Here is a 54238-nt window from a genome sequence, read left to right on the forward strand (position 1 = left end):
TCGACGATCAGGACATTGAGCATGGTGGGTGTTGCGGGTCAAACGCGGGCTCGCATCGAGCTCTTCTTTCCGCCCGCAGGCCTTCCGGCCGAACTGGCGGGCTTGCAACTCCCCATCTGTGCACTGTGTGGCGCTCTATATATAGAGGGATGCTGGCGCCTATGAACCGGTCGAACGAGTATAGCCGAGGGCCTGCAGGCCAAGAAGCAGGCTCGCCGCCTCTTTTGGAGGGGTGCCGCAAGTCAGGCGGCCGCAAGCCCAAACCGCCGCCGACGCACAAATTTGTCAAGGTGACCCTAAACTTTCCTCAGAGGCCACCGATAACCTGAGTACAACGCAGACCTGATCCCCTTCAAGTTGCAGGTCACGTTGCCCGGCCTAGCCGGAATTAGCAAACACGGGCAACAAACCATCGGGAAACTTAGGAGCCGTCATGTCCCTCAGCCTCAATACCAACATCTCGTCCCTGCAAACGCAGCAAGCACTGTCGGCATCGAAGGATGCCCTGCAGACCTCGCTGCAACGTCTGTCGACCGGCCTGCGCGTGAACAGCGCGAAGGACGATGCCGCTGCTTACGCTGTGGCCTCCAGCCTGACGACCACGCTGAACTCGCAAACCCAAGGTATCCAGAACGCCAACAACGCACAGTCGTACCTGCAAACGGCTGACTCGTACCTGGGCCAGGTTGAAAACAACCTGCAACGTATGCGCCAACTGGCTGTGGAAGCCAACAACGGCGGTCTGTCGACCACCGACCAGGCCAACCTGGACAAGGAATACCAACAGCTGGCCACGGCCAACAAGAACATCGAGACGAACGCCAACTACAACGGCGCCAAGCTGTTCGATGGTTCGGTGACGTCGACCACGTTCCAATACGGTCAGAACGCATCGACCGACGTCGCTACCGTCACCAACGCCAACCTGGCAAGCTTCGGCACGCTGAGCGGCACGAGCGTGACGTCGACGGCCAACGCAACGGCAGCCCAGGCCAAGATCGACACCGATCTGGCAAGCCTGAAGGCAGCCCGCGCTGACCTGGGTGCACAGCAAAGCGGTCTGACCTCGACCATCAACACGCTGACCTCGTCGAACACGGCGCTGTCTGCCGCCAAGTCGGTGATGATCGATACGGACTATGCGTCGGAAACATCGAACATGACTCGCCAGAACATCCTGCAGCAAGCGGGTACGGCGATGCTGGCGCAAGCCAACTCGGCACCGAACAGCATCCTGAGCCTGCTGAAGGGCTAATCGGTAAGCTGAATGCCACCCTGCCGCCTGGCGGCTGGGCCAAGGGCCGGCGCTCCTCGGGGCGTCGGCCTTTTTTCTTTTGTCGGATACCCCTCCTTTTCGTGGGTGGCGCCTGCATAACCTGCCCTAAAGAAGCTGCGGCCCGTGCCGTTGTGTAGAGAGACTTCCGCCGGCGCAGACGCTTATCAGACCCGATCATGGCGACTACCACTACCACCTCCTCGACCAGCACCTACGTTCCGCCGATCTCGATTCCCGGTATCGGGACGAGCATCGACGTCAACTCGCTGGTGTCCAGCCTCATGAAGGTGGAAAGCCTGCCACTGACGCAGCTGCAGACGCAGCAAAGCTCGTACCAGACCCAGTTGTCGGCTGTGGGGTCGCTCAAGAGTGCGCTGTCGACCTTCCAGACCACGCTGTCGAACCTGACGAGCGCGTCGAACTACAGCGCGATGAAGGCCAGCGGCTACGACACTTCGATGCTGAGTGCGTCGGTGACGGGTTCGGCGCCTGCGGGTTCCTACGCGGTCAATGTCACGCAGCTTGCGCAATCGCAGGTGCTGGCGGCGCAGGGGCAGACGTCCACCACGACCGCCATCGGCAGCGGCGCGTCGACCACGATTTCGTTTTCGTTCGGCTCGGTGTCGGGCGGCTCGCTTTCGGGTGGCAAGTACACCGGTTCGACGTTCACCCAGAACGGCAACCTGGCGGGTGGCTCGATCACGATCGATTCGTCCAACAACACGCTCGCGGGTATCCGTGATGCGATCAACTCGGCCAACGCGGGTGTCTCGGCCAGCATCGTGAACGACGGCAGCGGCAGCCCGTACCGCCTGGTGCTGACGTCCACCGCGGGCGGTTCCAGCTCGGAGATGAAGATTTCAGTGTCAGGCGACTCGACGCTGCAATCGCTGCTCTCGCAAGACCCGGCCGGCACGCAAAACATGACCGAGGTGACCACGGGTCAGAATGCCCTGGGTACGATCAACGGCATTGCCGTGCAGAGCCCGACCAACACGTTGTCGAACGTGGTGGATGGCACATCGTTCACGCTGTCCAAGACGGGCAGCACCAACGTGACGGTGGCCAACGACCCGACCGCCACCACCACCGCCGTCACCAACTTCGTGAACGGCTATAACGCGCTGCGTACGCAACTGAACGCGCTCACCAACATCGACACCACCAACAAGGCTAACAACGGCCCGCTGGCTGGCGACGTGAGTACCAAGACGCTCATCAACCAGATTACCGACGTGCTGGGCCAGGCGGTGGGCAACGGCAATTACCGGTCGCTGGGCAGTGTGGGCGTAACGATGAATTCCGACGGCACGCTGTCGGTGGACAACACCAAGCTGTCGGCTGCCATTGCAAAGTCGCCCAGCCAGGTTGCCGGTTTGTTTGCCGGTACCGGCACGGCCACCGATTCGCTGGTCAGCGTGCCGACGTTCTCCGATTCCACGCAGGCCGGTAGCTACGCCGTCAACGTGACGCAGTTGGCCACGCAGGGCACGCTTACGGGTTCGGCGGCCGCTAACACGACCATCACGGCGGGTGTGAACGACACGCTCGCGTTCAACATCAGCGGGATGTCCGTCAACGTGACGTTGGCGGCCGGCAGCTACACCGCGGCGACGCTGGCTGCGCAAATCCAGAGCCAGATCAACGCATCGACCACGCTGCAGAACGCCAAGGTCAACGCATCTGTGTCGGCCAATGCCAGTGGCGTGCTGAGCATCACCGATAGCCAGTTCGGCTCGGTGTCGGCGGTCTCGGTATCGGGCGCGGGGGCTTCGTCGCTCTTCGGCGCGAGCCCCACGGCCGCCAACGGTGTGGATGTGCAGGGCACCATCAACGGCGCGGCAGCGACCGGCTCGGGGCAGAACCTGTATGGGATCGCCGGTTCCGCCACCGACGGCTTGAGCGTGCAGATTGCCGGTGGTCCGCTGGGCGCCCGTGGCACGGTCACGGTGCAGCGCGGTTACGCTGCCCAGCTCAACACGGTGATGACCAACCTGCTGTCGTCCAGCGGCATGGTGCAGAACGAGACGGACTCGATCAACAGTTCGCTCACCTCCCTTGCCAGCCAGATCACCGCCATGCAGACGCGGCTGGATAACAAGCAGGCGCTGTACTACACGCAGTTCAACGCGTTGTCGGCAGCGGTGGCGAGCATGACGAACACAAGCAATTACCTGACGACGCAGCTCGCGGCCATTACAAAGCAGACTTCGAGCAGCAACTAAGCCAGGTTCAGGTTTAGAGCACAACCCAAAATAAAACAGACTACAGCGAGGACCTTTTCCATGTACGCTGCACGCCGTGCCATCGGTGCCTATGCGCAAGTCGGCATCGAGACGTCCGTGGTAGACGCCAATCCGCACCGCCTGATCGCCATGTTGTTTGAAGGCGCGCGCGCCGCCATCAACCTGGCCAGCGCCGCCATCCAGCGTGGCGACGTGCTGGCCAAGGTGCGGGCGTTCGACAAGGCCATCTCGATCATCGGCCAGGGCCTGCAGGCCAGCCTTGATCACCAGCGCGGCGGCGACATCGCCGTGCAACTGAACAATCTGTACGACTACATGCTGCGCCGCCTGCTGGTGGCCCACGGCAACAACGATCTGACGATCCTCGCCGAAGTGGACGCGTTGCTTGTCCCGCTGCAGGATGCGTGGCTCGCCATTGGCCAGATGGGCCAGCCTGGCACCGCCGTGGCGAACAGCCACCTGAGCGTTGTGAGCTGATTGCCGGTCGTTTGTAGTAAGCGACCTTTGACTGAATTCGGCCCAACTGGAGCCAATATGCAACGCAACATCCCGATCAAGGACAGCGAAAGTCTGTTCACCTGCTACGAAGCCATCGCACGCCTGACCGCCGAAATGGTGAGCGCGGCCGAAGTGGGGAACTGGGAAGTCGTCAGTACGCTTGAACGCGAGAGCGCCGCCTATGTGGATGCACTGCGCCGTTCCGAGCCGCATCCGCAACTCTCGCGCGCAGACGTGGAGCGCAAGCGCACGCTGCTCGTACGTATTCTCGAAGATGACGCCCGCGTGCGCGCCATGGTGTATCCGCGCCTGGACCGCCTGCAAAAGCGTATCGACACGGCGCGCCGCGCCACTACCGCAAGCAACGCTTACGGCAGCATGGCGCGTTACTGAGACGAAGCGTCCTGCAGTTGTTTTGACAGCGTCAGATAGTGCTCGGACTTGCGTGCGAGCGCGTGGCTCTGCATCTGGTACACGATGGCCAGTTGCTGGGCAGCGAGGAAGCTGCCCCGACCGACGACGCTGCCGTCCATCTCCGGCTGATCGCCGATCTCAAGGCAGCGGTTGAAGACCTGTTCTGCCAGCGGTAGCCACCGGCTGCCCGCCTCATCAGGGTGCTTGGCGGCCGCATCCAGCAAAACCAATCCCAACGCAAAGCAAAGGTCCGGAAAATCTGGCCACGTCTGGATGGCGACATCGCCTTGCGCCAGTGCTTCTTCAATGCGGTCGGCCTTGCCCAGGCTGTACACATAGCGCAGCGTCAGGTTGCGGCGGTACGGCGCATCAGGCGGCGCAAGGCTGAAGGCGCGCGCGTAGTAATTCACGGCCTTTGCGTAGTCTTCGTGATGCAGCTCGGTTTCCTTGCCGAGCTGATACAGCACATACGGGTCGTCCGGCCTGTGCGTGAGTTCATCGAGCAGCAGTTGTGTGTTGCGCTCGCCTTTTATCTGCATCCTGACCGCGGTATAGCCGTCATGGCGCACCACGATTGGCACGCGCGCCGCAGGCAATGACGACACGGGCTGCTCGTGAATGCGCCCGGTGTAGTGCACGCCGCGTGGCAGCACACGCGGGATCCACGCAATCAGTTGGCTGGCGGATTCGGCCGCGTCGGTATCGTTCTTGACGCACACCACGCCCACTGCCGGTTCTGCACCGCAGAGTGTGCGCAGATGGTCGCCGCCGCTTTCCAGCCATTCGTCAGCGTCGAGGATGAGGTTCCAGTCGGCGTTGGCCGCCTGCAGCGCCGTGTTCCGCGCGGCGGAGAAATCGTTCGTCCAGGCCATGTGGCTGACAAGTGCGCCGCACGACTGCGCAATGGCGACGGTGTCGTCAGTCGACCCCGTATCCAACACCACCATGCGATCGACAAATGGCTTCGCGCTGAGCAGGCAGCGCGCAATGCTGGCGGCTTCATTGCGGGCGATGACGACCAGCGCCACATCGGCAGAAGCGGACGGGGCGCTCATTCGCGTTCCTCCGCCGTGGCGAGGGCGTCGAGCAGCTTGCGCAGCACGTTGCGCGTAGCGCCAATTTCATCGCGTTCCAGCGGAATCTTGCACGCAAGCGCTTCGGGCACCTTGGCGGCGCGTTCGCGTAGCGTGCGGCCGGCATCGCTCAACTCAATGACGACGCGGCGCTGGTCATCGGGATCGCGCGTGCGGGTGACCAGGCCTTGTTCTTCCAGGCGCTTGAGCAGCGGCGTAAGCGTGCCCGTATCGAGGTACAGCGTGCGCCCAAGGTCACCCACGGCGCACGGCGCCTGCTGCCAGCACGCCAGCATCACCAGGTATTGCGGATAGGTCAGGCCCAGTTCATCCAGCAGCGGGCGGTAGAGGCGCGTCAGCAGATGGCCGGCGGCATACAAAGGAAAGCAGAGCTGCTGATCGAGCGCCAGCACGTCGTTCACGGAAAACTCCCGGGGGGACGGTCTGGCGCCCGAGCGACGAGTGCCGCATCGGCCCGAAAAGGGCTAGCAAGGCTCAGCGCGTGACCGTGTTCAATTGGACGTCAATATTGCCACGGACGGCATGCGAATAGGGGCATACACCGTGTGCGGCAGTCACAAGCGCCTCCGCCGTCGCCTGATCCACGCCGCCCAGGGTGGCTGCCAGCGACACTGTCAACGCAAACCCGCCATCTTCGCGCGGGCCAATGCCCACCGTGGCCGTCACCGATGTCGACGCCAGCTTGATCTGCTTGCCACGTGCAACATGCAGCACAGCGTTTTCAAAGCAGGCGGCATAACCGGCGGCAAACAGTTGCTCCGGGTTCGTGGCCGCACCGCCTGCGCCGCCGAGTTCGCGCGGCAGCGAAAGGGGCAGATCCAGCGTGCCATCGGCGCTGCGAACATGGCCGGCACGGCCGCCTTCAGCGGTGACTTGGGTCTGGTAGAGCGTCTTCATGGTCGGGTCCTCTTATTTAGGAAACCCGGTCGGCGACATGTCGGCCGGGAGCTCGATCTTGAAATCGATGACGCAATTATATTGCATGCAATATAAATAGCAAGGGCGACCAGAAAGCCTTTTCCGGAACGTGGAAAAAGGGCGGGGCAGCGTGATCTCAGATCGACATGCTCATGACGCTTTGGTATGCCGAGACCAGCTTGTTGCGCACCTGCACGGCAGTCTGCATGTCGATGTTGGCTTTCTGCAGCGAGAGCATTACGTCGTGCAGATCCACGTCGTTGTTGCCCATCTCAAAGCTGCGTGAAATGGATTCAGCCTTCTGCTGTGAAGCGTCGACACGGTCCAGCGACGACTTGAGCACGGAGCCGAAGTCGACACTGGGTTTGCTGGCATCGCCGCTGGCGGTGCTGCCGCCGACGGCGCTTGACGGTGCCAGCACGCTGTTCATCAGCGAGACCACGGAATTGGCGTTGGAGAGGTCCATGTTGGCGTGACCAGTGACTCAGGGAAATTTGGCGAGCGTCTCGAGCTCCGACACGAAGCGGACTTCACGGCCGGCCGGCACCGCAATGTCCATCGGAATTGGCGTCACGACGATGGTGTGATGCGGAATGGCGTCATCGTCGTCGAGCACCAGAAACTCGGTTTCGGCAAAGCCGTGCGCATGGTGAAACACCTGAAGCGGCGCGCGGCGCAGGGTGGCGTACTTGGGCGGCTCGGGCTTGAACGGATCGAGCTTCGTCACGTATTCGAACGCCGCGTTGACACGGTACAGGTCATACGGCGCCGGCAGATCGGACACTTCGCCCAGCGCGCGGATGCGGTTGGCGATGTAATAGTTGTCGATCCAGTTGCCGCCTTCATGCGTGCGCAGACGCAGCGCGACCTTCATGCGCGCCAGCACGAACTGGTTGATGGCGTTCAGCCACTCCGGGCGCTCGGCTGCCGGCAGCGTGTGCGAAAACTTGCCGAACAGGTATTCCAGGCCACCGCGATAGCGGTCCCATGCATATTTCACTTCTTCGTTGCCGGCCTGGGCGCGGGTTTCATCGGCAAAGTAGCGCGAGACCGAGCGATAGAATGGCGTCTTGCTGAAGTACACCGCGCTGGAGCCGATCATTTCTGCCGCGTGCACGAAGGCGTAGAACGCAGGTTCGGGCGCGCTGAAATAGATGCGGTCCATCACCTCGCGGCGTGCCAGGTAGATCTCCGGAAAGAGGTGGTGCGACAACACCAGCGCTAGCAGCTTGGCGTAATCGTGCTGCTCGATCAGGTAGTTGTCGTCCTGGCGATAGAACATGGTGACGTCCTGCCGCGTCGGCAAGTCGTGAATGAACCATGGCGCAAAGATGACATCCACGCCCGGGTTGCGCTCGAAGATGTCGATGTTCTTGTTGATCTCGGCCAGGATCGGCAGATCGTCGTCGGCGTGATAGAGCACGTACTTGCCCTGCGCGCTGCGATAGAGCTGGTTCAGGTTTTCTGCCGAGCCGAGGTTCGACGGGCGGCGGAAATACCGGATGTTCAGCTTGTCCTGATAACGACCCACGACCTCTTCGGTGGCATCGGTCGAGCAGTTGTCGCCGATCAGCAATTCGTAGCTGAACTTCAGTTCGCCGATCTGCGAGACCAGTTCTGCGAGCAGGTTGTCGAGATAGCGGGCGCGGTTGTAGGTCGGGATGCAGACGCTCAGCGCCACCTGCTGGATGGCCTCCGCCTGCTTCACGGGCGCCACGTCTTGCGGCGCTTCGGGTTGGATTGCTTCGATTTCACTCATTGGATGAACTCGCGCCAGTGGAGGGTCTGAGGGCACATGTACTGCTTGCCGGCCGGGCCATGATTGGCAATCAGGTCCAGGCTGCTGACAAACGGGGTGAACGCGCCATGCAGTTGCGGATACGGCCGCATGGCGTAGTTCATGTATTCGACGGCAACGCCTTGCTGCTCGAACTCGGCGTGGGCCAGGTAGTTCTTGGCGCCGTGTCCGGTGATGTAGGTGTCGCCTTGCAGCTTCTTCACGATGGCGAGCACGCGATCGGTATTGCGCCCGGGAATGTCCAGCTCCGGCGCGTCGACAAACTTGCGGTCCAGTTCGATGCCGAGGTAGCGGCACACTGCGCGCATGGACGCCAGCGCCAGCGCACCCATGTTGGCGTAGTCGGCTTCGTACACCGAGCGCACCAGCGCCAGCATGTCGCCTGCATGCGGCGCAGCCTCGTAGGCCTGCTCCAGCATGCGCAGATGCTGCACTCGCCAGTCGACGTTGGCAGCCGGTTTGACTTCATCAATGCGCGCGCCGAGGTGGAACTTCTCCAGCGGCACCGTCATCCAGCGCGTGCCGGCCGGCTCCTTGATCTGCACGCGGTTGGTGAAGCTGCCCTTGGAGAACTGCACGTCGGCGTAATTGACGAGCACGTCGGCCAGCATGATCTGCTCGAGCAGGCCCACCCACGGAAACAGCATCGGTTGTGTGATCACGACCTTCATGACGCCAGCATCCGTTCCATGAGGACAACGTCGTGCCAGCGGTTGTCTTGCAGGTAGTGGCCGGCCAACGTGCCGACGGAGCGGAAGTCGAGCTTCTCGTACAGCGCGATGGCGCGCGTGTTTTCGGCCAGCACTTCCAGCGTGATCTTGCGCAGGCACAGCGTTTCGCTGGCGTAGGCAAACGCGGCTTCGCATGCGGCCCGCCCATGGCCCTTGCCTTGGGCGGACGACGCCAGGCAAATGCCAAGCGAAGCATGTCGGTTGACCGCATCGATGTGGTTCAACTGCAGGTAGCCCAGCACGCTGTCATCTGCCTGGCTGGCAATGACGAAGAGCACCAGGTCGCTCTGTTTCGATTTTGCGATCAACCAGTCGCGCACACTCGCGGCCGAGTTGGGCCGCGGGCGCGTCATGAGTTGCAACTGCGTCGGCACATCGTTGCGCAGTGGCAGCAGTTGCGCGATGTCGCCCTCGCGCCATTCCCGAAGGACGAGTGAGCCGCGCGCGATCATGGCTGGAAGCGAAAATAGCGGAAGCGATTCGGATACGCCGCTTCCACGGTGTGCCGCACTTCGTCCGCAATGACGGGGTTGACGGCGAGGTACACCACCTCAACCTCATCCGGAATGCTGTCCAGCGCCACAACCGGCTTACCCGCCAGGGAAGACCCTTGCAGATACGGGTTCTGATCAACAAACGCCCGCAGGGCATGCGGCTGTTGCAAGTTGCTTGCGGTGTAGGCGCCATAGAAACCGGCGCCATAGATCACGGCGGGCGCGCTGCCGTGCTGCGTTTCAAAGTCGGTCAGGTGGCTAGAGGCTTGCTGCCAGAAGCGGGCAAGCTTGCTGGCGGCGCTCTGCGTGTCGGCCAACGCTTGCGCATCGAGCACGGGCGCGACTTTGCTGTCCCCAGGACGGCGCACGGCGGTCACGACGAACGCGCCACGGTGGCTTTGCGCGTCGGCCTCGAGCAGGTCAAACCCGTGGTTGGCCAGCAGCGTCTGCAGCGACGGCTGCGTGAAATGGTTGACGTGATCAGCCACCAGAAAATCCACCGAATTGGTGAACGTATTCGGCACGATCGCGTACAGCACGCCGCCGTCGCGCAGCAGGCCGTGAATGTTGCGCAGCGCGGTCGTCAGGTCGGGGATGTGTTCGAGCGAGAAGAACGAGCTGACGACATCGAACGAACGCTGCCAAGTCGGCGGGATCGTGTACGTCGCCCATTGTTCGGGGCTCAGGAATTTTTCCCAGAAGCCGACGTAGCGGTCGCTGATGTCGAACAGGTGGACGTTCACGTCTGGGCGTTGCTGCTTCAGCAGGCGCATGGTCGCGCTCTTTGCGCAGCCGAAGTCGACCACGCGCGCACCTTCCGGTAAGGCGAGCTTGCGCTGAAACGTGGCGACCTGGTGATCGGCGCGGAAGATTTTCTGGCCGTTCTCGACGGCGTAAATCTGGTCTTCTTCCTCGCTGCCCACGAGGATGTCGTACTCGGTGTCGTAGAAGCTGCCGTTGTCACACAGTTCGACGGTCTGGATATGGCCGCACGCGGCGCAGCAGAAGACCTCGAGCGTGCCGTCCATGGCGCGGCGCAGGGAAGACAGCGAGCTTTGCGGCGCGGCGCGATAAATCGGTTCTGGCAGCGGTTGCTGGCAGACGTTGCAGGGCAGTGCACCTTGGATCATGGTCAGGCTTCCACGGAGAGTTCGGGGTGGACGGTACGGAAATCGACGCCGTTGGCGTACGAACCTTTCCAGCCGTGCGAGCGCCCGGTCGGCTCGCAGAAATTGAAGTAGCGGAACTGCATCGACCAACGCGAACGCTGGCTCGTGTTATGGCCCGAGGCGTGCAGCACCAAGAAGTCGACCATCACCAGATCGCCCGGCTTGGTCAGCGGCTGCACGTGCGGATAGCGCGCGAGGTAGCTCGCCTCGTCTTTGATCAGCAATGCGTAGGCGCCTTGCTTGCCTGCGTTGTCCGGGTCGGCGCTGAAGACGGGCAGCGGGCCTTCGACGTGCGAGCCGGGGCAGAACTCCACCGGCCCGATCTCGGGCGTGATTTCGACGAGCGGGCTCCAGAACACCACGCCGTCCAGGCTGCGCAACTGGGCCGGATATTCCTGATGCCAGTTGGCGCGAAATTTCTCTTCGCGCGGGTTGTCGATGCGAATGCCGGAGCCGGCGTGCGCAATGCCCGGCAGCGCGCCGGGGCGCACGCTGCGGACGAGCTGCTCATGGCGCTCGTCGCCCAGCAGGCGGACAAAAGCGGGGATCTGCTTGACGGCGTCGTACACCTCGGCGCCGTACTTGCGATTGGCCTTGATGACCGCCTGATAACCGTCGTCGAACCGTTCCGGCGCAAACGGTGCGCGCTCGATGCCGAGACGGTACTTGTCGATCACCAGACCGATGATGTCGTAGATCGCCCGCTGAATCGGCTCCACCTGCGACGGCGCGTAAAAGTCGCGCAGGATCAGCAGGCCGTCGCGCTGGAAGGTCTCGATCTGATCGGGGCTCAGGATGCCAGGCATGTCAGCGTCTCCTGATGTTCGCGCACGAGATCGAGCACCACGTTGCACACCGTCGCGATGTTCTCGCTCGACATGTCGTGATACGACGGCAGGTTGATGGCGCGCTCGGCAATCGCGTAGCTGTTGGGCGCGTTGTGGCGCGCGGCGGCGGCGGACGTGCCGAACAGCTCGGTTTCGCTCAGCGGATAGAAGAACACGCGTGCGTCGATGCCGCGGCGCGAGAACGCAGCCAACAGGCCATCGCGCGTAATGCCCAGCGCTTCGTCAAACACCACGGTGGGCATCCAGTAGCTGTTGAGCGTGCCGGGCGCCTCGGGGTTCAGCGCAAGGCCGGCGACGCCGCCAAGGTGCGCCTGATACTCGGCAAAGATCTCGCGCTTGCGTGCAACCAGTGCGTCGATGCGCTCGAGCTGCGCGCAGCCGATGGCGGCCTGCACGTTGGAAATACGGTACTTGAAGCCGATGAAGTCAGACCAGAACTGCTTGCCGCCGGGAACGCGACCATGGTTGTTCAGTGTCATCACGCGGTCGTACAGCGCGCGGTCGTTCGTGACGAACATGCCGCCTTCGCCCGTCGTCATGGTCTTGGTGCCATGGAACGAGAACGTGCCGAAGATGCCTTGCGACCCCGTTGCGTGGCCGTGCCAGCGCGAGCCCACAGCCTCGGCCGCGTCTTCGATGACCGGAATGCCGTGGCGCTTGCCGATGTCGAGCAGGCGGTCCATCTCGCACAGGTTGCCGTAGAGGTGCGTGGCGATGATCGCCTTCGTGCGCGGGGTGATGGCCGCTTCCACGAGCGCCGGGTCCAGGCACCACGTGTCCGGCAGGATGTCGACAAACACCGGCGTGGCGCCCACGTAGGTGATGGGCGATGCCGTGGCGATCCAGTTCGTGTCGGCCAGGATCACCTCATCGCCGGCGCCGATGCCGAGCGCGGCCAGGCCCATGTGCATGGCACCGGTGCAGCTTGAGGTGGCAATGGCGTATTGCGTGCCGACAAATACCGCAAACTGCTTTTCGAAGCGGTTGATGTAGGCGTAGCACTGGTCGCCCCAGCCGTTGCGTGCGGCGTCGGTGGCGTATTCGACTTCCAGCTTGGTGATCGACGGCTTGGAGTACAGAATCTTTTGGGTCATGGCTGTTCCTGCAGTTCAGGATTCAGGGCGCGCAGCGTGATGCCCGCAAACGCGTCTGTCAGCGGCGGATGGTTGCGGTCCCGGTCGGAGCATTCGGTCATGTCGAGCGGCCAAGCGATGCCTAAGCGGCTGTCGGTCGGGTTGAGCCCGTCTTCAGCGGCTTGTGCGTATGGCGTCGAGGTCAGATACAGCAGTTCGCAATCGTCTTCCAGCGCCTGGAAGCCGTGGGCAAACCCGCGCGGCACCAGCAGGCTGTTGTGCCGTTCGGCAGACAACTCCACCGCATGCCATTGCAGGAACGTCGGCGAGCCCGCACGCAGGTCAACGGCCACGTCGAACACACGGCCGCGCACGCAACTCACCAGCTTGATCTCGGCATGCGGCGGGTATTGAAAGTGCATCCCACGCACGGTGCCGCGCTTGGCGGAATACGAGTGATTGATTTGCGCGATCGGGCTATCGAAGCCGGCGGCGGCGAGTTCATCTGCACAGAAGAAGCGCGTGAAGTAACCGCGATGGTCACCCATGACCTTGCGGGTGATTTCAACCAAGCCCGCCAGCGGTGTCGGTTGGATGGTGAAACGGCTCATGCGGCGCTCCTGGATGTGGCAGCAGACGCGACGGCGGTAAAGCGGTCGATCTGCTGGTCACAGAGCGCGCGTGCGCCCGCTGTCTTTTCATGCAGATGCCGATACCACGCGGCGGTCTGTTCCAGCGCGGTCTCGAACGGCCACGCTGTCTGCCAGCCTAGCTGCTGGCGTGCCCGGCTGGCGTCCAGATGCAACATGCCGGCTTCGTGCTTGCCGGTGGCGGCGTTGGCGTCCAGTTGCCAGATCAGCGTGGGCCAATGGTGTTGCAAGCCTTGCAAGACCTGTTCGACCGTGCGGGTGGCGGCGCTGTCCGGGCCGAAGTTCCAGGCGGTTGCGCAGGCCGCGTCGCCGGCCAGGAGCCGTTGCGCGAGCACCAGATACCCATGCAGGCAATCCAGAACGTGCTGCCAGGGCCGCGTAGCGTGAGGTGAACGGATGACTAGCGGGGTACCGGCACGCATCGCGCGCTCGGCATCGGGGATGAGCCGGTCTTCTGACCAGTCGCCGCCGCCGATCACATTGCCTGCGCGGCCCGTGGCCAGCAGCGGGCCGTTGGCGAAGAAGGCGCGCCGGTAGCTTGCGACGACGAGTTCGGCACAGGCCTTGGATGCGCTGTACGGGTCATGGCCGCCGAGTGCATCGGTCTCGCGATAGCCCCAGGCCCACTCGCGGTTGTCGTAGCACTTGTCGGTGGTAGCCACCACGATGGCAGCCAGGTTCGTGCAGCCGCGCGCGGCTTCCAGCACGTTCACGGTGCCCATCACATTGGTGGCGTAGGTGCCAACCGGGTCGTTGTACGAGGCACGCACCAGCGGTTGCGCCGCGAGATGGAACACCACATCGGGCCGCGCCGCTGTCATCGCGGTACGCAGGGCCTCCGCATCGCGGATATCCGCCAGCGTATGACCGGCCAATGCGGGTTCCACGTCAGCAGCGGTGAACAGATTCGGCGTTGTTTCCGGTGCCAGGCTGTAGCCGTACACCTCGGCGCCAAGCTGGCGCAGCCAGAGCGCAAGCCAGCTGCCCTTGAAACCGGTATGCCCGGTCAGGAAGACGCGCTTGCCGGCCCACGCACGCGGGTCGAGCGTCACCACTTTTTCCATGGTGCACTCCCTGCCTGCCAAAGGGCTTCCAGACTGTTCTTGTCGCGCAGCGTGTCCATCGGCTGCCAGAAGCCGTGGTGCTCGAATGTGTTCAGTTCGCCCATCTCGGCCAGGCGTGCCATTGGCGCGCCTTCCCACGGCGTGTCTTCGCTCGCGATGTATTCGATCACCGATGGATTGAGCACGAAGAAGCCGCCGTTGATCCAACTGCCGCCGTCGCCGGGTGGCTTTTCAGTAAAGCCGGTCACGCGTGCGCCGTCGCGCTGGAGCATGCCGTAGCGGCCCGGCGGCTGCACGGCCGTCACGGTGGCCATCTTGCCGTGTGCGCGGTGGAAGGCGATCTTGCTCGTGATGTCGATGTCCGACACGCCATCGCCGTAGGTGAAGCAGAACGGCTCGTTCGGGTCCAGGTACGCTGCCACGCGCTTCAGGCGCCCGCCGGTCTGCGATTGCTCGCCCGTGTCGACCAGCGTGATGCGCCACGGCTCGGCGTGGCGCTCGTGCACGGTCACTTCGTTCTTCGACATATCGAACGTCACGTCCGACATGTGCAGGAAGTAATTGGCGAAGTATTCCTTGATGACGTAGCCCTTGTAACCGAGGCAGATGATGAAATCGTTGATGCCGTGGGCGGCATAGATCTTCATGATGTGCCACAGGATCGGGCGGCCACCAATCTCGATCATCGGCTTGGGCCGCAGGTGCGATTCCTCGCTGATGCGCGTGCCGAGGCCCCCGGCCAGGATGACTGTCTTCATGATTGCGTGCTCATGCGGCGACGGCTGCGCTGCGTTCCTGCATCTGCCGCGCGAGGTCCGAATATTGGTTCGACTTGATGGCCAGCGTGTCGGCCAGGGCGCGGTAGGTCAGCGCCAGGTACTTTGCGGCGGCAAAGCTGCCGCGCCCGAACACGGCAGCGTCCAGCTTGGGCTGCTCGCCAATCTCCAGGCACTTCAGGAAGGCGTTTTCCGCCATTGGCAGCCACTGTTTCTCGGCCTGCGCGGGGTCTTGCGCCGCTGCCTCGAACATCAGGTGGCCCAGCATGTAGAAGTAGTCGGGCGAGCCGGACCACTCTTCCATCCATTCACCCGCCAGTGTGATGGCCGCGTCGAGTTGCTTCGATTTGGAGAGACACGCCAGCAGGCAGATGCACAGGTCATGCCGATATGGCGCCGCCTTGGGTGCCGTTGCCAGTGCGCGCTGGTAATGCGCGGCGGCCTCGGCCGGGTCTTTCTGGTTGATCTCGAAATCTTTGCCGAGCTGGTAAAGCACATACGGGTCATCCGGATGCGCGGCCAACTCCAGTTGCAACAGGGTGTGGTTGCGCCCGCGCTTCTGGTCCAGCTTGGCGTTCATATAGCCGTCGTGGCCAATCACGAGCGGCAGACGCACGCGCTGCAGGTTGGCTGCAGTTGCGACCGGTTGCTCGTGGATGCGGCCCTTGTAGCGCACGCCGCGCGGCAAGAGGCGGGCGATCCAGCTATTGGAATGCTCCACATGGCCGGAAATGTCGTATTCGCTCCGGATGCAAACCACGCCGAGCAGCGGGCCAAAGGTGCAAGCGTTGCGCAACTCTTCCGTGCCGGCCTCGATCCACTCGTCGGCGTCCAGCACGAGGTTCCAGTCCGCATTGGCGGCGGCCAGCGCGGCATTGCGTGCGGCGGAAAAATCATCCACCCACGTGAAATGGTGCACCTGCGCGCCGCACGCCTTGGCGATCGCCACGGTGTCGTCGGTCGAGCCGGTATCCAGCACGATCATGCGGTCGACGTGCGGCTTGGCGCTCATCAGGCAGCGCTCGATGCAGGCGGCCTCGTCGCGGGCGATGACGACCAGCGCAAGACTGCCCCGGGCGGGCTTGGCGTGGTGCTTGGCGTGTTTGGACATGCGGCGCGAAGAAAAAGAAGCGTAGAAAAAGTGACGTTAGATCGACATGCTCATGATGCTCTGGTACGCCGAGACGAACTTGTTGCGCACCTGCACCGCGGTCTGCATGTCGATGTTGGCCTTCTGCAGCGAGAGCATCACGTCGTGCAGATCCACGTCGTTGTTGCCCATTTCGAAGCTGCGTGAAACGGATTCAGCCTTCTGCTGCGACGCGTCAACCCGGTCCAGCGACGACTTGAGCACCGCCCCGAAGTCAACGCTGACCTTGGCGCCGTCCCCCGTGGCCGAACCGACACCCCCGCCAATGCCACCCACCGTGCTGGACGGCGCCAGCACGCTGTTCATCAGCGAGACCACTGAATTGGCGTTCGTAATATCCATGTGAAAAAAGCTCCTCTTTTCTTTGTCTTGCTTGTGGTGCTGTTGATTAGCTGCCTGGGCCGGCATTCCTGGAGCGCTTTCCGCCCTGGCCGGTTGGTCGCTATGGCGCCACGGTGATGCAAAGGTAGCCGCCCGGCCGCCGTTCCCAAGCGCCCAAAAGAACGGGAAAAGGCCCTCTTCTTGCCGATTTGCTTGCGCACCCACTGCCGATAATGGCAACCACGGAGCCATGCCCAGACATTGGGTGAGCGCTCAAGCAACGTAGTCAGTCAGGAGATTTGGGATGCCAACGACAGCCGATTCGGTTGCTGTCGCCGACACGCTCGGTACGGTCGATATGCCGGCGGTGGGCCAGGGCGCGATGACGCGCCAGAAAGCGGGAGGTGCAGGTGCGCTGGGCGCCCTGGGCCCGCTCGGCCGTCTGTCGCCGCGACTGCTGCTGATGATCGGCGGTGCCGCGCTGGTGGCCGTCATTGCCGCCGCGATGCTGTGGAGCCGCGCTCCGGACTACCGCGTCCTGTACAGCAATGTGTCCGACAGCGACGGCGGGGCGATCATCGCTGCGCTGCAGCAAATGAATGTGCCGTATCGCTTTGCCGAAGGCGGCACCGCCATCATGGTGCCCGAGACGAGCGTGCATGAAGCCCGTCTGAAGCTCGCTTCGCAAGGTCTGCCCAAGGGCGGCCAGGCCGGTTTCGAGCTGATGGAGAACCAGAAATTCGGCACCAGCCAGTTTGCCGAGCAAGTCAATTACCAGCGCGCCCTGGAAGGCGAGCTGGCCCGCACCATCCAGGCCATGCAGGAGGTGCAGTCCGCCCGCGTGCATCTGGCGATGACCAAGCCGTCGGTGTTCGTGCGCGAGCAGGCCAAGCCCAGCGCGTCGGTGCTGCTCAAGCTGTATCCGGGCCGCATGCTCGACCGCTCGCAGGTGCAGGCGATTGGCCACCTGGTGTCGAGCAGCGTGCCGAACCTGCCGCTGGCCAACGTGACGGTGGTCGACCAATCGGGCCGCTTGCTGTCGTCGTCGTTCCAGGACAACGCCTCGGGCCTTGACCCGACGCAGTTGAGCTACGTGCGCGACGTCGAGCAGGGTTATATCAAGCGCATCGAAGCCATCCTCGGCCCCGTGGTGGGCGAAGACAACGTGCGTGCGCAGGTGACGGCCGACGTCGATCTGGACAACACCGAGCAGATGGCCGAGACGTATCGTCCGAACCAGGACCCGGCCAACGCAGCCGTGCGCAGCACCCACACCGCTGAAGCCACGCAGAACAAGGCCGACGCACAGGGCGGTGTGCCGGGCGCGCTGTCCAACCAACCGCCAACCGCGCCGCGCATGTTGCCGACCGCACCGGCTCCGGCCTCGGCGTCGCAACCGGCTGCAAACGGCCCGAATGGCCAACCGCAACAAGCGGCGGCTGCCAACACGAGCGGCAGCACAACCACCGGCAATTCGTCGAGCACCCGCGACACCACGACCAATTACGAAGTCGACAAGACCGTGCGCCGCACCCGCGCCGCAGTGGGCACCGTGCGCCGCCTGTCGGTGGCCGTGGTGGTCAACTACCGTGGCGACGGCAAGACCTGGAAGCCGTTGTCGGAAGCCGAAATGGCCAACCTCAACGCGCTGGTCAAGGATGCTGTGGGCTTTGACGCCAAGCGTGGCGACTCCGTGAACGTGGTCAACAGCCAGTTCTCGGGCTCGATGCCGATCGCCAAGGATGACCTGCCGCTGTGGAAGCAGCCGGAGATGATCCAGTACGCCATCCAGGCCGCCAAATATCTGGCGCTGGCAATCGGCTTCCTGATCCTGGTGTTCGCGGTGATCCGTCCGGCGATCCGCTCGATGGGCAAGAAGGACGAGGCGGCCACGCCCACCTTTGTTGGCCGCGAAGGCGAAGATCCGAACGCCCCGATCATCACCGGTGCCGCGGCTTCGGCCGGGCCGGAGCTGGAAGGCCCGGCGGCTGCCGGCGCCGATTCCGAAGAGCTGCCGGACGCACTGCCGCAACTCAAGAACAACGACTTCGAGAAGAAGCTCGAGACCATGCGCCGCGTGGCGCAGAGCAACCCGCGCGCAGTCGCGGCCGTCATCAAACAATGGGTGAGTAACGAATGAGCGCCGAAGGACTCCAACGCAGCGCCATCCTCATGATGTCGCTGGGCGAAAGCGAAGCCGCCGAAGTGCTCAAGCACCTGGGCCCGCGTGAAGTGCAGAAGCTGGGCGCGACCATGGCCGCGCTGAAGAACGTGTCGCGCGAGCGTGTGCTCGACGCCTTTGACGCGTTCTTCATCGAAGCCGAAGACCTGCCGCTGGATGTGGATTCGAACGAGTACATCCGCACCGTCTTCCGCAAGGCACTGGGCGACGACCGCGCCGCCAACATCATCGACCGCATTCTGTCGGGCGGTGACACTAGCGGTATTGAAGGCCTCAAGTGGATGGATGCATCGTCGGTGGCGGAGCTGATCCGTAACGAACACCCGCAGATCATCGCCACGATCCTGGTCCACCTGGATCGCGATCAGGCATCGGAAATCCTGACCTATTTCACCGAGCGCCTGCGCAACGACACCATCCTGCGTATCGCCACGCTCGACGGCATTCAGCCCAGCGCCCTGCGCGAGCTGAACGACGTGCTGACCAAGCTGCTGCAAGGCAACGACCATCGCAAGAAGAACGCGATGGGCGGCGTGCTCACGGCAGCGGAAATCCTCAACCTGGTGCCGAGCGCCGTAGAAAGCTCCGTCATCGAAGGCGTGCGCTCGCGCGATCCGGAACTGGCCGATGCCATCGTCGAGAAGATGTTCGTGTTCGACAACCTGATCGATCTGGACGGCCGTGCGCTGCAGACGCTGCTGCGCGAGATCAGCCAGGACGTTCTGGTCGTGGCCCTCAAGGGCGCCAAGCAGGAGTTCCGCGACAAGGTGTTCGCCAACATGTCGCAGCGTGCCGGCACGATGCTCAAGGAAGAGCTGGAAGTGCTGGGCCCGGTCAAGGTGTCGGAAGTCGAAGCGCAGCAGAAGGAAATCCTGGTGGTTGCGCGCCGCCTGGCCGACGAAGGCGAAATCACGATCGGCCGCAAGGCGGAGGACGCTTATGTCTGACCGTGCTGGCCGCTTTGCTGTGATGGGGCGCTGAGATGCCGCGTCCGCCGATCATCCCGCGCGACACGCTGGTCGAATACCAGGCGTGGGAGCCGACCGACTTCCGGCGGCAGGCTGCAGAGGCTGCTGCCGCCGCCGCGCCGCCGCCTCCGCCGCCCGAGCCTGAAGAGCCGCCGATTTCCGAAGAGGAATGGCAGGCTGCGCTTGACGCCGAGCTTGCCACCGCCCGCGACGAAGGTCGTCGCGATGGTTTCGCGCAAGGTTTTCAGGATGGCTTTGAACAAGGCCGCCGCCAGGGCGAGGAAGATTCCAAACACATCGCCGCGCTCATGCAATCCGTGCGCGAGGCGATCGACCAACTGAACGGCAGCGTTGCCGAAGAGCTGGTCGATCTGGCGCTGCAACTGGCGCAGCAGTTTCTGCACGGCGCGCTGCATGCGCAGCCCGAACGCATCCTGCCGATGGTTCGCGAAGTACTGGGCGATGCGCCGACCGCACCCGCGCCCGCCATGCTGCGCGTGCATGCCGATGACGCAGAACTGATTCGCCAGACGCTGGGCACCGAGCTGGCCGCCGCCGGCTGGACGCTCATCGTCGATGCCGCCATCGAGCGCGGCGGCTGCCGCGTGCAGACCCGCTTTGGCGAAACCGATGCCACGCTGCAAACCCGCTGGGCCGAATTGACCCGCGCGCTGGGCCGCGATACCGCATGGCTTGCCAGCGAACGCTCGGAAGCCGAACGCGTTGCAGGAGGGGCACTCCATGTCGCCTGAGACTGTGCAGCCCGCCGCCAACAATCCCAACCTGCGCGTGTGGCAAGCCCACCTGCAGCAGACCGCGCAGCGTGCGCGCCTGGCGCGCCCGGTGGTGACGTGCGGCAAGCTCACGCGTGTGGCCGGCCTGGTCATGGAAGCCGTTGGCCTCAAGCTGCCGGTGGGCAGTGCCTGCCGCGTGGAACTGCCGCACGGCAGGCACGTGCTGGCCGAAGTGGTGGGCTTTGCCGAAGAGCGCGCCTTCCTGATGCCGCAAACGGATCTGGTGGGCGTAGTGCCCGGCGCGCGCGTGTTCCCGCTGGAGCCGCAACGCCTGCCGGTGACGAGCGAAGACGGCGCCAACCCGACGATTTCACACAGCAAGTTCCTGCCTGTGGGTCCGCGCCTGCTGGGCCGTGTGGTGGACGCCAACGGCGAGCCACTCGACGGCAAGGGGCCGCTGGGCGCGCATGAAGACTTGGCCTGGGGCACATTGAACCCGGCACCGCTGAACCCGCTCAAGCGCAAGCCGATTGAGCATGTGCTCGACGTGGGCGTGCGCGCCATCAACGGTCTGCTGACCGTCGGCCAGGGCCAGCGTCTGGGTCTGTTCGCCGGCTCCGGCGTGGGTAAGAGCGTGCTGCTGGGCATGATGGCCCGCTACACCGAAGCCGACGTGGTGGTGGTGGGCCTGATCGGCGAGCGCGGCCGCGAAGTAAAGGAGTTCATTGACGAGATTCTTGGCGACGAAGGCATGGCACGCTCGGCCGTGGTGGCCGCACCGGCCGACACCTCGCCGCTGATGCGCTTGCAGGGCGCCGCTTACGCCCACACGATTGCCGAGTACTTCCGCGACCGCGGCTGCAACGTGCTGCTGATCGTTGATTCACTCACGCGCTATGCGATGGCGCAGCGCGAGATCGCCCTGGCTATCGGCGAGCCGCCGGCCACCAAGGGCTATCCGCCCTCGGCGTTTGCCAAGCTGCCCGCGCTGGTTGAGCGTGCCGGCAACGGCATGGTGGATGCCAATGGGCGCGGCGGCTCCATCACCGCGTTTTACACCGTGCTGGCCGAAGGCGATGACCAGCAGGATCCGATTGCCGATGCGGCGCGGGCCATTTTGGACGGCCACTTCGTGCTTTCGCGCAAGCTGGCCGAGCAGGGCCACTACCCCGCCATCGATATCGAACAGTCGATCAGCCGCGTGATGTCGGCCATCGTGCCGCGCGAGCAGCTCGACACGGCCCGCCGCTTCAAGCAGCTCTACGCCCGCTATCAGCGCAACCGCGACCTGATTGCCGTGGGCGCCTACGCGCGTGGCAGCGACCCGGTGACCGACCAGGCCATCGCGCGCTACCCCGACATGGAAGCGTTCCTGCAGCAGGGCATGTTCGAGAACGAAAGCCGCGAGCACACGCTGGAGAAGATGCAGGGAGTGCTGGCGTGATGTGCCCGCTTGACACTGTGAAGCCGCAAGCGTTGCGCAAGCCGGAGGCTAAAGCCGCCGGGTTTGCGTCCGATGGGTTGATGTAACGGGAAGCTGGAGGGTCTACCGATGACCACCATGAACAAGCCGTTCCGCCTCGAAACCGTGCTGGAACTGGCCCAGAAGGACACCGAGAAAGCCACGCAGGAAGTCGGCCGCCTGATGAACACGCGCGAGGCCGCCACGCAAAAGCTGGCCCTGCTGTCCGACTACCGCAACAACTACCACCAGCAGATGCTGAGCACCGCCGAAGGCGGCATGGACGTCACGCGTTTGCGCAACTACGCGGCCTTTATCGACCGCCTGGGCAATGCCGTGCACCAGCAGAAGGGCACCATCAACGCGCTCGAGCAGCAGCTTGCGATGAGCCGTGCCAACTGGCTGGAAAAGCAGCGCCGCGAGCAGTCGTTCGACATCCTGCGCCAGCGCCACATTGAAGAGCAGCGCTTGGACGAAGAACGCCGTGCCCAGCGCGACAACGACGAACACGCCGCCAAGGTGATCCGCATGCGTGCGGCACAGGGCGGCAATTGAAGACCAACGCGAACACGCAGTCGCAAGATGGAGTCAACGTGGGCTTGAGTGCCACCCCCAACGCCGCTGCCAAGGACCTGGGCGCCATGCTGTCGGCCGGCAATACTGCCGCCGCCGATAAGACACAGGCCTCTTCGTCGGGCACCGATACCTTCGGCAACCTGTTGTCGGACCGCCTGGCCCAAGACGCCGCGCGCCGACGCGCCGACGCACAATCCACCGCTGACGATGCCAGCCGCCGTGCGGATATCGCCCGCAAGGATGTCGCACGCACCGGCGCCGCACGCACCGATCAGGACGCCAAACCGGCCGATGCCAACGCGCCGGTGCAGGCTGTCACCACGCCGGCCAGCACCACCGCCGATACGGCCAACGTCAAGCCGGCGCAGCCTGCCAATGCAAAGGATCTCGATACCGCTGCGCAGCAGGCCGTGGTTGACCCGGCTGCACAACTGGCTGCCCAGATCGAGGCCGCACGACAGGCCGCACAGCAAGCCGCTGCCGCCCAACAGCCGATCGCCCAGCCCGCTGCCCAATCGAATCCCGCCGCCGATACCGACGCGACGACGCAGGCGGCTGGCAAATCGTCCGCAAATGACGCCGCCGCACTGGCCGCCGCAACTGCGGCTGCCAACAGTACGCAGGGCGCCGCAGACCCGGCTACGACGGCACAAGCGGGCCAAGCCGGCCAAGCCGGATTGCCCGCCGCCAAGGACGCCAAAGCCAACGCCGCAAACACGCCGACGCCGCCCGCCACCGCGCTGCCCGACAGCGGCACGCTGACCCAGACCATGGCCCGCACGCGCGCCGTTGCCGACAACACGCCGGCTGCCGTGCGCCAACTCGGCAGCACGTCGTCTGCACAGGGCGCCAATGCCGACCGCGGCTTGCCGCGCCGCACCGACCTGAATGCGCACAGCACCGTCGCGCAACCGGCAACCGCCGCCGTGACCGATGCCGCCAGCCACGCCAGCAATGGCGGTAACACCGGCAATTCGGATAACGCCGGCACGCAGGCCAATGCGCAGGGCAGCGGAATGCAGTTCCAGGGCGTGCCGTCGCGCGCCAATGGCGACGCGGGCATGGCCGCACCGACTTTTGCGGTGGCTGGCGCCAACACAACCGCTGCAGCAGGAACGTCGATCACGCCGCAGCAAATCCATACGCTGCCCACGTTTGGCGATGCCGCGTGGCCGCAGAGCATGGCCAGCCAGCTCGCCTTCATGCAGGTGCATCGCCAATCGTCAGCCGAGCTGCAGTTGAACCCGGCCGAGCTGGGCGGCATGCACGTGAAGCTGGAAGTGGACAACGGTGCGGTCAACGCAAGCTTTGTCTGCCAGCACCAAGCCGTGGCCGAACTCGTCCAGGACGCCATGCCGCGCTTGCGCGACGCCATGCAGCAAGGCGGGATGCAGCTTGCGCAAACGTCGGTCAGCACGGGTGACTTCAGCCAGCAGCAGAGCGCATCGCAAGGCTCGTCGGCGCAAAGCCAGGGCGGCGGTTCCGGCAACGGGAATAGCGGCAGCCGTTATGGCGGCGGCTCGCAAGACCGCACCGATGCGCTGGCGGTGGCACCGCGCCGTGTGTCCACCCACGAAGGCGCCATCGACACGTTTGCTTGACCGCACGCTGGCCTCGCAGCGTCTAAAGTTCGGTGCAACTCTGCCGTTAATACGCAGGAGTGCCATGCATAAATGGCCAGCCGCAAGGCAACGAAAGAAGGACGGGAAATAACAACGTGAGCACGCCGCGCATACGTTTGATGCGGCAGCGTTGCGAATGAATAACAAGGGGGTCAAGTCCGACTGGCGAAGAAGGGATCAAACGGGGATCATTTCGCCACATCCGTCCTCGGGCGGATGCACACGGACCGATGCGGGGTGTCCGAGCCGGGGGGCTGGCGCACCGCATGTTTGCCGTACTTACGGGAGAGCGCACCGCGAGGTGCGCTTTTTGTTTTTGTGCGCTCGCTTTGTCGGTGCGGCGCACATGCGTCGCGAGCTTCAGGCGCCCGCCTCGGCCGTTGCGAGTGTGGCGGGGGTGACCGATACGACGTGTTCCACGCCGTAGCCGCGCTCCACCCATGCATCGATACCGCCATGTAGCGGACGCACGCGCTTGAAACCACGTCCCATCAGCGTGCGTGCCAGCATCACGGCAGACGCCTCGTTGGGGCAGGCGCAGTAGATGATGATCTCGCGGTCGGGGCCGTCGATCTCGATCGCGCGGTGGCTGGTGGACATGTCGTACAGCATCGCCCCCGGAATGCGTTGCGGCTGCAGCATGCGCGAGCTGTCGGCGCGCACGTCGATGATGACGGGGGCCGCGCCCGATTCGATCAGCGCGTGCAGCTCATCGGGCGAGATGCGCGCCATCTCCAGCATCTTGCGAAAGCGCCAGCGCTGCAGCCAGCGCGCCGCCACATACACGGCGGCCAGCAATGCGATCAACAGCACGGCACGCGTGCCGAGCAGATCGAGCTGGCGCAGCGCCTGGTCGATACTGTCATGCGCCACGCGGCCCAGCAGCAGCCAGAGCGTTGCCCAAACTGCCGAGCCCACCAGGTTGTACAGCGCAAACGTGCTGAACGGTGTGCGCATCGTGCCCAGCAGCGCCGACGATACCGTCGACAAACCCGGAACGAACTTCGCAATCAGCAGCATCGGCGCGCCCCAGCGCTCGAACTGTGTGCGCGTGCGCCGCACGCAGGAATCGGGCGACAGCGACACGCGGCACAGCAATGCCATGACGTGCCGGCCATAGCGCTTGCCTGCGAAGTACCACAGGCCGTCGCCGAGCAGCGCGCCGGACACGGCGGCTGGCGCAAGCTCCATGAAGTAGAGCGGCCCGTGGAACGTGAGCGCGCCGGCCACCAGCAGTGTCGGCACGGCCGGCAGCGGTGCGCCGGCTTGCGTCAGCAGCACATTGAGGAACACGGCAAACGCGCCGTATTCGGCGATCAGGGGAAACAGGTCATGCATGGCAGGAAGGGCGCGGCGGGGGCGAAAGCGTCTGCCAAGTTACCGCATTCCGGCGCTGCCCGATAGCCATGTCACCGGAATGCGCTCGGCGATATGCGGTTCGTGTGGAATTGGCGTGACAATGAACGCTTCATACCGCTTCTGAATCCTGTCGCCATGTCTTCTGCAATGCCCATCGACGCTGCCGTTTCCGTGCACGAATCTGGTGCCATCGCTATTCGTCCGGCTACCGTGGCGGATTTGCCGACCATCGTCGGCATCTACGCACATCACGTGCAAACCGGCACGGCCAGCTTTGAGATCGACGCCCCCGATCTGCCCGAGATGACGCGCCGCTTTCACGCCCTGCAGGATGCCGGCATGCCATACGTTGTGGCCGAAGCTGACGGCGTGCTGCTCGGCTATGCGTATGCCGGCCCGCATCGCACCCGGCCCGCGTATCGCCATACGGTGGAAGACTCCATCTACCTTGACGGCGCTGCACAGGGGCGAGGCGTGGGGACGTTGCTGCTGGAGGCGCTCATCCGTGAATGCCAGACGCGCGGTTTCAAGCAGATGGTGGCGGTGGTGGGCGGCGGCCGCGAAAATCCGGGCTCAGCCAAGTTGCACGCGCGCTGCGGGTTTCGCGAGGTGGGCGTGCTGGAGGCGGTGGGCTACAAGTTTGGACGCTGGCTGGATTGTTTGCTGATGCAGCGCGCCTTGTGAGGTGAGTGAAGCGGCGCCGCATCGCAGGGCCGGCAGGCCCCATGCCGTGCGGGTTGCTTCAAGAATACGGTTCAGTGTTTCAGTTTCAGTCATTCAGTTCGCGTTAAGTTGGTTTGAGCGCGGCGCGTTTAGTAGGTCGTGCGCACGAGCACGGCCAGATACATCGCGCCGCCGGCAAATAGCCCCATCCCGATGATGAGCAACCAGTCGACGAAGGCCGTGTTGCCGCTGGCCACAGGCCTTGGATCGGCGTTCGGTTCGTGCTTCATGAGGGTCTCCGCGTCAGAACAGGCGCCCGAGCTCGCGCAACGCCGCGCAAAACAGCGCTACCACGATCACCAGATCGACCTGCCGGCCTCTCATCCAGGCGCGACGCCGGAGGTGGCGGTTCACGCTACACAGGGCCATGCCCCATTTTTGATTGAGGCCGTGCCGACCATCTTCCCCTCTCCCTGCGACGTTGTCTTGAGCGCATCGCATCCCAGTATTTTAGATATTTCTAACTTTATGTCAAGAAATGTCTAAGTGGCGGCGTTTAGAATGCTGCGATTTGGGGCGAAAAAACCCGCCGAAGCGGGCTTGTGTTTTGAGAAGTCGACGTTGGGCGCGCTCAGAAATCGCCCATGCCTGACCGGTACTTGACCCGGCCGACGATGTCGATGTGTTCGAGCTGCTCGGGTGCCACGATGAACGGATCGTGCTTCTCCTTGTTGTCGCTGACCACCCGGATCGAGCCGTCGGGCAGGCGGAACAACCGCTTCACCAGCATCTCGCCACAGTACACCAGCGCGAACACACCGCCGCCCGTGGGGATGCGCCGGTCCGCCTTATCGACGACCACCGTGTCGTCATCAAAGAGGCGCGGCTCCATGCTGTCGCCGCGCACCTTCACCGCCACGAGGTGCTTGGGGCTGGCGTCCAGCCGGCGGACGTAATCGGCCTGGAACGGCAGCGGTTCCTTCTCTTCAACGTGCCAGGTTTCGCGCCCGTTGCCGGCAGAAAGGGCCACGTCGACATGCGTGATCAGGATGGTCGTCTCGCTCGGCAGTTCGTCCAGGCTGTTGTACGTGGTGATGGGGCGCGCGGGAAAGCCTTTGCTGTGCGCCGAAGCGCCAGCGCTCGTGCGTACCACGTCGCCAGCGCTGCCGCCTGCAGCATGCGCGGCGGCATCGGAGAAGGGCGTGTCCATCACACGGTCGGCAAACCCCAGCTTCTTCTCAAGGCGGCGCGCGGCAATGTCGCCGATGCTGCGGCCATCCTGGTAGGTGCGCGAGAGAAACTGTGCCACCTGCGAACGCGAATACCCGTACAGACGCTCGAACGCCGAGCGGTCTCCGTTGACGAGGGTCTGGATCCAGTAGGTCAGCCACTGGCGGCGGTTGTCGTAGATGTCCATGGGTCGCATTAGAGCAAGAAATTTCTAATTTGTGTATTAGAAGTGTCTTGACGCAACAGTTTAGAACAATCTAAACTTCCCTGCATCGACCGGCCTCCCGCTTGCTGGAGGCGCCGCGGCCGATCCGAATCTTGTTCAATCCGCGCGCCACCCCGCGCCGACTGGAGCCTCTTTCCATGACTGTCACCCAAACTTCGATGGATGCTTTTCGACGTGGCCGCACCACGTCCACGGCCAAGCTGCAGTGCGATCGTATTGCCGACTACGTGGCACGCAGCGGCACCGCCACGATTGCCGAAATCGCGCAGGCGCTGCGCATTGAGAAGTCCAGCGTCTCTGCGCGCCGCAGCGAATTGATCGCCGCCAAGCGGCTGGAGCTGGATGAGGAACGCAAATGCGGTGTCACAGGCCGCTGGGTGCAGTCGGTGCGCGCGGCGCCCGCGCAGGCGCGCGTCTTTCAATAGGCGCATGCGCCGTCGCGTTCTTGCGCTGTCGGCAGTGAGCAAGGCGGCAGCGCGAAGCCGATTGACGCACGCCGATATCGCTATCAACAAGCACTGGACATACGAGGACAAGGGACATGGGAATCGAAGACCGTTTGGAGAACTGGAGTCGCGTCGTGCGTGACCCGAGCTGGCAGCCGCAGTACTGCGCATCGTGGGCACGCTTGGCCGTTGCCATGCGCGATGCAGAGTGCGGCGCGCCGCAAGCCATCGTCAGCATCGACGTGAATGACGGCTGGCTGGTGGAGCAGGCGTGGCAGAAAATTGCCGACCCCGTGGCCAAGCGGCTACTGCAGTATCACTACGTGCATCGCATGCCGGCAGAGATGGTGTGCCGCATTCTCGTGCGCAAGTACGGCGCATCGCCGCATACGCTCAAGCACTGGAAGGTGCGGCTTGCGAAGGCGCAGTCGATCATGTCGCACGTCATCGATTCGGAGGTCGCTCGCGCGCAGATGACGAAGGCCGTGCGTGCTGCAGCCAAGGCCGCAGCGGCGGCTCCGATGGCCGCCTGAAAATTTTTCTGATTTTTTTCTTCAGCCCCCTTGCACCGTTTATATCCCCTTCGTATTCTGTTTCCCAGATGTTTGATTGCCCTCGCGGCGTAACCGGTTCAGACCGAGACATGCACCCCACTGGGGTGCATTGACTTACCCAGACGAAGCGCAGACGTAGCGAAGAAAAGCCCGCCACCCAGCGGGCTTTTTTGTTTCTCCGCTTTGCATCACTGATGCACTTGCACGCAACACCTGCCTCGACGTCACTGCACGGTGACGAACCGTTCGCGGCTGTCTCAATCCTGGATGCAACTCACTCGATCGATCACGCATTGCTGCGCGCATCGATGAAGGCGCTTGTCCTATGGCAGATCTCTCCGATGTTTCCAATGCACTCGTCACGCTCGTCACCAGCGTGGTTTATCCGAACGGAATCAGCCAGCCGTCGATCACGGGCAATCCGGTGGTGGTCTACAGCGGCTGGCCCAACATGACGCAACTGAAGACCGACCTGCAGGCCAACAAGGCGCACGTCTCGGTCTTTCCGACCACGAGTCATCAACGGCATGCGAACACCGCGTTCTCCGACTGGACCGTGGCCGCATCGCCGACCAACACGCTGGCTTTGAGCGTGGCCGCACAAACCGTCATGGTGAACGGCGCCGTCAGCACGCCGCAGAACGTTGTGCTGCTCGTGGATGGCCGGGCGTATGCCTACGCCGCGCAGGCCAGCGATACGCCGGCCAGCATCGCGGTGGCGCTCGCTGCGCTGGTGGCGGTCGATCAACCGGCAACGGCTGCTGGCACGTCGATCACCATTCCGAATGCGACGTATATCTCGCCGCGCGTGGGTGGGGTCGGCACCGTGCAGCGCGAGACGCGCAGGCAAGAGCGCACGTTCCTGATCTCGACGTGGGCGAATGGCGCCGCGCCGCGTGACGTCATTGCCGGCAAGGTCGATTCGGTGCTCTCGGGCATCGTGCGCTTGACGTTGCCTGACCAGGGCGCCGCGCTGCGCTACAAGCGCGGCCATCAGCATGACGATCTGACCAATGGCATCTACCGGCGGGACCTGCGGTACGCCGTGGAGTACGCAACCATCGTGACCGACATGGCCTACCAGATTGCGACGGGGGTGGAGAACGTGACGGCCGGTGCCTCGATGGGCGCACAGTTTCCTGTTCGGACCATCGTGCAGTAATCGAAGTCAACCAACCGCGCCGCCCCTAATCATTCGGGCGGTTTTTTATTGCCGGCCGCCTTCGTGCGGCCATTCTGTTTTCTCACTTGGAGGCACGCATGCCGATCGTCCAGCAGGGCAGCATCAATACCACTGCACTCATCGTTCCGGACCTGTACGTCCAGATTGTTCCGCCGCAGGTCACCCTGCTCAACGGCGTTCCCACCAACGTGCTCGGCGTGGTCGGCACGGCCAGCTGGGGTCCCGTCAACTCGCCGGCATTGATCGGCAACATGGCCATGTATGCGCAGACGTTCGGCGTGATCCAGAACCGCACCTACGACATGGGCACTGCGGTGGCCGTGGCAGTGCAACAGGGCGCCAACAACTTCCGCTGCGTGCGCGTGACCGACGGCACCGACACCGCTGCCACGGTGATCGCCCAGACCAATGGCGTGACGTTCACCGCCAAGTACACGGGTTCGCTGGGCAACACCGTCACGGTGGCGCTGGCGGCAGGTTCGGCCGCCAACACGTGGAAGGTGACCGTGGCCGCTCCGACGCTGGCGCCCGAAGTGTTCGACAACATCGGTGCAGGCCAGACCGGCAATGCGTTGTGGGTCGCGATTGCCAACGCCATCAACAACGGCGTCAGCGTGATGCGCGGCGCTTCGCAAATCATCACTGCCACCGCGGGCGCGAGCACCACCGCCCCGACGGCTGCCACGCTGCAACTGGCGGGCGGCACCGATGGCGCGACCACCATCACCGGCGCTGTGCTGCTCGGCCAGGACTCCGTACCGCGCAAGGGCATGTACGCGCTGCGCAACCAAGGCGTGTCGATCGCCATGCTGGCCGACTGCGCCGATGCGACGACCTGGCCGACGCAGGTGGCGTTTGGCCTGTCCGAAGGCATCTACATGATCGGCACGGGCCCGAGCGGTGACACCATCGCCAACGCCGTCACGGCCAAGGGCACTGCCGGCATCGATTCGTACGCCTTCAAGCTGCTGTTTGGCGATTGGGTGTACTGGCTCGATACCGTCAACGGTGTGACGCGCCTGGTGTCGCCGCAAGGGTTTGTCGCGGGCCTGCTGGCCAACCTGTCACCGCAGAACAGCAGCCTGAACAAGCAGATCTACGGCGTGGTGGGCACGCAGAAGACGTTCGCGAACCAGAGTTACAGCTCGGCCGAGTTGCAGGCACTGATCCAGGCGGGCATCGACGTTGTGACGAATCCGGTGCCGGGCGGCGCGTACTTCGGTTGCCGCGCGGGACACAACACCAGCTCGAACGCGCTCACGCAAGGCGATAACTACACGCGCATGACCAACTACATCGCCAGCACGATCAACGCGGGCATGGGCAAGTACGTCGGCCAGCTGCAGTCGGCCACGGTGCGCGCGCAGGCGGCGGCCACGCTGTCGAACTTCCTCAGCTCGATGGAGCAGCAAGGGATGATCGGCGCGGTCAATGGCGGCCCGGCGTTCTCGGTGCAGATCGATGCCAACAACAACCCCATGAACCGCGTGGCGCTGGGTTACATGCAGGCCGACGTGAAGGTGGTCTACCTGTCGGTCATCGAAAAGTTCCTGGTGAACGTGGAAGGCTCGCAAGCCACGGTGATCCGCACTTCGACCGCGAATCAGTAATCCACCCGATACCTGTCAATCAACCTTCTGGCCTCGCATAACACGAGGCCTTTTCTTTTGGAGAACGTTATGCCGATTCAAGGCTACTCCGTCGGCCGCGACTACACGCTCGTCATCCAGACCGCAAGCGGCACGCTACAACCGAACAAGATCACGGCTTTCAAGAGCAAGCAGGACGTGACCGACGTGCGCGTCAAGCGCCTGGACGGTATTACTGACCATGTGCGCTTCTTCGACGGCTGGTCAGGTTCGTTCGACGTAGAGCGCCAGGACGCCACGCTCGACAACTACTTCGCGCAACTCGAAGCGGGCTATTACGCAGGCGTGAACGAAGCCCCCGCGCAGATCTACGAAACGATCCAGGAAGCCAATGGCTCGGTCTCGCAGTTCCGCTATGACGGTGTGCTCATGACGCTGGCCGATGCCGGCAACCGCGCGGGCGATGCCACCATCAAGCAATCCGTCAACTTCGTGGCCTCGCGCCGCATCAAGGTGTCCTGATGACCAACGTGACCATCACTCCGTCTGAACAGATCATCAAGGCCGCCGCGAAAGAAGCGGTGGTCGACGATGCACTGGGCCGCAAGATCACGCTGCGCAAACCGAGCCCGCTTGCGAACCTCGACTTTGCCAAGGCCGCGGGCGGCAGCGAGCTGAACATGCTCTACCTGGCCGAGGTCGCGCACCTGAAGTTCGTCTGCGCCATCGATGGTGATCCGGTGCCGACGCCTGCCTCGGAAGCCCAGTTGCGTGCGCTGTATCAACGCCTGAGCGACGAAGGCAATGAAGCTGCGCAGCGCGGTGTGGCGGCCACCTTCCTCAACGTTGCCACGTCGGAGTCCGAGCTAAAAAACTCCTGACGAACGGCCCGTTTCACGAGGCAATGTGGCTCGTGCATAACGGTGTTCCGTTCGACGTGGCGTTTTCACTGGACGACACCATGCGGCAGGCGATGGCCATCAAATGCAGCGAATTCCATGGCGCGGAGTTCGACCTGAGGACGATGTCTTTCAAGGAGCGCGAATGAACCTCTCGTTGACTGAGATGGTGCGTCGCCTGACCGAATTGGAGGCGCGGCTGCCGGAGGCGTTGTCGCAGGGGCTGGCTGCAGCCGTTGCGGCAATGGAGCTGGCGGCGCGCGCCAAGGCCGTGGAGAGTGCAGTGGCTGCTGGCATGACCGAGGCGGCGCGCGTGAATGCACTGCGTGATTCCATCGGCAGCGAGGTTAAAGGGTTGGAGGCGGCCATCGGCTCCAACGCCAACCAGGCTGTCGTCGTGGAGCTAGGCAGTGCGCAGACGCCACCGCACCCCTTCCTGGCTGTGGTGGCGAGCGAGCACGCCGACGCAGTGCAAAAGAGCGTGGGCGATGCAGTGACGGCGGCGCTGGAGGGCCGCCCGATCGATCCCACCGCAAACGCGCACACGTGAGATCGGTGGCCTCAACAGACGAACAAGGATTCCTATGAGCCTCGATGCTTACAAGATTGGGATACAGATTGCGTTGGTGGATAACGTTTCGCGTGGGTTGCTGTCGATCGCCGCGCAGTTTGAATCCGTCAACAAGAGTGCGGAGAAGTTGGAGACCCGGCTGGAGAAGGTCAAGAAGCTGACGGAGTTCGGCAGCGGCCTGTTCAAGGCCGGCAACGAGGCCGCCCACATGTGGGACAAACAGGTGGATGCTGCTTCGAAATACCACGCAGTACTCGAGCGTATCAGCCGCTTTGACCCTGGCGCCGCAACGGCGAACGAGAAGTTCCTCAGAGGGCTGGACATCAAGGGCATGTCGCTCACGGATGTCGGACAGCTCTTTGGCGGAGCCCAGACCATTCTGCAGAACTCGGCCCAGGCGCAGGACGTGACGAAACTGCTGGCCCAGGCTAGGACGGCCTTTGGCGCGGCAACCGGCGTCAAGGACGGCACGCAACTGGACAGCATGGCGCTCTCTGCGCTAAAGGTTGCACAGATGCGCGACGGCGTGATCGGCGGAGACGGCAAGATCGATACGAAGAAGGTGGAAGAGACCTTCAACATGCTCGTCAATACGGCGATGGCCAGTGGCGGCGGTGTGCTACCGAAGGACTACCTCGAAGCGATGCAGGGAGGCAAGTTGTCCGGCGCACTGAAGCCGGCTGAGGCTGCGGCGTTCGGGCTGAAGCAGTTCATGCAGGCCAATGGCGGCTCGAAGGCCGGCGTTGATGCCATTTCCGCACTACAAGGCTGGGCGGCAGGAAGCATGTCGGCTGCGGTCGCGCATGAGCTGGAGCGCGTGAAGTTGCTTGACCCGAAGGCGGTGCACCGCGACAAGGCTGGACGCATCACCAGCGTGGATGCAATGGAGGGCAAGGAAGCGGAAGACTTCGCGAAGAATCCGCTTCAGTACTTGTTGGATGTGATCGTGCCGGCGTTGCGCAAGAGCGGATATACCGGGGACAGTCTCAACACCAAGCTGGGCAGCATGCTCGGCATGAAGGGGGAGAAGAACATCCTGGAGCAGCTTCAGCACGAGAAGGAGCGAGCCGCGTCGTACCTCGCGAAAACCAGTACAGGCCCGGGGGGTGCCAAGCTTTACGAAAAGGAAAACGAAGGGTTCGAAGGGAAACTCAAGGACTACGAAGCCAAGAAAGTGAACCTTAATATCGCGCTTGGCGAACATATCCTGCCGTTGGTGATCTCGGCGTTGGAGAAGTTCAATGGGTTGATTGGCAACATCACACACCTTGCACAGGAGTTTCCCGGAGCGACAACAGCCATCATGGTGTTTGTCACGGCGTTGAAGTTCATCAAATCGGCCGCTTCAAGTTTGCCGACGCTGGGCGGCCAGGTAGGACGTGGTTTTCTCGGCTCGTCGTTCACAAGGGCGGCTGCAGGATTGCTAACAGGCCCCGCTGCGCGCGTCGTCGGAGCCGGTGTGTTCGGTTGGGGAATCGGTACCGCGCTCCGCGCCCCCACGGACTCCGTGATCCACTCAATGACAGGCGGCAAGAAGTCCCAGCTTTGGGACCTCATCACTGGAGTGGATAGAACGAAGCTGGCGGCCACAGGCGGTTACACGCAAGCCGAGTTGGATTCGGTGAAGCGAGGTGGAGGCGTGAAGCTAAGTGCAGGAGCGCAGGAGCGCATGGATTCGGGTGAGCTGGGGCGCGCTTGGTTCAGACGCTCTATTGCGGGGCCACAACCCGAGCAGCGCTCCGACATCAAGCTGGTTCTGAGGGATGGTCGGCTGCTGGCTGACGTTGTGTTTGACCACCTCCAGTCAAATCTGGCTCGCCCGCAGACTGGCGCACGAGACTTCAACTCTCGCATGAATCTCATGCCATCCGGACTCTGATCACCATGCCCGACTTCGTTCTCAAACTCGGAAGTTTCCAGTTCAAGGATTTGGAAGTACCCGAAAGCATCCCGTTTGGAGGGACGCAGAAACTTGCCATGCATGACTTGGTGGGTGGCACGCGTGTGATCGATTCGATGGGGGCATTCTGCGGCCCAGTCGAATGGTCCGGGTGGCTCCTCGGCAAGGATGCGTTGGCGCGCGCGCGCCAGTTGGACGACATGCGCGAACGCGGCGCCTCGTTGTTGCTGCAGTGGTCCGAAATCTACTACGCCGTCGTCATTCGCGACTTTCGAGCGGATTTTCAACGCGCCTACAAGATCCCGTACAAGATCACCTGCGAAGTGGCGAGCGATCTGTCGAAATTTGCAGGCAGTGATGCAGACCAGAGCATCGATGGCCAGATCAAGAGCGATGCCGCGGCCGTGACGGACATGGGCAGCGCGATTGGCGACGGCACGTTGTCTGGCCTGATCGATTCGGCCAATTCAGCGATCGACACCGTAGCGAGTTTTGCCAACGCGGCGCAGTCAACCCTGAGCAGCGTTCTGCAGCAAGTAACGGCGGTGCGTGATCGCGCTCAAGCCCTGATCGCATCAGCCAACACCACGCTGAAACAGGTCACGACGCTGGGCGGCATCTTGCCGAATAACCCCGTATCGCAGCAAGTGGAAAAGTTGGCTGGCCAAGTGACTTCCGCATTGAACCTTCCGGTGCTGGTTCAGCTTGACCGCGTTGCCGGCCGAATGCAGAAGAACGTCGAGTCGGTCTACAAGAGCGCCAAGCACGTGGTGACGGTCGGTGGCGATCTGATGAAGATGGCAGCCAAGGAATATAACGACGCAATGGCTTGGACCAGCTTGGCCAGGGCCAACCCCGAGCTCTTGTGGGACCCGCTGGTGCAAGGTGTAAAAACCCTGATCGTGCCACCCAACAAGGACCGTGCCGGCGGCTTGCCAAAGCCCTAGCGAGCCGCTTTCATCAACCAGACAGCCCCGCAACGCGGGGCTTTTTTCTTATGAGCCTGAACAAGCTACCCGTGATACCCGGTGTACGGCAGCCGCGATCGATCGTAAAGGTGGGCGGCGAGCGCATTCCGGCGTGTGTGAGTTGGTCGGTCCTGAGCAATTCGTACGAGCAGGCGGACACGTTCCTGGTCACTCTCGCAACGGCTGTCTTGCCGCCAGATCGCGACGCGAACTGGTTCTCCAGTCAGCTTGAATTGCTGGTCGAGATCTTTGCTGGCTTTCCGTCAAATCCTAGCCAGTACGACGAGGCCGATCTTGAAAGTCTGATCTATGGCCGTGTGGACAGCGTTGAACTGGATCCGGTTTCGGCTCAACTCACGCTGAGCGGCCGGGATCTGACGGCGCTGTTTATCGATGAGAAGGTGACGTTGCAGTTCCAGAACCTGACAGCCTCAAGCGTGGCAGCAAAGCTGGCAGCCAAGCATGGTTTGCAAGTTGCGGGTCCGGTCACCAAGCAGAGCATCGGTAAAGCCTACGCACGTGACAACGTAAGCCTGACGCATCAGCAAACCGAGTGGGATTTGCTGGCCGCGCTCGCTCGGGCTGAAGGGTTTATCTGTTACGTGACTGGCAAGACGCTGCACTTCGAACCGCGTCCTGCGCCCGCAGCCGAACCGTACGAGCTGCGCTGGGGGCGCGATGAGAGGGGCAACGCGGAAGCAAACATGGCAACCCTGCAGCTTTCGCGCGATCTGACGGTTGCAAAAGGCGTCACGGTCGAAGCGCGCTCATGGAATGCGAAGCAGGGTAAGCGATTCTTCGCCCGCTACACCAATGCGTCAGGTGGCGATCAGGGCCAGAAGCCGACGCATACCGTCGAGCGCAACGGACTCGATCAGGCCGGAGTCAAGCGCCTGGCCAAGCAGAAGTACGACGAAGTCGCACAGCACGAAATGAAGCTACGCGCCCGCCTGCCTGCAGATCAAATCCTCACGCCCACCGACACGCTCCGGCTGACAGGTACGGGCACCGGTTTCGATCAGGACTACCTCATCGACAGCATCACACGCAGCATGAGCCTGAGCGAGGGCTATGTGATGGACATATCGGCCAAGAACATCAACAAGGGAACGAGCACATGATCCAACAGCTTCGCAACCAGATGGTGCTCGCCGCGATGATGGCGCAGTCGAATCGCGCAGAGAACCGCATGGGCATCGTCACCAGCTACGACCCCGGGACGGCCTCTGCGCGGGTACGCCTCCAACCTGAAGACCCCGCCGACCCAGCGCGCTCGCTGACAGGCTGGATGCCCGTTGCCTCTGCCTGGGTCGGCAATGGCTGGGGCATCGATGCGCCGGTCAGCCCGGGTGATCAGGTGGAGGTGCAGTTCCTGGGCGGCGACATCGAGAACGGCTACATCTGCGCGCGTTTGTTCAGCGATCAGGCGCGGCCGACCGGTGCGCAGTCGGGCGAGTTCTTCCTGACGCACGCGTCGGGCTCCAAGCTGCAATTCCACAACGACGGCACGGTCACGCTCATCAGCGCGGGCACGCTCAGCAGCCAGGCGCCGCAGTGGAATCACAAGGGCCCAGTGCAAATCGACGGCGCGTTGCTGGTCACGCAAACCATCACCGGACAAGCCGGCATGGCGGTGTCGGGCAACAACGGCACCGGCAACTCGATGAGTATCAGCGGCAATACGCAGTTCAGCGGTCAGGTTTCGGCGAATGGCCACCGGATCGACGACACACACCGCCATACGGGCGTGCAGTCCGGGTCCAGCACCACAGGGAGCGTGGCATGACGCAGCAACTTCTGAACGACGCGAGCCACTGGGTGGGCGGCGACATCACGGTGTCGCCCACCGGCGACCTGGGCCTGGCCAGTGCTGACCTGCGTACGCAGCAACGCATCGTGCGGCGCCTCGTCACCAACCCTGGCGACTACATCTTCCACACCGACTACGGCGCGGGCCTGCCGCAGAAGATCGGCGAAACGCTCGACGTGCCGGCGCTGCGCGGGCTGATCCGCTCGCAAATCCTGCAAGAAGCTGGCGTTGCGCAAGATCCCGAGCCGCAGGTGGATGTCGCGGCCATCACCGGTGGTGTGAGCGTGCGCGTTCTGTACAGCAGCGCGGTCACACGTGAGCCGGTGTCCCTTCAATTCAATGTGAGCAAGTGATATGTCCATTCAGACGCAAGACTGGGTGACGCTCGTGCGCAACCAGGTGGCGGCCATCCAGGGCTACGCCAAGGTGCTGGTCGACCTGACCGTCGGATCGGTGCTGCGCGCCGTCGTTGAGGCCAATGCGGCGGTCACGGTGTGGCTGCAAGGGTTGATCCTGCAGGTGCTGGCGATTACCCGGGCGGCAACCTCGAGCGGCGCCGATCTCGATACGTGGATGGCCGATTTCGGCTTGACACGCTTGGCCGCTGTGCCGGCCACGGGCAGCGTCACGTTCTCGCGCTTCACGGTCACGCAGCAGGTGCTGGTACCGCTGACAGCCGTGGTGCAGACCGGCGATGGCACGCAGCAGTTCAACGTGGTGGTCGATACGACCAGTCCCGCCTATAGCGCCGCACTTGGGGGCTATGTGATCGCAGCCGGCACGGCCAGCGCGAGCGTGCCAGTGCAAGCGGTCACGCCAGGCGTGGCGGGCAACGCGGTGGCGGGTGCGGTGTCCACCATCGTAGGTGCGATCTCCGGTGTGGATACGGTGAGCAATGCCGCGGCCTTCGTCAACGGAGCGGATGCGGAGCCCGATACCGCATTCCGTTCGCGCTTCATCGCCTATGTTGCGAGTCTGTCGAAGGCCACCAGGACGGCCATCGGCTCCGCCATCGCCAGCGTCAAGCAGGGGCTGACGTATGTGATCCTGGAGAACCAGACCTATGCCGGCTTGCCGCAGAACGGCACGTTCATCGTGATTGTGGATGACGGCACGGGCTCGCCCACGTCAACGCTGCTTGCCAGCGTGAGCAACGCCGTGGATGCCGTGCGCCCGGTGACGAGCACGTTCTATGTGTACGGGCCTGTCGTCGTTAACGCCACGGTCTCCATGAGCATCACCACGGCTGCGGGCTACACGCACCAGGCCGTCGCGCTGCAAGTGCAGGCGGCCTTGCTGAGCTACATCAACAGCTTGCCGCTGGGCACAGCTTTGACGTATTCGCGGCTGGCGCAGGTGGCGTATGACGCGTCGCCTGCAGTTACCAACGTCACGGGCACATTGCTCAACGGCAGCACAGCGGATTTGCCGGCCACCAGCCTGCAGGTCATCAAAGCCACAACCAACTCCATCACGGTGACGTAATGGCAACCGGTGACCAACAAGACATCTTCACGCGCATACGCGGGTATCTACCGCGCTGGTTTGGTGATGTGGCGCAGTCGCCCATCCTCAACGGGCTGCTGCAGGGCCTCGCATACAGCGGCGCCTATGTCTACGACCTGTATGCCTATGCGAGGCAGCAGACGCGCATTCTGACCGCCACCGATGGCTGGCTCGACATGATTGCGGTCGACTTCTTTGGCCTGTCGATCCGGCGCAGGACCGGGCAATCCGACGCATCGTTTCGTGCAAACATCGTCGCCAACCTGTTTCGTGAACGCGGCACGCGCGGCGCCATCATTCGCGTGCTGACCGACCTGACCGGACGTGCCCCGACAATCATCGAACCAAGCCGCCCCGCGGACTGCGGCGCCTACGATGCGCCGAACAGCGGCTACGGCATGGCCGGCGCTTACGGGCAGGTCTCGCTGACGTATCAGGCGTTTGTGCAGGCATATCGCCCGCTCGGCAGCGGCATCCCGAACGTGGCCGGCTACAGCATCGTCACCACGGGCTACAGCGCGCCGTCGCAAGGCGAATACGTTGACGCGTCGATGAGCAGCAACACCGTGTCCGACGCTGACATCTACGCCGCGATCGAATCGGTACGGCCAGCGGCCTCGATCATCTGGACGCGCATCAGCTCCTAGGTGCGCACACACGCCTTCCTAACCACCGACAGCCCGGCACTACGCCGGGTTTTTTCTTTTGGAGAACAGTCTTGGATCGTCAGATTGTCTACAGCGGCCAGGTGCCGCAAACCACGGACCTGCTGAACACGAACCGGCAGACCATGATCGCGCTGGCAAAGCTCTGCGCTGATCTGTTCGGCACATCCACCGTCATCTCGGGCCTGGGCTGCGTGCCCACCACGCCCGCATCGATGAGCGTGGCCGTCAACCCGGGGCAGATCTACCAGCTCGCCAATGTGGACGGCACGCCGTACAGCGCACTGCCGCAAGATACTGCGCATAGCCTGCTGAAGCAGGGCATCTTGATGGACGCGCAGTCCTTCGTCCTCGCGGCGCCGGCCACGTCGGGCTATAGCCAGAACTACCTGATCCAGGCGGCCTACCTTGAGAGCGACGTCAACAACGTCGTGCTGCCGTACTACAACAGCGCGAATCCGTCGCAAGCGTTCAACGGGCCGGGCGGCAGTGGCAATGCGCAGCCGACGACGCGGGCGGGGCAGGTGTCGTTGCAACTCGTGGCCGGCACCGCTGCATCTACGGGCACGCAGACCACGCCGGCTGTAACCGCGGGCTACGTAGGGTTGGCCGTCATCACGGTCGCCAACGGGCAGAGCACGATTACCAACGCCAGCATCGCCCCGTATCCCAACGTGCCGACGGCACCAACGGGTGGCTTTCTGGCGGCCATCGGCGAGCGCTATTCCAGCATCCAGAACGTGGCCACATCGAGCACGCTTACCACGGCGGCGCTTGGCGCACTGGTCAACGTCACGGCCACCGGCCAGACCATGACGCTGCCGCCCGCAGCCAGCTGCCCGAACGGCACGAGCATCTGCGTGACCTATATGCAGGCCAGCGGCTCGACCACCGTCACGCGCAATGGTGCCGATACGCTCGCGTTCGGCCAGGGCAGCAGCGCCAACAGCCTCACGCTGAATCCCGGTGAGGCTGTGCAGTTTGTGTCGAACGGGGTGAATGGGTGGGTGAGTGCAGGGCAGACATTGACGACGGGGGTAACGCCGGCGCAGTTTGATAGCAGTGGGAAGTTGGCTACGACAGCGTTTGTGCAGCAAGCGCTGGGGAGCTTCTCCGGAGACCGCGGCGTTGCCGCGACGGGCGTTTTGACGCTGACGCCGGCCGATGTAGGTAAGCGTATCGAGCTTGGTGCGGGTGCGATTGCGACACTTCCACTGTGTTCCAGCATCCCCAAGGGGGCAGTGATCTTTGTTTCCGCCAGTCCGGCGGTCACGAATGCGGTGATTCAACGTCAAGGTTCTAATGACACTATTGCGTTCAATAACTCCGGCGCCTATACGAGCTATACCCTTGGCGCCGGTTGCGATGTTCTGCTTGTGAACGATGGAGGTATTTGGCGGGGCCACCTTGGGACTGAGACGCTGCGGACGTCGAATCTCTTTTCGAACTCATTGCAGTCAAGCGGTTACCAGAAGTTGCCAAGTGGTTTGATTATCCAATGGGGGTATGCGAATGGCTCTGCATCCACGGACATAACCGTGACGATGCCGATCGCTTTCCCGAACAAGTTTGCATCCGTCGCATTTGCGGGCGATTACACAGTTGGCAGCGGCTTAGTCGCAGCCGTGGCCTGTTGGATCAATGGGCCATCAAGTTTTACAAGCCGGTCGACCGTTTCGGTTTCGACTCATTGGATCGCAATTGGATACTGAAAACATGACCCGCAAATTCGCAGCATACGACTCCCAAGGCCACATCACCGCCTACTACGACAACATCGACAGCCCCGTCCCCGATGGCATGACCAATGTCATCGAAATCACGCAAGACGAATGGCTCGCTTGTATCAACCACCCTGGCTACACAGTGGTGAACGGTGCATTGGTCGCACCATTGCCGCCGACGAATGAGGAACTGCTGGCGCAAGCGAAAGCGTTGCAAACCACCAAAGCCAGCACCGCCTGCGCCTCGGCCCTCACCACCGGCTTCACCTCATCCGCCCTCGGCACACCCCACACCTACCCATCCCAAGACGACGACCAACGCAACCTCCAAAGCGCCGTCAGCGCCTCGGCTGTCGCACCGTCAAACTTGACAACACCCATCTGGTGCGCCAACAACGATGCCTGGTCCTTCACCGCGCACACTGCCGCACAAATCCAGCAAGTCAACGCCGACTGGCTGGCCCACCGCGTCGCCGCGCAGCAGAAGTACGCCGACCTGATCGCCAGGATCAACGCCGCAACCAGTATTGAAGAGGTGCAAGCCATCGACTGGTAAGCACCGCCATCCCAGCAACACAGCCCGCCTTCGCGCGGGCTTTTTCATTTCCGGGGGAACCATGTCTGAACCCATCAGCGGCAGCGCCGTTGCGGGGGTGGCGGGCGCTGCTGCCTTCAAGGCGCTTGGCGGGTTCGCGGCCGTGGCTTTTGCTGCGACTGTGCTCGCCACCATTGTCGTCATGGTGATGACGTTGCCTCGCGCCCGCGGAGAGTGGGCCGTTGCGCTTATCTCCACCGTCATCGCCAGTGTGGGCGGCGGCGCCACCGTCATCCAGTACTTCGGGGTAGCGCATTGGATCGGCTCGGCCAACGGTGCCATGGCACTCGGCGGCATCTATTTCGTTTGCGGCCTGCCCGGCTGGGCGTTCGTGCGCTGGGTCTTCAACTTCATCAACAAGCGGCGCGATGCCGACCTCGCCGAGGTCGTCGACGACGTGCGCGAATCCCTGCACAAGGCAAACCATGGCTGAACCGCTTCTCACCGCGGCGCAACTGCGTGCCGTCATGCCCAGCGCCGGCGGGCGGGCCGATGTGTTCGCCCCCATTCTTGCCGACGTGTTGCTGTTCCGGCAGATCAACACGCCCGCACGCATTGCCGCGTTTCTTGCGCAGGTCGGGCACGAATCCGGGCAACTGCGCTACGTGCGCGAGCTGTGGGGTCCCACGTTTGCGCAACGCGGCTACGAAGGGCGTGCCGACCTCGGCAATACGCAACCCGGCGACGGCAAGCGCTTTCTTGGTCGCGGCCTTATCCAGATCACGGGCCGCGCCAACTACCGTGCGTGCGGCATTGCGTTGGGCCTCGATCTCGAAGCGCAGCCCGAGCTGCTCGAGACACCCGCGCACGCCACGGCATCGGCCGCGTGGTTCTGGCTGAACAACGGGCTCAACCGCTTTGCCGATCAGGACAGCGACGCCGCCTTCGCGCAACTGACGCGCCGCGTCAATGGCGGCACGAATGGCCTGGATGATCGGCGCGCGCTGTGGTTGCGCGCCCGCGCTGTGTTGACTGGAGGGGCTGCGTGATGAGTCTGCTCGACCTGCGCTTCTGGGCCGGCGCCTTCCTGGCGCTGGTGCTCACCTTTGGCCTCGGCTATGGGGCTGGCGATCTGCATCGGCTTCAGGTCGAGCGATCCCACGCGTTGCAAGCCAAGGTGGCCGCCGCGCAAACAGAAACCCGCCAGGCCAACGTCAGCGCCCAGGTGACTGATCAAGCCGCCCAGGCTCAGACGCGCATCCAAACCGTCTTCCGAGACCGCATCCTTTACCGAGACCGTGAGGTACCCCATGAAATCGTTGTGCATGACGATGCTGTTTGCCGCATCCCTGGTCGCTTTGTCGGCATGTGGAACACCGCCAACCGGGCCGAGCTTCCCAGCACCGCCGGCCTCCTTGATGAAACCGCCAGTGGCGTTGTCCTCTCTGACGTTGAAGCCCAGCACGAGCGCGAGGCCGAAGCTTTCCACAGCAACGCCCAGCAACTGAAAGACTTGCAGGACTGGGTGAGTCAGCAGCAGGAGGCTGCGAAGCCTCAATAGACGCAGATATTGGCTTTGCCTCGCCCGGTGACGCTCAATCAATGATGTCGGCGCAGGCGTCAGTGGGCGCGGCCGCCACATGCCCCACCAGCGGCACCATCTTCAGGCCCGCAGATGCCACGCGGCACGGCGCGGCCACCACGCCGCAGCCGGAAAGAAGTGCAGCACCAAGCAGGGACACAGCGAGCAGAAGGTGTTTCATCGTGGATGGGTTTGAAAGCGAATGCCGGGCAGTGTGACACAGAGTCTTTCGCCAACCTGTGCGCGTTTGTATCGGGAAATGACAATCTGTGTGGGTCTCAACACCATGACGCGATGCGTCAGAGCGCAACAATAAAACTCGTTCGAAAGCCGCACAACGCTGACTTTGGGTGAAAAAGTCACATTCTGACTTTGCGCAAATTAACCCGCCAGCCTTTGCTGCAGGCCGCAAAACCAATGTTGATGCGGGTTTTCCCGCAATTTCACATATCGCAACAATAAATTGTCTGTCGCGACATTTATTGTCTGAACAGGCTCGCCTACGATGACTCCATCGAATGCGGCGCCGCAGCGAAAAAGAAGATCCGGGAAATGCCCGGATCACCTGCCCGACGCGCTGCGCCCATCTGGAGAAGACATCATGAAAGCCCAACGTACCCTGATTGCTGCCCTGATCGCCCTGGCAACTGTGCCGGCCCTGGCAGCAGCCAAGTTTGACGTGTACGCGCAAGGTGCTGCGCAAGTCAGCCAACGTTTCGACGTGTACTCGGACGGCGCCAAGGTTGGCGACAAGTTTGATTCGTACACCCAAGGCGCCAAGGCTGGCGATAAGTTCGATCCGTACACCCAAGGCGCCAAGGCTGGCAGCAAGTTCGACCCGTACACCGAAGGCGCACTGGCCCGTGCCGGCAAGTTCGATACCTATACCGAAGGCGCCAAGGTTGGCAGCAAGTTCGATCCGTACACCGAAGGCGCGCTGGCCCGTGCCGGTAAGTTCGATACCTATACCGAAGGCGCCAAGGCTGGCAGCAAGTTTGATCCGTACACCGAAGGCGCACTGGCCTGAGCCTGGTTTCTCCCGAAAAGACGCCCGCGCACCGCGGGCGTTTTTGTTTGTGTCACCGGGGAGCGCGATGATTTCGAACCGAGTCGCCATTGCGGCGTCTCACTCTCATCGCAACCAGGAAGCCATGATGATCCGTTTCCGTCGTCCGACCCGCTCCCTTCTGTGCCTTACGCTGGCCTCGGCCGCCATGCTGGCTGGCTGTGCGACCGTCACGCCGGGCCCATTCCAGATTACCGTGCGTGATGCCGATGACACGGTGCTCGAGCAATTCCAGTTCCAGGCCGGCTCGCAGGGGTCGCTGGAGACCGCCATGATCGGTATGTGCCGCGTGTATCCAGAGGCCACCGTCATCGCAGAGCAGCTCTCAACGCACGAGCGACTGCAAGAACGCTGCAAGCGTTCGTTTGCCTCAATGCTCTCGCCGTCCTGATGCTGCGCTGAAGCGGCTACCATGTCGCCTCATCGGCTGGCGGTGCCGGCCTTGTGTGAATATCCCGAGCACGCACCTGAGGCGCATGTGAACCCGCAAGACAAGTCCTCTGAGATTTCCCAGGTTTCCCGCTTTGCGGCGACACGGCCGCGCCTGCTGTCTGCGTTTGCGCTGGGCGCCGTTGCGGTCGCTGTTGTGCCAGCGCACGGGTGGCTTACGCGCCTGCTGCTCGGCTGGGATATCGCCGTGTGGGCCTACCTGATCCTGATCACAGTGATGATGCTGCGCGCAGACCCACGCCGTATCCGCGCCGTCGCCCGCCGTGAAGACGAGCGTACGTCGGCCGTGCTGGCGGTGGTCTGCCTCGGTGTCGTGGCCAGCATGGTGGCAATTGCGTTTGAGCTTGCGACAGCCAAGTCGGCGGGGCATGCGCAGACGTCGCACTACGTGTTCACCGGTATCACGGTGCTCGGCGCGTGGCTCATGGTGCCGATGATGTTTACGGTGCACTACGCGCATCTGTATTACCGTTCGCCCCACGAGCCGCCGCTGCTGTTTCCCGACGAGCAGCTCGACCCCGATTACTGGGATTTCCTCTACTTCTCCTTTACGATCGCGGTCGCCAGCCAGACGGCCGATATCAGCATTCGTTCGCGTGCAATGCGGCGAGCGGTGCTAGGGCAATCGCTGCTGTCGTTCTTCTTCAATACGAGCATCCTCGCGCTCTCCATCAACATTGCTGCTGGCCTGTTTTCATGACGATGCTGCCTCCCGAGCTTCCTTCCAACGCACACACTCGCCCCATCAATGCTGTCAGCTATGTGTTGGTGGCGGCCATGATTGCAGCCGTGCTGTGGCTGCACCTGTTGCCGGCTGCCATTGCCGGTTTCCTCGTCTACGCATTGGCGCGCAAGCTGGAAGCGCGCTTGCGCGAGCGAAGCAGGCTATCCAGGCGCGCGAAGGCGGTCGCGGTGATCTGCGTGTTCGTCATCGCCGCCCTCATTCTTGCTGGGCTTGGGATCGGGGTCGGCCGCTTGGTCGAGCACGGGCATGGGCTCGAAGGCATGCTTACGCGCATTGCCGACGTGCTCGACAACCTGCGGGAATCCTTGCCGGCGGCGGTGGTCGATTACGTTCCGCAATCGGTGACTGAACTGCGTGTCCAGCTCGTGCAGATGATCAAGGAGCACGGCCATCAGGTGTCGACCCTCGGTATCGACGGGTTGCGTGCAAGCGCATTGATGCTGGTTGGGCTGATCCTGGGGGCGATGGTGGCCTGGTCGGATACGCTTGATCCCGAGGACCACAAGCCGCTGGCCGCAGCACTGGTGAACCGGCTGAGCCGGTTGACCGATGCATTCGAGGCGGTGGTGTTTGCGCAGGTCAAGATCTCGGCGCTCAACACGGCGCTCGCGGCCATCTACCTGCTGGGCGCGCTGCCGCTGTTCGGGCAGCACGTGCCGTATTCCAAATCGCTGATCCTGCTGACCTTTGTGGCCGGGCTGATTCCTGTGGCGGGCAACCTCATCTCCAACACGGCCATCGTGGTGATGAGCGTGACCGCCTCATTGGAACTTGCGGTGGCATCGCTCATCTTTCTGGTGGTGGTGCACAAGCTGGAGTACTTCGTGAACGCACGCATCATCGGCAGCCGCATCGATGCGCGCGCGTGGGAGCTGATCCTCGCACTGATCGTGATGGAAGCGCTGTTTGGCGTGGGCGGCGTGATTGCTGCGCCGGTGCTTTATGCCTATATGAAGCGTGAGTTGACGGACGCCGGGCTGATCGGCTGAGCCATCTCTTGGGTTGAGGTGCGGGGTGACCCGCCAGCGCCCCCGCGCTGACGGCATCGGCAGAAAAGAGCGCGCCCTACGGGACGAGGGGCGCGCAATAACTCGCTGACCGAGAGACGTCAGCGAGCCGAGGGTCGGTACAGGGGGACGAAGCGAGCGGCGGGCGCGTGGCGTTGCCAGTGACATCCACGGCTTCGGACGTGACGAAGCAGCAGACGACCCGGTCGTCGAGCAGGGCCTGATAGAAAAGGTCTCCCATCGCGCGGCATAGCGTTCCCGTTAGCAGGATCATCATGGCTCCCCTCCCATGTCGGCCGATGTGCAGCATCCTCGATGCTGGTCATCGGTTCGGTTTGCGGATCGTTGTGCGTGTGAAGTTGGTCACGCAGCGGGTTCCGTCAGGCTGTCGGCACTGGCGCCTTGCGCTTGTTTCTGGCGTCGTGCTGCAGTCCTTGCTGCCGAGTATAGAAAGCGTCTCCTGAGCGGCCATGCTCCGAACGGAGTAGCCCCGCGCGAGAAAATGGCTAACACGTTAGCTGCCTGCCAGGGCAAGCTGGGCAAGGGTTTGCGGGAAGATGGCCGGTATCTGGGTGGAAACGGCGCCGCGCGGGCTGACGCTTTTGCCCTAACAGTAAATTGTCCGGTTTGCGTTAATCGTTGTCGAATTTGCGGTAACACGCCTGCACCGTTTAGGCGCAAGATTGAGCGCTTCCTCGCCTCAACACCGTTACCTCAAACCATCATGCAAACCACCGCAAACGGCACGGCCGCTGCATCGGCCGCCCCCGCCGCGCAGGCCGACAAGACCGGCTTTGGCGTGATCGGCGCCATCAGCTTCGCGCACTTCCTCAACGACATGATGCAGTCGTTGATCCTGGCGATCTATCCGCTGCTCAAGGGCAACTTCCACCTCGATTTTTCACAGATTGGGCTGATCACGCTTACGTACCAGATCACGGCGTCGCTGCTGCAGCCGATGGTCGGGCTGTATACCGACAAGCATCCGAAGCCGTATTCGCTGTCGGTGGGCATGGGCTTCACGCTGGTGGGGCTGGTGCTGCTGTCGGTGGCGCCCAACTTTGGCACGGTGCTGCTGGCGGCGGCGCTGGTGGGAACGGGCTCGTCGATCTTCCATCCGGAATCGTCGCGCGTGGCGCGTATGGCGTCGGGCGGACGTCATGGGCTGGCGCAGTCGCTGTTCCAGGTGGGCGGCAATGTGGGCAGCGCGATGGGGCCGCTGCTTGCGGCAATCATCATCATGCCGTATGGGCAGCACAGCCTGGCGTGGTTTTCGATCGCGGCGCTGATCGCTATCTTCGTGCTCTATCACGTGGGCGGCTGGTACAAGCGTGAACGCGCCGCGGGCCATGGCCGCAAGGCAGGTGGCCGGGCGCATGCCGCGGTTCAGCTGTCCGGCAAGCAGGTGGCGTTTGCGATGACGCTGCTGGTCGTGCTGCTGTTCTCCAAGTACTTCTACCTGGCGAGCCTGAACAGCTATTACACGTTTTTCCTGATCACCAAGTTCCAGCTGTCGGCGCAGACGTCGCAGCTGTTCCTGTTCCTCTTCCTGTTCTCGGTGGCGGTCGGCACGATCGTGGGCGGGCCGATTGGTGACCGCGTGGGCCGCAAGGTCGTGATCTGGGTGTCGATCCTGGGCGTAGCACCGTTCACGCTGTTGCTGCCGTACGCCAACCTGTTCTGGACCGCCGTGCTGACGGTGATCATCGGGCTGGTGCTGGCCTCGGCGTTCTCGGCCATCCTCGTGTATGCGCAGGAGCTGATTCCCGGCAAGGTGGGGATGGTGTCGGGCCTGTTCTTCGGATTTGCGTTCGGGCTGGGCGGCATTGGCGCCGCGGTGCTCGGCAAGCTGGCTGACGCAACCGACATCTACAACGTCTATCACCTCTGCTCGTTCCTGCCGCTCATCGGTTTGCTGACGGTGTTCCTGCCGGATATCGAACGCAAGCGCCAACAGGCGGCGTAACGCGACGCACCCTGTATACGGATGCAGCGCGGCGGACGTCTCCTCCCGGACGATCCGCCGCTTTGCTTTCGGCGTTACTTCTCGATGGCGTGGGTCGGGCCCGGCCACACGCCGGTCATCTCGATCTCGCGCCGGCCGGTCAGCCATTGGCCTAGCGGGCTGGGCCAGCTGAACGAATAGTTGTCGCTGTTCACCACGCCCTGGAACTTCACGTCCACCCGGATATCGGTGGCGTTGAGCGGGATGTTCGCGACCGTCTTGGAGATGCCGCCGCTGAGCGAAAACTCGTCGCTGCGCGGGCCTTGCTGCGTGTTGTAGCGCAGCTGGATGTGCGTAACGTAGGTGCAGCCCGGCTTGTTGTTGAAGTAGATCTCGAAGCCGCCCAGACGCGTGATCCAGTTCGGGATCAGCAGGTTGCCGTCGAACGAAGCAAACGTGTAAGCCACCGGAATGGGCGCAGGCGCCTGCTTGCCCGGCTCGAACGGCCACAGGTGCTGATCGACGCTCTTGGTCTGGTTGACCGACACGAACGACCCCTTGCCCGTGGCGCTGCCCAGCATGTCATGCACGGCGCCCGCCGAGCCCGTGATCGAGAACGACGAGTTGTTGTCTTGCGAGCCCACGTTGAGCCCGCTGTTGGCCAGGATCACGCTGGTCACCACGCCAAAGCCCTGCGCGATATTGCCGCCCGAGCCCATGCTGACGGACTGCGCCTGCTCGGCCAGCCACTTGATCGTTTCGGGCCGCGTGAGCTGCGTCAGGTCGTTGATGTACGACTCCGAGGCAATGCCGAATTCCGAGGCGATCGAGCCGACCGCCGAGAACTCCCATTTCACTTCTACGCCGGCATTGACTTTGGTGCCCGTGTCCGGGTCGGTGACCGAGCCGTCGAGTTTGACGTTGCTCTCTGTGCGGTGCACGTTGTTGGTCGACAGCTTCCATTGGTTCGGTACGGTGCGCGTGCTGATCGCCACGCCCGGCGTCTCCGGCTTGACGGGCGTGAAGTCGCCGGAGTCGGGCGAAACAAAACCCACGGCGCCAGGTTTGATGGTGGGGGCCAGCGTCCAGTTGCCCCAGTAAGCGGCTCGGCCGTTGCGGATCAGGTCAGTGAAGGCGCGATTCCATTGCATGGTTGCACTCCAGGTGTGAGGTTGTGCTGCGAGTCAGCGGGTTTGCGCGGTGGCCTCCATCGCCACGCGGCGACGGGGAGGGCGCGAGGGCACTGTCTCAAACGGGCTGACGCCTGTTAATGCAGCAGAAGACCTGGGGCAGACGGCATGGGCGCAGGCACGGGCAGGCCGCTCTGCGTGACATCACGCAAGCCGCGCGAGCCCTAGCGCCAATCCCAACCCGATCAGGGTCACGCCGATCACACGGTCTACGATGCGTTGCCGTGCCAGCAGCGAACGTCGCAACGCACCTGACGCAAACACCGCCGCCACCAACGCAAACCACACCGCGTGCGCCGCCGACATGAACACGCCATAGCCAAACTGCGCGACCAGCGGTGTGCCAGCGTGAACAACCTGCGTGTACGTGCTGACCACGAACAGCGTCGTTTTTGGATTAAGGGCATTGGTGAGAAAGCCCATGCGCAGCGCTGCGAGCGTCGATAGCGGCGCGGTGCCGCCACCGTGGGCGGCTGTCTCGCCCCCAGGCAACGCTTTGGCCGACAGTGTCTTCCAGCCAATCCACACCAGGTACGCCGCGCCTATCAGCTTGATGCCCTGCAGAAGCGCCGGAGCATGCGCAATCAGCAGCCCCACGCCGAACATCGTGTAGAACACGTGCACCTGTACGCCCAGCGCAATGCCCAGCGCGCAGAGCACGCCGGCGCGGCGCCCATGCAGCAGGCTGTTGCGCGTGACCATGGCAAAGTCCGCGCCCGGACTGATGACGGCCAGGATGGTGATGAGGGCAATAGCAAAAAGTTCGGTCATGACGGGCGCAATCGCAAAGTGAGGATGCGCCGATTCTGGATGCCTCCGCCATCGCCGAAAATCGATTTATGATGCCGTCTTTCGGTGAGAAAAACTGACAGATGGCGCTGCCTCCGCTGAATACTCTGCGCGTGTTTGAAGCTGCTGCCCGGCATGGCAGCTTCGTGCGTGCGGCGCAAGAATTGCACGTTACGCATGGCGCTGTAAGCCGACAGATACGGCTATTGGAAGCATCGTTAGGGGTGGATTTGTTTGAGCGGCGCAACCGCGCGGTCTTCCTGACGCCTGCGGGTGAACAGTTGCATGCGGCTGCGACTGATGCGTTCGCCATTCTCACGGATAGCATCGACCAGATTGCTCGTCGGGCCACGTCTTCAGCGCTGGTCGTATCGTGCGAGCCGACGCTGGCGATGCGGTGGCTGATCCCGCGGCTGTCGCGTTTTCAGGTGCGGCATCCGTCCACCCAGGTGCATCTGTTTGCTGCGGGCGGCCCCATCGATTTCGCCCGCACGGGCGTGGACGTCGCATTGCGCCGTGATGACTTTGCGTGGCCCGCGCACGTGCATGCGGCGCCCATTTGCGATGAGTGGATTGGCCCGGTGCACGCCCCGCAAGCGGATATCGCCGCGCGCCGACGGCTGCTGCATACCGCCACGCGCCCAGATGCATGGCAGGCGTGGTGGCGGGCCAGCAGCACGGCACGGCCGCGCGGTCGGTTGCCCGAGGCGCGCTACGAACATTTCTATCTGAGCTTGCAGGCGGCCCTCGCGGGGCAGGGCACCGCCATCGCGTCGAAGCTGATGGCTGGTGATGACCTGAAAGATGGGCGGCTGATTGCGCCCGACGGCTTTCGACGCGACGGGTCGGCCTACTACCTGCTGGCCGATGCGCCTATTGCGGCCGACAGCGCGGCCGGCGCGTGGCTCGCCTGGTTGCGCGAAGAGACGGCCGCCACGCTTGCGGACTAGCGCACGCTGGCTTACGCCGCTGCGTGCCCGCCGCCAAGGATGCCGCGAATGGTGGCCAGATAGGCCTCGCCCACGGCCCGGTTGAATGGTCGCGCACGCGGTGTCGCCCGCTTGCGCGGCGGCGTCAGGCCCAGCGTGCGGCAGACTTCCGACGCATACGGCCGCCCGCGCACATTCATGCGCAACACGACTTCGTTCAGCGCCTGTTCACCCAGGCGCTCGCGCAGCCAGAGCACCGTCTGGCGGTCGTACTCGTTTTCGATGCGGATCAGGTCGTCCATGGTGAGTGCTGTATAAATTTACAGTTACTGTAAATATATACAGGTATCCACAGATTTCAAGGGCGATGTTGCAGTCGCGCCGCACTACCGCGACGGGCGCCTCAGTCGACCCGGTACATGCCGTATCCGTCCACCTGCACCCGCCCATCTGCCTGCAGTTCGGCCAGGTGCTGGGAAATCGTGCGGGTTTCCGCGCTGACGACCCACAACGCCTCGTAGCCCGGCGGATACAGCAGGCGCTGCTCCACCAATTGCGCCAGTGTCTTGGGGGATTCGCGCAGCATGGCCAGCAGACGCTGTTCGCGTTCGTCCAGCTTGGCCGTATACGCCGCCAAGTCGCGCAGAAAGTGCGCGCGGTCCGTGTAGATGCCGCGATGGTGCGACGTGACCCAGACCTTGGCCGGAATGTCCGGCAGGCGCGCCAGACTGCGGCGGAAATCACGCAGGCTTGAGCAGGCGTCGCCGTAGTAGGGGCCGAAACCGGTCAGGTCGATGTCGCCGATGAACGCCACGCCTTCGGGCTCGACCAGCAGAACCGTGTGGCCGGCGGTGTGGCCGGGCATGTGAAACGCGCGGACGTGCGTATCGCCCAAGTCCCACCGCGCACCGTTTTCATAGCCCAGCGCATCGGGGCGGGGGGCGTAAAAGAACTCGCGCTGCAGTTTGTCCAGCATGGCCGGAGCGGTGGCATCGTCCAGGCCGTATGTGGCGACCATGCCCTCCCAGCTTTGGACGGCGGCCAGATCGGCTTCATGCACGTACACCGTCGCGCGGGGCAGCCGATGCAGACCAGCCATGTGGTCTTCATGCACATGCCCCATTACCACCAGCTCGGTCGCGTCGAACTCGGGGCCGATGTGGTTGGAGACGAGCGGCGTGTCGAACGCGGCCAACGTGTCCGAGCCGCGGATGACGATCTGGTTGCCGTCGGGATATTTCCCGCTTTTCTCGCCGAAGAACACCGACACGCGGCCGAAGTCGGCACGCGCCGTCGTTGCATGGGGCAGGGTCGCCATCTCGCTTGCTCCGCGTGGCTGGGCCGGTGTCAGACCGTCATGCCGCCATCGACGACGATGCACTCGCCATTGGTGTAGCTCGCCGCATCAGACACGAGGTAAAGCACCGTGCCGGCCATCTCGCGCGGCTCGGCGTGGCGGCGCATCGGGATCTCGCTGATCCAGCGGTCGTACGTGGCTTTGTCTTCAAACAGGGCGCCTGCGAACTTGGTCTTGGTCAGACCCGGCAGCAGCGCATTGACGCGAATGCCGAACGGCCCGCATTCCTTGGCGAAGGCGCGCGTCATGTGGGCCACGGCGGCCTTGGTGATGGAGTAGATGCCCTGTTTGTCGCCCGGGTGCAGCGCATTGACCGACGCGGTATTGACGATCGCGCCGCCGCCCTGCGCCTTCATCATCTTGCCGGCTTCGACCGACATGAAGAAGTAGCCGCGGATATTCACCTCCACGGTCTTCTCATAGGCCGCCAGATCCGTGTCGAGGATGTGGCCGAAGTGCGGGTTTGCCGCCGCGTTGTTGATGAGGATGTCGAGCCGGCCGTGCTTGCGGCGGATGGTGTCGAACGCCGCTGCAATGTCTTCCATGCGCCCGACGTGGCAGGCGAGGGCTTCTGCTTTGCCGCCGGCTTCGCGGATGCGTTCTGCCACGACTTCGCAGTCGGCCAGCTTGCGGCTCGACACGATCACGTGCGCGCCTTGTTCTGCAAGCAGCTTGGCAATCTCTTCGCCAATACCGCGGCTGGCGCCAGTGACCAGGGCGATCTTTCCGGTCAGGTCGAACAGGTTTGTGCTCATGGGGTGCTCCTCCAATGGTTTTGTGTTTTGGTCGTCCGCCTGGGCGATCAACCGTATGTCTGGAATGCGCGTCGCGCCGGGTCGTCCAGATGCGGGACGCCGTTGAAAGTGGCCAACTGGAACGATTCAGCGTTGAAGAAATACTGCGAGACGCTGCTGTTGCGGATCTGCAGGTTCAACGCAATGGCGCTGGTGGGCGGAGCGGCCAGCACCTGCTGCGCGGTCACTGCAATGGGACCGCCGGAACTGATCGCCAGCACACGCTGCCCGCCGCCAGCCTGGATGGCCGCGCGCGCGTCGCCTACGCGCTGCTGGAAGGCGGCCCAGGTCTCGGGCAGCGGACCGCGAATCTTGTCGTCCGACCACAAATGCAGCACCTGCTTGAGCGCCCGGTAGTGATCGCGCATCGAGCCCGAAGCCAGTTGCGTCAGCTCAGGAAAATCTTCGCCGAGCGCGGCAAAGAGCCCCTGGAAGTCGTATTCGTTCAGCCCGGCGTGCTGCTCATACGCCGCGCCCGAAATGCCCATGCCC

At 63.3% G+C, this 54238-nt stretch carries 63 protein-coding genes (2 of these 63 only partly in view); 37 read left to right on the forward strand and 26 right to left on the reverse strand.

From position 1 onward, the window contains the following. Positions 1–23: the 5' portion of a LuxR C-terminal-related transcriptional regulator gene (locus BM136_RS06450; protein ID WP_092971068.1), read on the reverse strand. Its footprint begins 613 nt before the window's first position; 23 of the gene's 636 nt are visible here — the first part of the coding sequence; it begins with the start codon at positions 21–23; its stop codon lies off the left edge, out of view. A 410-nt stretch (positions 24–433) separates the two neighbouring features. Between BM136_RS06450 and BM136_RS06455 the strand changes: the two genes are divergently transcribed. From BM136_RS06455 to BM136_RS06470, 4 genes are all read left to right on the forward strand, one after another. Further along, positions 434–1255 (forward strand): flagellin N-terminal helical domain-containing protein, encoded by an 822-nt coding sequence (locus BM136_RS06455; RefSeq protein WP_092971069.1) that lies wholly within the window; start codon positions 434–436, stop codon positions 1253–1255. 197 nt (positions 1256–1452) lie between these two features. Then, a complete protein-coding gene (gene fliD, locus BM136_RS06460) occupies positions 1453–3501 on the forward strand; it encodes a flagellar filament capping protein FliD (protein ID WP_092971070.1) in 2049 nt (682 codons plus the stop codon). 60 nt (positions 3502–3561) lie between these two features. Further along, a complete protein-coding gene (gene fliS / locus BM136_RS06465) occupies positions 3562–3999 on the forward strand; it encodes a flagellar export chaperone FliS (RefSeq protein ID WP_092971071.1) in 438 nt (145 codons plus the stop codon). A gap of 57 nt (positions 4000–4056) precedes the next feature. Continuing rightward, the gene (locus BM136_RS06470; RefSeq protein WP_092971072.1) at positions 4057–4413 is read left to right on the forward strand and encodes a flagellar protein FliT; all 357 of its coding nucleotides are present in this window, start codon (positions 4057–4059) and stop codon (positions 4411–4413) included. Here BM136_RS06470 and BM136_RS06475 read toward each other — a convergent pair. From BM136_RS06475 to fliE (BM136_RS06545), 15 genes are all read right to left on the reverse strand, one after another. After that, complete coding sequence (locus BM136_RS06475; RefSeq protein ID WP_092971073.1) at positions 4407–5489, reverse strand: glycosyltransferase family 2 protein; 1083 nt, start codon at positions 5487–5489, stop codon at positions 4407–4409. The genes BM136_RS06470 and BM136_RS06475 overlap by 7 nt on opposite strands. Beyond that, complete coding sequence (locus tag BM136_RS06480; RefSeq protein WP_092971074.1) at positions 5486–5929, reverse strand: MarR family winged helix-turn-helix transcriptional regulator; 444 nt, start codon at positions 5927–5929, stop codon at positions 5486–5488. Before BM136_RS06480 ends, BM136_RS06475 begins: the two co-directional genes overlap by 4 nt. A 73-nt stretch (positions 5930–6002) precedes the next feature. Beyond that, positions 6003–6425, reverse strand: a complete 423-nt coding sequence (locus tag BM136_RS06485) for an organic hydroperoxide resistance protein (RefSeq protein ID WP_092971075.1) — start codon at positions 6423–6425, stop codon at positions 6003–6005. 157 nt (positions 6426–6582) lie between these two features. After that, complete coding sequence (gene fliE / locus BM136_RS06490; protein ID WP_092971076.1) at positions 6583–6912, reverse strand: flagellar hook-basal body complex protein FliE; 330 nt, start codon at positions 6910–6912, stop codon at positions 6583–6585. 18 nt (positions 6913–6930) lie between these two features. After that, positions 6931–8205: a glycosyltransferase family 2 protein gene (locus BM136_RS06495; RefSeq protein ID WP_092971077.1), complete on the reverse strand. Its 1275-nt coding sequence runs from the start codon at positions 8203–8205 to the stop codon at positions 6931–6933. Further along, the gene (locus BM136_RS06500) at positions 8202–8915 is read right to left on the reverse strand and encodes a WbqC family protein (protein WP_092971078.1); all 714 of its coding nucleotides are present in this window, start codon (positions 8913–8915) and stop codon (positions 8202–8204) included. The genes BM136_RS06495 and BM136_RS06500 overlap by 4 nt, the downstream gene beginning before the upstream one ends. Beyond that, positions 8912–9427 (reverse strand): GNAT family N-acetyltransferase, encoded by a 516-nt coding sequence (locus BM136_RS06505; RefSeq protein ID WP_092971079.1) that lies wholly within the window; start codon positions 9425–9427, stop codon positions 8912–8914. The genes BM136_RS06500 and BM136_RS06505 overlap by 4 nt, the downstream gene beginning before the upstream one ends. Next, positions 9424–10599, reverse strand: coding sequence for a class I SAM-dependent methyltransferase (locus BM136_RS06510; RefSeq protein WP_092971080.1), 1176 nt, complete (start codon positions 10597–10599; stop codon positions 9424–9426). The genes BM136_RS06505 and BM136_RS06510 overlap by 4 nt, the downstream gene beginning before the upstream one ends. 2 nt (positions 10600–10601) lie before the next feature. Further along, entirely contained in the window at positions 10602–11444 is an 843-nt protein-coding gene (locus BM136_RS06515) for a phytanoyl-CoA dioxygenase family protein (protein ID WP_092971081.1), read from the reverse strand. Next, entirely contained in the window at positions 11429–12580 is a 1152-nt protein-coding gene (locus BM136_RS06520; protein WP_092971082.1) for a DegT/DnrJ/EryC1/StrS family aminotransferase, read from the reverse strand. The genes BM136_RS06515 and BM136_RS06520 overlap by 16 nt, the downstream gene beginning before the upstream one ends. Then, the gene (gene rfbC, locus BM136_RS06525; RefSeq protein ID WP_092971083.1) at positions 12577–13170 is read right to left on the reverse strand and encodes a dTDP-4-dehydrorhamnose 3,5-epimerase; all 594 of its coding nucleotides are present in this window, start codon (positions 13168–13170) and stop codon (positions 12577–12579) included. Before rfbC ends, BM136_RS06520 begins: the two co-directional genes overlap by 4 nt. Further along, on the reverse strand, positions 13167–14273 hold the full coding sequence (gene rfbG, locus BM136_RS06530; RefSeq protein ID WP_092971084.1) for a CDP-glucose 4,6-dehydratase: 1107 nt from the start codon (positions 14271–14273) through the stop codon (positions 13167–13169). Before rfbG ends, rfbC begins: the two co-directional genes overlap by 4 nt. Further along, a complete protein-coding gene (gene rfbF / locus BM136_RS06535; RefSeq protein ID WP_027679896.1) occupies positions 14258–15031 on the reverse strand; it encodes a glucose-1-phosphate cytidylyltransferase in 774 nt (257 codons plus the stop codon). The genes rfbG and rfbF overlap by 16 nt, the downstream gene beginning before the upstream one ends. A gap of 10 nt (positions 15032–15041) precedes the next feature. Beyond that, positions 15042–16160 carry a glycosyltransferase family 2 protein gene (locus BM136_RS06540; RefSeq protein WP_092971085.1) on the reverse strand — a complete coding sequence of 373 codons (1119 nt, stop codon included), beginning with the start codon at positions 16158–16160 and terminating at the stop codon, positions 15042–15044. 36 nt (positions 16161–16196) lie between these two features. Continuing rightward, positions 16197–16541: a flagellar hook-basal body complex protein FliE gene (gene fliE, locus BM136_RS06545; protein ID WP_045203479.1), complete on the reverse strand. Its 345-nt coding sequence runs from the start codon at positions 16539–16541 to the stop codon at positions 16197–16199. Between the two features lie 283 nt (positions 16542–16824). On the opposite strand from fliE (BM136_RS06545), the gene fliF reads away from it, so the two are divergent. From fliF to BM136_RS06575, 6 genes are all read left to right on the forward strand, one after another. Continuing rightward, the gene (gene fliF / locus BM136_RS06550) at positions 16825–18660 is read left to right on the forward strand and encodes a flagellar basal-body MS-ring/collar protein FliF (protein ID WP_092971086.1); all 1836 of its coding nucleotides are present in this window, start codon (positions 16825–16827) and stop codon (positions 18658–18660) included. Then, on the forward strand, positions 18657–19649 hold the full coding sequence (gene fliG, locus BM136_RS06555) for a flagellar motor switch protein FliG (RefSeq protein WP_024977623.1): 993 nt from the start codon (positions 18657–18659) through the stop codon (positions 19647–19649). Before fliF ends, fliG begins: the two co-directional genes overlap by 4 nt. A 35-nt stretch (positions 19650–19684) precedes the next feature. Beyond that, complete coding sequence (gene fliH, locus BM136_RS06560) at positions 19685–20422, forward strand: flagellar assembly protein FliH (RefSeq protein ID WP_027679901.1); 738 nt, start codon at positions 19685–19687, stop codon at positions 20420–20422. Continuing rightward, entirely contained in the window at positions 20412–21848 is a 1437-nt protein-coding gene (gene fliI / locus BM136_RS06565) for a flagellar protein export ATPase FliI (protein ID WP_092971087.1), read from the forward strand. The genes fliH and fliI overlap by 11 nt, the downstream gene beginning before the upstream one ends. A 108-nt stretch (positions 21849–21956) precedes the next feature. Next, positions 21957–22421, forward strand: coding sequence for a flagellar export protein FliJ (fliJ, locus tag BM136_RS06570; RefSeq protein WP_004631467.1), 465 nt, complete (start codon positions 21957–21959; stop codon positions 22419–22421). A 38-nt stretch (positions 22422–22459) separates the two neighbouring features. Continuing rightward, entirely contained in the window at positions 22460–24043 is a 1584-nt protein-coding gene (locus BM136_RS06575; protein ID WP_092971348.1) for a flagellar hook-length control protein FliK, read from the forward strand. Positions 24044–24424: 381 nt separating this feature from the next. Here the strand turns inward: BM136_RS06575 and BM136_RS06580 are convergent, their stop codons facing one another. Beyond that, entirely contained in the window at positions 24425–25402 is a 978-nt protein-coding gene (locus BM136_RS06580; protein WP_092971088.1) for a DedA family protein/thiosulfate sulfurtransferase GlpE, read from the reverse strand. A 156-nt stretch (positions 25403–25558) separates the two neighbouring features. Here BM136_RS06580 and BM136_RS06585 point away from each other — a divergent pair, with 156 nt between their 5' ends. Further along, positions 25559–26107, forward strand: coding sequence for a GNAT family N-acetyltransferase (locus BM136_RS06585; RefSeq protein ID WP_254775624.1), 549 nt, complete (start codon positions 25559–25561; stop codon positions 26105–26107). A gap of 128 nt (positions 26108–26235) precedes the next feature. Here the strand turns inward: BM136_RS06585 and BM136_RS25360 are convergent, their stop codons facing one another. Next, entirely contained in the window at positions 26236–26376 is a 141-nt protein-coding gene (locus BM136_RS25360) for a hypothetical protein (protein WP_175537092.1), read from the reverse strand. A gap of 341 nt (positions 26377–26717) precedes the next feature. Further along, the gene (locus tag BM136_RS06590) at positions 26718–27503 is read right to left on the reverse strand and encodes a S24 family peptidase (RefSeq protein ID WP_175537093.1); all 786 of its coding nucleotides are present in this window, start codon (positions 27501–27503) and stop codon (positions 26718–26720) included. A 176-nt stretch (positions 27504–27679) separates the two neighbouring features. On the opposite strand from BM136_RS06590, the gene BM136_RS06595 reads away from it, so the two are divergent. The 20 genes from BM136_RS06595 to BM136_RS06685 all read left to right on the forward strand — a co-directional run bounded on the left by BM136_RS06595 (position 27680) and on the right by BM136_RS06685 (position 43453). Next, positions 27680–27967, forward strand: a complete 288-nt coding sequence (locus BM136_RS06595) for a hypothetical protein (RefSeq protein ID WP_092971090.1) — start codon at positions 27680–27682, stop codon at positions 27965–27967. Positions 27968–28083: 116 nt separating this feature from the next. Further along, positions 28084–28521: a hypothetical protein gene (locus BM136_RS06600; RefSeq protein ID WP_092971091.1), complete on the forward strand. Its 438-nt coding sequence runs from the start codon at positions 28084–28086 to the stop codon at positions 28519–28521. Between the two features lie 346 nt (positions 28522–28867). Continuing rightward, complete coding sequence (locus tag BM136_RS06605; protein WP_092971092.1) at positions 28868–29704, forward strand: hypothetical protein; 837 nt, start codon at positions 28868–28870, stop codon at positions 29702–29704. 98 nt (positions 29705–29802) lie between these two features. Then, positions 29803–31335 (forward strand): phage tail protein, encoded by a 1533-nt coding sequence (locus tag BM136_RS06610; protein WP_092971093.1) that lies wholly within the window; start codon positions 29803–29805, stop codon positions 31333–31335. Between the two features lie 69 nt (positions 31336–31404). After that, positions 31405–31836 carry a hypothetical protein gene (locus BM136_RS06615; protein WP_092971094.1) on the forward strand — a complete coding sequence of 144 codons (432 nt, stop codon included), beginning with the start codon at positions 31405–31407 and terminating at the stop codon, positions 31834–31836. Continuing rightward, complete coding sequence (locus BM136_RS06620; protein ID WP_092971095.1) at positions 31836–32195, forward strand: hypothetical protein; 360 nt, start codon at positions 31836–31838, stop codon at positions 32193–32195. The genes BM136_RS06615 and BM136_RS06620 overlap by 1 nt, the downstream gene beginning before the upstream one ends. A gap of 32 nt (positions 32196–32227) precedes the next feature. After that, a complete protein-coding gene (locus BM136_RS25670; protein WP_260773752.1) occupies positions 32228–32362 on the forward strand; it encodes a hypothetical protein in 135 nt (44 codons plus the stop codon). Then, positions 32359–32763, forward strand: coding sequence for a hypothetical protein (locus BM136_RS06625; RefSeq protein ID WP_092971096.1), 405 nt, complete (start codon positions 32359–32361; stop codon positions 32761–32763). Before BM136_RS25670 ends, BM136_RS06625 begins: the two co-directional genes overlap by 4 nt. A gap of 34 nt (positions 32764–32797) precedes the next feature. Then, positions 32798–34663 carry a hypothetical protein gene (locus tag BM136_RS06630; RefSeq protein ID WP_092971097.1) on the forward strand — a complete coding sequence of 622 codons (1866 nt, stop codon included), beginning with the start codon at positions 32798–32800 and terminating at the stop codon, positions 34661–34663. A gap of 5 nt (positions 34664–34668) precedes the next feature. Further along, positions 34669–35631, forward strand: coding sequence for a LysM peptidoglycan-binding domain-containing protein (locus BM136_RS06635; protein WP_092971098.1), 963 nt, complete (start codon positions 34669–34671; stop codon positions 35629–35631). 50 nt (positions 35632–35681) lie between these two features. Continuing rightward, the gene (locus tag BM136_RS06640) at positions 35682–36773 is read left to right on the forward strand and encodes a phage late control D family protein (protein WP_092971099.1); all 1092 of its coding nucleotides are present in this window, start codon (positions 35682–35684) and stop codon (positions 36771–36773) included. Next, positions 36770–37438 (forward strand): phage baseplate assembly protein V, encoded by a 669-nt coding sequence (locus tag BM136_RS06645; protein WP_092971100.1) that lies wholly within the window; start codon positions 36770–36772, stop codon positions 37436–37438. Before BM136_RS06640 ends, BM136_RS06645 begins: the two co-directional genes overlap by 4 nt. Continuing rightward, a complete protein-coding gene (locus BM136_RS06650) occupies positions 37435–37815 on the forward strand; it encodes a phage tail protein (RefSeq protein WP_092971101.1) in 381 nt (126 codons plus the stop codon). Before BM136_RS06645 ends, BM136_RS06650 begins: the two co-directional genes overlap by 4 nt. 1 nt (position 37816) lies before the next feature. Next, complete coding sequence (locus BM136_RS06655) at positions 37817–38947, forward strand: baseplate J/gp47 family protein (RefSeq protein WP_092971102.1); 1131 nt, start codon at positions 37817–37819, stop codon at positions 38945–38947. Beyond that, positions 38947–39615, forward strand: a complete 669-nt coding sequence (locus tag BM136_RS06660) for a hypothetical protein (protein ID WP_092971103.1) — start codon at positions 38947–38949, stop codon at positions 39613–39615. Before BM136_RS06655 ends, BM136_RS06660 begins: the two co-directional genes overlap by 1 nt. Before the next feature lie 143 nt (positions 39616–39758). Then, complete coding sequence (locus BM136_RS06665; protein ID WP_139219353.1) at positions 39759–41345, forward strand: gp53-like domain-containing protein; 1587 nt, start codon at positions 39759–39761, stop codon at positions 41343–41345. Between the two features lie 4 nt (positions 41346–41349). Then, positions 41350–41913: a DUF4376 domain-containing protein gene (locus BM136_RS06670; protein WP_092971105.1), complete on the forward strand. Its 564-nt coding sequence runs from the start codon at positions 41350–41352 to the stop codon at positions 41911–41913. A 61-nt stretch (positions 41914–41974) separates the two neighbouring features. Next, on the forward strand, positions 41975–42385 hold the full coding sequence (locus BM136_RS06675) for a hypothetical protein (protein WP_175537094.1): 411 nt from the start codon (positions 41975–41977) through the stop codon (positions 42383–42385). Beyond that, positions 42378–42941 carry a glycoside hydrolase family 19 protein gene (locus tag BM136_RS06680; RefSeq protein WP_092971106.1) on the forward strand — a complete coding sequence of 188 codons (564 nt, stop codon included), beginning with the start codon at positions 42378–42380 and terminating at the stop codon, positions 42939–42941. Before BM136_RS06675 ends, BM136_RS06680 begins: the two co-directional genes overlap by 8 nt. Further along, complete coding sequence (locus BM136_RS06685) at positions 42941–43453, forward strand: hypothetical protein (RefSeq protein ID WP_092971107.1); 513 nt, start codon at positions 42941–42943, stop codon at positions 43451–43453. The genes BM136_RS06680 and BM136_RS06685 overlap by 1 nt, the downstream gene beginning before the upstream one ends. Positions 43454–43487: 34 nt before the next feature. Here BM136_RS06685 and BM136_RS25365 read toward each other — a convergent pair whose 3' ends face one another. Then, positions 43488–43655, reverse strand: coding sequence for a DUF6726 family protein (locus tag BM136_RS25365; RefSeq protein WP_175537095.1), 168 nt, complete (start codon positions 43653–43655; stop codon positions 43488–43490). 420 nt (positions 43656–44075) lie between these two features. Between BM136_RS25365 and BM136_RS06690 the strand changes: the two genes are divergently transcribed. From BM136_RS06690 to BM136_RS06715, 5 genes are all read left to right on the forward strand, one after another. Beyond that, a complete protein-coding gene (locus BM136_RS06690; RefSeq protein ID WP_092971108.1) occupies positions 44076–44501 on the forward strand; it encodes a hypothetical protein in 426 nt (141 codons plus the stop codon). Positions 44502–44628: 127 nt separating this feature from the next. After that, positions 44629–44931: a hypothetical protein gene (locus tag BM136_RS06695; RefSeq protein WP_092971351.1), complete on the forward strand. Its 303-nt coding sequence runs from the start codon at positions 44629–44631 to the stop codon at positions 44929–44931. 87 nt (positions 44932–45018) lie between these two features. Beyond that, positions 45019–45690, forward strand: coding sequence for a DUF1345 domain-containing protein (locus BM136_RS06700; protein ID WP_175537104.1), 672 nt, complete (start codon positions 45019–45021; stop codon positions 45688–45690). Continuing rightward, positions 45687–46724 carry an AI-2E family transporter gene (locus BM136_RS06705; protein WP_092971110.1) on the forward strand — a complete coding sequence of 346 codons (1038 nt, stop codon included), beginning with the start codon at positions 45687–45689 and terminating at the stop codon, positions 46722–46724. The genes BM136_RS06700 and BM136_RS06705 overlap by 4 nt, the downstream gene beginning before the upstream one ends. Positions 46725–47466: 742 nt before the next feature. Continuing rightward, positions 47467–48708 (forward strand): MFS transporter, encoded by a 1242-nt coding sequence (locus tag BM136_RS06715; protein ID WP_092971112.1) that lies wholly within the window; start codon positions 47467–47469, stop codon positions 48706–48708. 74 nt (positions 48709–48782) lie between these two features. On the opposite strand, the gene BM136_RS06720 is transcribed toward BM136_RS06715, so the two are convergent. After that, a complete protein-coding gene (locus BM136_RS06720) occupies positions 48783–49838 on the reverse strand; it encodes a hypothetical protein (RefSeq protein WP_092971113.1) in 1056 nt (351 codons plus the stop codon). A 183-nt stretch (positions 49839–50021) separates the two neighbouring features. Further along, positions 50022–50648: a LysE family translocator gene (locus BM136_RS06725; protein WP_092971114.1), complete on the reverse strand. Its 627-nt coding sequence runs from the start codon at positions 50646–50648 to the stop codon at positions 50022–50024. Positions 50649–50749: 101 nt separating this feature from the next. Between BM136_RS06725 and BM136_RS06730 the strand changes: the two genes are divergently transcribed. Then, on the forward strand, positions 50750–51616 hold the full coding sequence (locus BM136_RS06730; RefSeq protein WP_092971115.1) for a LysR family transcriptional regulator: 867 nt from the start codon (positions 50750–50752) through the stop codon (positions 51614–51616). An 11-nt stretch (positions 51617–51627) separates the two neighbouring features. On the opposite strand, the gene BM136_RS06735 is transcribed toward BM136_RS06730, so the two are convergent. The 4 genes from BM136_RS06735 to BM136_RS06750 form a co-directional block, all read right to left on the reverse strand. Next, the gene (locus tag BM136_RS06735) at positions 51628–51897 is read right to left on the reverse strand and encodes a CppA family protein (protein ID WP_092971116.1); all 270 of its coding nucleotides are present in this window, start codon (positions 51895–51897) and stop codon (positions 51628–51630) included. Positions 51898–51998: 101 nt separating this feature from the next. Continuing rightward, positions 51999–52913 carry an MBL fold metallo-hydrolase gene (locus BM136_RS06740; RefSeq protein ID WP_092971117.1) on the reverse strand — a complete coding sequence of 305 codons (915 nt, stop codon included), beginning with the start codon at positions 52911–52913 and terminating at the stop codon, positions 51999–52001. A 29-nt stretch (positions 52914–52942) separates the two neighbouring features. After that, positions 52943–53707 (reverse strand): SDR family oxidoreductase, encoded by a 765-nt coding sequence (locus BM136_RS06745; protein ID WP_024977639.1) that lies wholly within the window; start codon positions 53705–53707, stop codon positions 52943–52945. A gap of 47 nt (positions 53708–53754) precedes the next feature. Further along, positions 53755–54238, reverse strand: partial view of a histidine phosphatase family protein gene (locus BM136_RS06750; RefSeq protein WP_092971118.1) — the 3' portion only. 191 nt of this gene lie beyond the right edge of the window; only the last 484 of its 675 coding nucleotides appear in the window; its start codon lies off the right edge, out of view; the stop codon is at positions 53755–53757.

Source organism: Ralstonia sp. NFACC01, assembly GCF_900115545.1.
In the GTDB taxonomy this organism is placed as follows: domain Bacteria; phylum Pseudomonadota; class Gammaproteobacteria; order Burkholderiales; family Burkholderiaceae; genus Ralstonia; species Ralstonia mojiangensis.

Bases quoted from the DNA above. Each gene is read 5' to 3' on its own strand.
- BM136_RS06610 (WP_092971093.1), top strand. From the start codon at position 29,803: ATGCCGATCGTCCAGCAGGGCAGCATCAATACCACTGCACTCATCGTT.
- fliF (WP_092971086.1), top strand. From the start codon at position 16,825: ATGCCAACGACAGCCGATTCGGTTGCTGTCGCCGACACGCTCGGTACG.
- BM136_RS06515 (WP_092971081.1), bottom strand. From the start codon at position 11,444: ATGCCTGGCATCCTGAGCCCCGATCAGATCGAGACCTTCCAGCGCGAC.
- BM136_RS06680 (WP_092971106.1), top strand. From the start codon at position 42,378: ATGGCTGAACCGCTTCTCACCGCGGCGCAACTGCGTGCCGTCATGCCC.
- BM136_RS06495 (WP_092971077.1), bottom strand. From the start codon at position 8,205: ATGAGTGAAATCGAAGCAATCCAACCCGAAGCGCCGCAAGACGTGGCG.
- BM136_RS06510 (WP_092971080.1), bottom strand. From the start codon at position 10,599: ATGATCCAAGGTGCACTGCCCTGCAACGTCTGCCAGCAACCGCTGCCA.
- BM136_RS06520 (WP_092971082.1), bottom strand. From the start codon at position 12,580: ATGACCCAAAAGATTCTGTACTCCAAGCCGTCGATCACCAAGCTGGAA.
- BM136_RS25360 (WP_175537092.1), bottom strand. From the start codon at position 26,376: ATGAAGCACGAACCGAACGCCGATCCAAGGCCTGTGGCCAGCGGCAAC.
- fliI (WP_092971087.1), top strand. From the start codon at position 20,412: ATGTCGCCTGAGACTGTGCAGCCCGCCGCCAACAATCCCAACCTGCGC.
- BM136_RS06670 (WP_092971105.1), top strand. From the start codon at position 41,350: ATGACCCGCAAATTCGCAGCATACGACTCCCAAGGCCACATCACCGCC.
- fliD (WP_092971070.1), top strand. From the start codon at position 1,453: ATGGCGACTACCACTACCACCTCCTCGACCAGCACCTACGTTCCGCCG.
- BM136_RS06715 (WP_092971112.1), top strand. From the start codon at position 47,467: ATGCAAACCACCGCAAACGGCACGGCCGCTGCATCGGCCGCCCCCGCC.
- BM136_RS06735 (WP_092971116.1), bottom strand. From the start codon at position 51,897: ATGGACGACCTGATCCGCATCGAAAACGAGTACGACCGCCAGACGGTG.
- BM136_RS06725 (WP_092971114.1), bottom strand. From the start codon at position 50,648: ATGACCGAACTTTTTGCTATTGCCCTCATCACCATCCTGGCCGTCATC.
- BM136_RS06630 (WP_092971097.1), top strand. From the start codon at position 32,798: ATGAGCCTCGATGCTTACAAGATTGGGATACAGATTGCGTTGGTGGAT.
- BM136_RS06620 (WP_092971095.1), top strand. From the start codon at position 31,836: ATGACCAACGTGACCATCACTCCGTCTGAACAGATCATCAAGGCCGCC.
- BM136_RS06705 (WP_092971110.1), top strand. From the start codon at position 45,687: ATGACGATGCTGCCTCCCGAGCTTCCTTCCAACGCACACACTCGCCCC.
- BM136_RS06740 (WP_092971117.1), bottom strand. From the start codon at position 52,913: ATGGCGACCCTGCCCCATGCAACGACGGCGCGTGCCGACTTCGGCCGC.
- BM136_RS06695 (WP_092971351.1), top strand. From the start codon at position 44,629: ATGATCCGTTTCCGTCGTCCGACCCGCTCCCTTCTGTGCCTTACGCTG.
- BM136_RS06505 (WP_092971079.1), bottom strand. From the start codon at position 9,427: ATGATCGCGCGCGGCTCACTCGTCCTTCGGGAATGGCGCGAGGGCGAC.
- BM136_RS06660 (WP_092971103.1), top strand. From the start codon at position 38,947: ATGGCAACCGGTGACCAACAAGACATCTTCACGCGCATACGCGGGTAT.
- BM136_RS06600 (WP_092971091.1), top strand. From the start codon at position 28,084: ATGGGAATCGAAGACCGTTTGGAGAACTGGAGTCGCGTCGTGCGTGAC.
- fliS (WP_092971071.1), top strand. From the start codon at position 3,562: ATGTACGCTGCACGCCGTGCCATCGGTGCCTATGCGCAAGTCGGCATC.
- fliJ (WP_004631467.1), top strand. From the start codon at position 21,957: ATGACCACCATGAACAAGCCGTTCCGCCTCGAAACCGTGCTGGAACTG.
- rfbC (WP_092971083.1), bottom strand. From the start codon at position 13,170: ATGAGCCGTTTCACCATCCAACCGACACCGCTGGCGGGCTTGGTTGAA.
- BM136_RS06585 (WP_254775624.1), top strand. From the start codon at position 25,559: ATGTCTTCTGCAATGCCCATCGACGCTGCCGTTTCCGTGCACGAATCT.
- BM136_RS06685 (WP_092971107.1), top strand. From the start codon at position 42,941: ATGAGTCTGCTCGACCTGCGCTTCTGGGCCGGCGCCTTCCTGGCGCTG.
- BM136_RS06470 (WP_092971072.1), top strand. From the start codon at position 4,057: ATGCAACGCAACATCCCGATCAAGGACAGCGAAAGTCTGTTCACCTGC.
- BM136_RS06640 (WP_092971099.1), top strand. From the start codon at position 35,682: ATGAGCCTGAACAAGCTACCCGTGATACCCGGTGTACGGCAGCCGCGA.
- BM136_RS06475 (WP_092971073.1), bottom strand. From the start codon at position 5,489: ATGAGCGCCCCGTCCGCTTCTGCCGATGTGGCGCTGGTCGTCATCGCC.
- BM136_RS06645 (WP_092971100.1), top strand. From the start codon at position 36,770: ATGATCCAACAGCTTCGCAACCAGATGGTGCTCGCCGCGATGATGGCG.
- fliE (WP_092971076.1), bottom strand. From the start codon at position 6,912: ATGGACCTCTCCAACGCCAATTCCGTGGTCTCGCTGATGAACAGCGTG.
- BM136_RS06675 (WP_175537094.1), top strand. From the start codon at position 41,975: ATGTCTGAACCCATCAGCGGCAGCGCCGTTGCGGGGGTGGCGGGCGCT.
- BM136_RS25365 (WP_175537095.1), bottom strand. From the start codon at position 43,655: ATGAAACACCTTCTGCTCGCTGTGTCCCTGCTTGGTGCTGCACTTCTT.
- fliE (WP_045203479.1), bottom strand. From the start codon at position 16,541: ATGGATATTACGAACGCCAATTCAGTGGTCTCGCTGATGAACAGCGTG.
- BM136_RS06455 (WP_092971069.1), top strand. From the start codon at position 434: ATGTCCCTCAGCCTCAATACCAACATCTCGTCCCTGCAAACGCAGCAA.
- fliG (WP_024977623.1), top strand. From the start codon at position 18,657: ATGAGCGCCGAAGGACTCCAACGCAGCGCCATCCTCATGATGTCGCTG.
- rfbG (WP_092971084.1), bottom strand. From the start codon at position 14,273: ATGGAAAAAGTGGTGACGCTCGACCCGCGTGCGTGGGCCGGCAAGCGC.
- BM136_RS06625 (WP_092971096.1), top strand. From the start codon at position 32,359: ATGAACCTCTCGTTGACTGAGATGGTGCGTCGCCTGACCGAATTGGAG.
- BM136_RS06500 (WP_092971078.1), bottom strand. From the start codon at position 8,915: ATGAAGGTCGTGATCACACAACCGATGCTGTTTCCGTGGGTGGGCCTG.
- BM136_RS06590 (WP_175537093.1), bottom strand. From the start codon at position 27,503: ATGGACATCTACGACAACCGCCGCCAGTGGCTGACCTACTGGATCCAG.
- fliH (WP_027679901.1), top strand. From the start codon at position 19,685: ATGCCGCGTCCGCCGATCATCCCGCGCGACACGCTGGTCGAATACCAG.
- BM136_RS06605 (WP_092971092.1), top strand. From the start codon at position 28,868: ATGGCAGATCTCTCCGATGTTTCCAATGCACTCGTCACGCTCGTCACC.
- BM136_RS06540 (WP_092971085.1), bottom strand. From the start codon at position 16,160: ATGTCCAAACACGCCAAGCACCACGCCAAGCCCGCCCGGGGCAGTCTT.
- BM136_RS06650 (WP_092971101.1), top strand. From the start codon at position 37,435: ATGACGCAGCAACTTCTGAACGACGCGAGCCACTGGGTGGGCGGCGAC.
- BM136_RS06485 (WP_092971075.1), bottom strand. From the start codon at position 6,425: ATGAAGACGCTCTACCAGACCCAAGTCACCGCTGAAGGCGGCCGTGCC.
- BM136_RS06665 (WP_139219353.1), top strand. From the start codon at position 39,759: ATGATCGCGCTGGCAAAGCTCTGCGCTGATCTGTTCGGCACATCCACC.
- BM136_RS06745 (WP_024977639.1), bottom strand. From the start codon at position 53,707: ATGAGCACAAACCTGTTCGACCTGACCGGAAAGATCGCCCTGGTCACT.
- BM136_RS06615 (WP_092971094.1), top strand. From the start codon at position 31,405: ATGCCGATTCAAGGCTACTCCGTCGGCCGCGACTACACGCTCGTCATC.
- BM136_RS06720 (WP_092971113.1), bottom strand. From the start codon at position 49,838: ATGCAATGGAATCGCGCCTTCACTGACCTGATCCGCAACGGCCGAGCC.
- BM136_RS06580 (WP_092971088.1), bottom strand. From the start codon at position 25,402: ATGCATGACCTGTTTCCCCTGATCGCCGAATACGGCGCGTTTGCCGTG.
- rfbF (WP_027679896.1), bottom strand. From the start codon at position 15,031: ATGAAGACAGTCATCCTGGCCGGGGGCCTCGGCACGCGCATCAGCGAG.
- BM136_RS06635 (WP_092971098.1), top strand. From the start codon at position 34,669: ATGCCCGACTTCGTTCTCAAACTCGGAAGTTTCCAGTTCAAGGATTTG.
- BM136_RS06730 (WP_092971115.1), top strand. From the start codon at position 50,750: ATGGCGCTGCCTCCGCTGAATACTCTGCGCGTGTTTGAAGCTGCTGCC.
- BM136_RS06690 (WP_092971108.1), top strand. From the start codon at position 44,076: ATGAAAGCCCAACGTACCCTGATTGCTGCCCTGATCGCCCTGGCAACT.
- BM136_RS06655 (WP_092971102.1), top strand. From the start codon at position 37,817: ATGTCCATTCAGACGCAAGACTGGGTGACGCTCGTGCGCAACCAGGTG.
- BM136_RS06595 (WP_092971090.1), top strand. From the start codon at position 27,680: ATGACTGTCACCCAAACTTCGATGGATGCTTTTCGACGTGGCCGCACC.